A 44,329-nucleotide genomic window follows, 5' to 3' on the forward strand; every position below is an offset into this window, starting at 1 on the left:
CTGCTCGTCCAGGCCATCCAGCCCGGACACGGGGTTCAAGTCCTCAGCGTTCTCCACGCCGGACATCATGTCGGTCATCAGGTGCACTTCCATGATCGGGAATTACACCGCTCGTTTTACAGTCCCCCAGGAACAACACAACGATTAGCCGGTTAAGAGGGAGTTGGCCTTGCGTGACATCGACTGTGTGGCACCGGCGTCTGCTAGTAGGCGTCGCCAGGACTGGTGCTGGTATTGAAAGCCTTGGTCGGAGTGCACCAGCGGCGCCTGGCCGTCTTCCAAGGTCGCCAGCGCGTCCCGCAGGCAGGAGTTGGTCAGTTCCAGGTGGGGTGAGGTGCTGACCGACCAGGAGATGATCTGTCGGTCGAACAGGTCCATGATCGGCGAGAAGTAGATCTTGCGATCGGCCACGGAGAATTCGGTGACGTCGGTGACCCATTTCTGGTTCGGGGCGGTGGCGGTGAACTCCCGGTTCAACACGTTGTCGGCGATCTTGCCGACCGTGCCCTGATAGGACACATAGCGCCGCCGCCGGCGGCGGATCAGGCAGACCAGATCCAGTTCACGCATCAGCTTGAGCACGGTCTTCTTCGCGACCCGCCACCCGGCTTTACGCAGTTCGCGGTGCACGACGCGATGCCCGCGGCGCCTGTTGACCTCGAAGGTCGTGGTGATCGCCTCTTTGAGCTCTGCCTGGGGATCAGGCCTGTTCACGCGGGCCTGGTGATAAAAGAACGTCGACCGGGCCAGCCCTGAGACAGCCAGCAAGTGGTCCAGGGAGTGTGCAGCCTTGAGAGCGATGACAGCGTGGACCTTCACCGCTGTCCGTGTTCCCTCAAGGCCCGCAGTTTTCCCAGGTAAGCGACCTCCGCCTGGAGCCGGGCGTTCTCGCGCCGCAGCCGTTCCAGCTCACTGACCTGGCCAGGCGTGCTATCTGATGCGCGCGGTGGCCTGCCTTTCGGCTTCGGGCGCAGTCCGTCCTCCCCGTCACGCCGATAGGTCCGAGCCCACGTCTTGAGCAAGGCGGGAGAGGACAGACCCAGCTCGGCGGCCAGCTCCGTGGCTGCCTCGCCTCCTAGGAAGCGCCGCACCGCGTCGAGCTTGAACTCGAACGAGAACGACCGCTTGGTCGGCTTACTCACCAGCGCAAGCCTGCCACGCAGCTTCCACCGTTGAAACAGCCTCCGCACCGGCCAGCGCGCCACGCCCAGCGACCTCGCGGCCGCGTTGTCACCCCAACCACGCTCAAACAACGCCACAGCCGCCTCGCGCTGCGCCTCCGACAACGAACTCCGTGCACCCATACAACCGCTCCCCGAAAGCTGGAACTGAATTTTCAGTCCAACTTCCGGGGAGCAGTTCACCGGCGCGGGGCTTCCTTGTTGCCGTCTCAGGAACCGAAGCTCGGCAGGATCTTGCCCGGCACCGCGTTGATCGACCGGATCAGGCCCAGCACCGGAACGCCGAGCGGGGCGATCGTGTAGATGTTGTTGAGATTGCTGGTGTCCGGCTCGTCCACGACGGCCACGCCGCCGCCGGGAGCCTCGGCCGCCATCGCCGGGGCCGCGGTACCGGCCAGCGCCAGCGTCGCCAGCCCAGCCGCCGCCACGCCACGCACCACCGTCTTCTTCATGTCCTTCACCTTTCGCATCACAGGGAAACTCAGCCGGCCAGGTAGGTCAGCACACCGTCGACCGGCGCCAGCAGCGCCGTCGGCAACCCGACCGTCGGCCCCAGCAGGGCGCCCGCATCCACGCCCGGCAGCAGCCAGATCGCGGTTCCGTCATCCGCACTGGCGACACCGCCGCCCACGCCCAGCGCCATCGCACCGACCGCGGCGGCGACGAGCGCGCGCGAAACCACTCTGCGCACCTTCTTCTCTCCCTTCACTTCCCCGCTCGTCATTCGAGCGGGACACTCACCGGCACGACCGTGCCGCCGGGCACCCACTGCCCGCCGGACTCCGCGTGGTCGTGATCCATGTAGGGCATGACGCTGACCTGCGCGGACGCGAACAACTGCACCTTCCCGGCGGGCTGCTGCGCGCCCAGCCAGTTGCGGAACCCCGCGACGGAGGGGCTTTCCCCGCCGAAGGAATCCCCCAGTGCGACCGCGTAGCTCACCGCCGTCTGCTCGCGTGGATCGAAGCGCAGCGGGATCGTGGACGACGGCACGGACTTGACGATCGGGCCGTTCAACAGCCACGGCGCCAGATAAACCCCGTACAGATAGGACGGCAGCGGGCCGGTCAGCGCCTGATATGCCTTCTCCCATCCCGACACCACCACGAGCGCTCCGTCCGGCGACGGTTCGGAAGTCACCCGCAGCCCGGCCGCGCGCACGACGGTCGCCGCCGCGGCGCCGCGCGGGGAATCGTCCGACACGAGCGTGACGGCCTTGGCTCCCCGCCGGGCCAGAAATGCCAGCATCTTTGTCAGGGAACCAGCGTCCTCTTCGGACAGCGACGCCGACGGGCAGCTCGTGAGCGCCTCCTGCCGTCCCGCGACCAGACCGCCGAGGGCCGCGGTGGCGCACTCCGGATCGACGTCCAGTCCAGGGCCGTCACCGGTGTCGACTTCGAGACTTGTGTCGTCGCCGTCGGCGGCGAGCGTGATGTCGCTGCGCCCGGCGGGCAGGTCGACCTCGGCCCAGTAGCCGTCGGCGCCGAGCCGTTGCGTGGCGGGAACGCCGGCCACCGTGAGGCCCGCGACGGGCACGTGCACGAGGTTCCGACCCGGCCGCTGAGGGCTCACCAGCACCGGAACCTGCTGTCCCGCAAGCGAAACGTCACGTAGCAACGAGATACCGGGCACCGGCGGTTCGTCGGGTTCCGGCAGCGCGACGAAGGTTGTCCAGGCGAGAAAAGCCACGGCGACACCGAGAACCGCGGCCTTGCGTTCACGCACGAACAGGACGGCCAGCGGCAGCACGACCACGGCGATCAGCGAAAGCCCGAACAGGCTCTCCCACAGGCGGCGATCGAACGCGACTCCGGACAGCAGCAGTTGCGCCGCGCCCGCCAGCGCGAGCAGCAAACCGAGCGACAGGGTCAACGAGCCGGAACGCGACGGCTTTTCCCTCAGTTGAGCCAGACCGAACCACGCGGTCGCGGCACTGATGTAGACCGTGTCGGCTGCGAACTCGAGCCCGGACCGGCCCAGCGACGTCTCCACCACGACCAGCACGAGCAAGGCCCCCGCGGCCCATCGCGCGAGGTTCGGCCGCCACACCGACAGGGCCGGTACCGCGACCACGAGCATCGCGTGCGCGGCCGCGCCGACCGGGTTGACGTCGAAAACGAACGCGGACGCCACGGCGAGCGCCGCCGCGACGGCGGCGGGCAAGGCCCTGGGGCGCCCGCCGAAAAGCCCGCCGCCTGCCACGAAAGCGGTGGCCAGCAGCAATATCAGCCGCACGAGCAGCGCCGCGACGTCGATTCCGGCGGAACCGGTTGTGGCGTGTGTTCCGTGATCCATCAAAATCCTCGAGGGCAGGGGCGGGCAGCCGGGTTTTGCCGCCTTGGCCGTGGCGAAATCCGGCTGCCCGCCGTGGTTACTTCAGATCGCTGTCCGCGACGACGAACAGTTCCGAGTGGGGCTTGGCGTTACCGAAGTCGCCGTGCGGCCACGACTTGCGGTTGAAGTTGATCCCCACCTGCCCGGTGAACTCGTCCTTGAAGCCGGAGTCCACCGTGACTTTGCCGTCCGGCCCGAGGTTCAGCATCGTGACCTTGTGGTCACCGTCCAAACCGGACCGTGCGACGAAGTAGTCCGACACCGCGAGCCTGGTCGGCTGGCCGGTGCTGGAGTACAGGCCGTCGGCACCCTGCACGAAATGGTCGTAGGTGCCCCAGTGCGGCCCCGCCCCCGGCTGGCCAGGGTTGATCGGCGCGGCACCGGCGACGGTCGGCAGTACGCCGCCTCCACCGTTCTGCGCCTGCTCCTTCGTCTGGATACCGGGTCCGGCCCAGTTCGGCCCCGCCGCGACCAGCTTCTGGATGTCCAGCACGTAGACACCGCCCGTGGTACCGGGATCGTCCGCTCCGAGTGCGCCCTTCTGCCGCCCCTGGATGGCGCGGTAGAGGAAACGGTCGTCGGGACTGGTCTGGATCCAGCCGCCGTTGGAGCTCGCTCCGATGCTGTCGTTGTTGCCGTAGATCGACTTGAAGGCGGCACCGTCGTCGAACACCTCGTACCAGTGCGGTTCGGCTGCCGTGATGTCCGGCGTGTAGAACACCGCACCACCCTGCATGGACTCGGCGAACGCTCCCTTGTGTCCGGGCAGGTTGGTCACCGTGGTCTCCATGACCGCGCTGTCCTCGCGGTAAAGCGGGTCATAGTCGTTCGCCCGCGGCCCCGTCGGCAGGCAGGACACCGCCTTGAGTTTCGGCTTGTCCCGATCGGAAATGTCCCAGGTGCGCACCGTGGGCCGCCGCAGATACGGCGACGGCTGTTTCACCGGGTCGAGAATGATGTTCCTCGGCTCGGCGTAGTCACTGGTGACCAGCGTGTTGAGATCCTCGCGTGCCTGGATGCCGTGCGGGTTGGCGCAGGTCGGCTGTCCCAGCGCGGGCAGGTTGTCACACAGCTTCGCGTTGTCGCCCTGCGGGGTCGCCGCGGACGTCTGCGAAAGGACCTCGCCGTTCCTTCCGAAGTGGACCAGTTCGCCGGGGCTTCCGGCGAACCCGTTGCTCACCACCGTTTGCCCGTTGGCGTAGGTGTACGGTCCCGGCACGACCGGGCCGCCCATGTACGTGCCGTAGGACGTTCCGTCCTTGAGCGTCCAGTACGCGTCCGGCACCGAACCGCCGAGCGTCTGCGTGGGCAGGCTGACACCCTTGAGCTTCAGCGCCGGCAGCGCGGTCGCGTCGAACGCGTACGTGGCCGCGAGGAACAGCGCACCCGCGTAGATGGTGTCGCCCTTGTTCCACACGTACTGCATGTGATGCGGCTCGTTTTCCACCAGCGGGCCCACGGTCGCGGTGTTGACCACCTTGCCGTAACTGGGCGAGCCCTTCGTCGCGTCGATCACGGCGAGGAAGTCCGGCCCCGGCAGGGCGTTCTTGACTTTGTTCAGTCCGCCACCGATGGTGCCCGGCAGGTTCTTGACGTCCTTGACCGCGGTGTCGGCGACGTTCTCGTCGCCCGCCCACACGAGCAGCCACTCCTTGCGCTGCCCGCTGCGGGCGTCGATGTCCTTGGACACCAGGTGGTTCTGCACCCAGTACTGCTTGCCGTCGGACGCGGTTTTCGCGTCGGTGACGACCTGGACATCGGCGTAGGCGCTGGTTTCGGAGCCGGTGTAGGTCACCGCCCCCGCCGCGAGCACCGCGGCCGCGACGCCTATCAGGGGTTTTCGCCATCGTGGCGATTTCAGGCGCATGCGTACTCCGATTTGTTCTTCATCGTGTTTCCGTACCCGGAAATGGGCACAGCTCTCCCCCGGAACGGGGAAAGTTCCGGTTATACGGTGGGATTCACCGCTGGCGAAGGCGTCGACAGAGTGCGCTCGACTGCAGGAGCAGGTCGACATACAGCCGCACGGTCAGCGTGCCACTGATCATCATGGGGCATGATCATTCTCGAACCGCACAAAGAGTGTCAAAGTAGTGTCAAAGTCTGGGAAGCACCCACACGTGTGCGGTGCCGGGTGGGGTTGGGGAGCGGGCGCCGCCCGTCTCGCGGCTACCCGTCTCGGGTGCGCCTGCCCCAAGTCGTCTGCCTGCTTCGGGACCGGCTGCCCTTCGGCCGTAGCCGGGGGACGACTTACCCGGGCGGAACCTGCGTCACCCTAACGGCACGGCGTGCCATCTGTCAGCTCTCGCGGAAGGCGGCGCTGAGCTGGCGCACGACCTCCGACAGGGAGGCCGAACTGCGCATCACCGCGACGACCGTCTGCTCCTCCTCCGCCGCGCCCGAATCCGGACCCGAACCCTCCGCACCGGAATCCGGCCGGTAGGGCGGGAAAGCATCGACGACGAGTTGGAACGCGTCCTTGGCGTGCGCGTGCGCGTCATCCGTGCCGCCGCTGCGCAGCCACCGGCGCAGCACGTGGTTGTGCGCCGCCGCGACGGCCGCCGCCGCCACCGAACCACGCAGATCGGCCATCGGGTCGCCCGCGGCACCGAACCGCTCACGCAGGAACCTCGCCAGCACCCGCTGGTACCGGTCGACACTCGCGACTTCCCTGTCCCGCAAGGAACTCACGGTCCTCGTCAGCGCATACCGCTTCACGGACACATCCGGGTCCGACAGATAGAAATCGAGCACCAGCCCGACGCCCGCACACGCCACCTCGACCGGGTTCTGCCGCTCGTCCGCCGTCGCGAACAGACGCTCGATGCCGGCCAGCACTTCCTCGTGATTGGGAAAGATCGCATCGTCCTTGGACCGGAAGTACCGGAAGAACGTCCGCCTGCCCACACCGGCGGCCGAAGCGATCTCGTCCACCGTCGTCGCGTCGTATCCCTGCTCCAGGAACAGGTCGATCGCCGCCACGGTGAGGGAATGGCGCAACTGCCGCCGCCCCGCCGTCGTGCGGCCTGCACGCGGTCGTGGCGGTCGCCGGGACTCCTCGGACATGACACGAACCTAACAGGTGCTCTTGCTAAAGGCACGGAGTGCCATTAGAGTGTGACCAACGCCGAAGTGCCGCGCCGTCGAAGGGGACAGCCATGACCGCCATGAGCGTCGATCCATCCGTGGTATCCGAGGGCCTCCAGCGCCTGGACTATCGTGGCGTGTTCGGCTGGCCGGTGCGCTGGCACAACGGTGGCCTGACACTGCCGATCGGCGCCGGCATCGGCGCGGTCGCGATTCCCAAGGGCATGGCCGAGCCGGTCATCGAAAACGTCGCGCGCCAGGGCTGCTCCGGCCCCGCCCTGAGCGTGCCCACCAAACAGGGCATGGTCGTGATCCTGCTGGTCGAGGCCGACGCGCTGGCCGCACTGGACGAACCCCTCCCCGAGGGCGTCAAGGTGCTCACCGCGGGCACCTCGATCCCGCTGCCCAACGACCGCCGCCCCGACGACCTCGCCCGCTGGCTCGTCGCGCCCGACGAGTACCAGCGCTGGCTGCCCAGCCAGAGCGCGGTGCTGGCGACCATCCGCGCGGTGTTCCGCTCGCGCCGGCACGTCGCGGCGCGCTGAACGGTCCCGGCACCCGCCGTGGGCACCGGGACCGTCCCACGGGTCACCGGCGCGTGGTGAGCCCGTAGCCGTAGGGGAACAAGGGGTCGTAGTTCCGGTCGCCGATGTTGATCGGCTCCTGCGCCTCGGAACGCGGCCAGCTCACCGACAGCTTGCCGGTGAACGGTTTCTTGCCGAACAGCACATCGGCCACGCCCGCGCCCTCGCTGCCGGGCAGCCAGGACATCACGAACGCGTCCATCTTGGACAGTTCATCGGTCACGATTTGCGGGCGCCCGGCCACATCGAGCACGACACACGGCTTGATCGCGCCGCACACCTTGTCGATGTTGGCCCGGTCCGCGGGCGAGATGTCGAGCGTGTGCCCGTTGCCGACGTCACCGACGCCCTCCGCGTACGGGGTCTCGCCGATCACCACGACGCCGACATCGGAGCCGGCCGTCGGAGCCGACGCGTCCGCGCTGTAGGTGACGTTCTTCGCGGCCTGCTGGATCCCCTGCAGGATCGTGGTTCCGGGGAAGCTGGTGTTGCCGGACTGCCCCTGCCAGGTCACTGTCCAGCCGCCGGCCTGGTTGCCCAGATCGTTGGCGTTGACCCCGGCCACGTAGATCTTCTGCGACGGCTTGAGCGGCAGCGCCCCCTGGTTCTTGAGCAGCACCTGCGACTCCGCGACCGCCTGCCGGGCCACCGCACGGTGCTGCACCGAGCCGATCGTCTTGATGTTCGAGCGGTCGGTGTAGGGGTGCTCGAACAGCCCCAGTTCGAACTTCGCCTTCAGGATCCGGCTCACCGCGTCGTCGATGCGCGCCATCGGCACCCGGCCCGCCTGCACCTCGGAGATCAGCGTCTGCACGAACTGCGGGGCGCTGTAGGGCTCCATGAACATGTCGATCCCCGCGTTGACGGCGGTGCGGACCTGTGTCGCGTAGTCGCCGGGCAGCTGGTGGATGGCCTCCCAGTCGCTGATCAGGACACCGTCGAAGCCGATCTTCTGCTTCAGCACGTCCGTCAGCAGTTCCTTGTTCGCGCTCATCTTCACCGGCACACTGCCCGGCCGGTCGGTCCACTGCACGCTGGAGAACGAGGGCATGATGCTGCCGACGTCGCGTTGTTTCACCGCGGTCACGTACGGAGCGAGATCGACCTGCTGGAAATGCTGCCAGTCGGTGATCGTCACGCCCTGGTCGATGGTGTAGGTGCCATTCGTGGACGTGCCGTAGGTCGTGTCGCCGTCTCCGGCGTAGTGCTTGGCCGTGGCCAGCACGCGATCGCTGTCGGCCAGGTCCTTGCCGCCGTCGCCCTGGAAGCCCTCGATCGCGGTGGTCATCTGCTGCACCAGCGCCGGATCCTCGCCGAAACTCTCGTACGTGCGGCCCCAGCGGTCGTCACGCGCGACGCACACGCACGGCGCGAACACCCACTGCGGACCGGTCGCACGCGTCTCGGTGGCGGTGATGTGCTCGATGGTCTCGACCAGTTGCGGATCACGCGTGGCGCCGAGGCCGATGTTGTGCGGGAAGATCGTCGCCCCGACGAGGTTTCCGTGCCCGTGGACGGAGTCGACGCCGTAGAGCAGCGGAATGTGCAGCCGTGTCGCGAGCGCGTGTGACTGGTATGAGTCGACCATATCGGCCCAGGCCGCCGGGGTGTTCTCGGCGGGTGTGGAACCGCCACCGGACAGCACCGAACCGAGCGCCAGCGAGGTGATCTGGCCCTGGTCGGAATCGATCGCGCCGCGCTCGGCCTGTGTCATCTGGCCGACCTTCTCGGCCAGCGTCATCCGGCCCAGCAGATCCGAAACCCGTTGCGCCACAGGACGTTCGGCGTCGAGATACGCCGGGGTTGCCGCGGCGACGGCCTGCGTGGCCGGCACCGTACTCGCGGTCAGCGCCAGCACGGCCAGCACCATCCATCTTTTCTTTCTCACACGATCCTCCTTGATCGCACACGCGCATGACAAAGAAACGCCGCATCAGCGGGAAAATGCGGACAGCGATGCGATTCGCGTGTCCACGCACGCGAACCGAAAGCGAAAAAGGGAATCCCGGCCAGCCCCAGTAACGGAACGAGATTCCCTCCACGCTCTCCGTCGAGCCTATGTTGCGGATCACAACTTATTCCACAACCGGCACCGAGGGAAGCGGCCAAACGGCGGACTGGCACGCCGTTCGCGGACACCGCGAGGAATCTGTCAGCTTTTCCGGCCGCGATCCGTCATTGTGGTGACGGACCGGGAGGACATGTGAACGACAACGACTGGCTCGCGGAGCGGTTCGAGGCCCACCGCGGGCACCTGCGGGCGGTGGCCTACCGCATGCTCGGCTCGCTGAGCGAAGCCGAGGACGCCGTGCAGGAGGCCTGGCTGAAGCTCAGCCGCAGCGACACCGGCGCGGTGGAGAACCTGGGCGGCTGGCTGACCACGGTGGTGGGACGCGTGTGCCTGGACATGCTGCGCGCGCGCAAGGCCAAGCGCGAGGACATGCTGGACGAGCGGGTGCCGGACCCGATCATCAGCGAGGAGGACGGTCTCGACCCGGAGCACGAGGCGCTGCTGGCCGACTCGGTCGGACTGGCGCTGCTGGTGGTGCTGGAGACGCTGAACCCGGCCGAGCGGCTCGCGTTCGTGCTGCACGACATGTTCGCGGTGCCCTTCGAGGAGATCGCCCCGATCGTGGACCGCACGCCCGCCGCGGCGATGCAGTTGGCGAGCCGGGCCCGGCGCCGTGTCCGTGGTTCGGCGCCGGTGCCCGACCCGGACCTTGCGCGCCAGCGCACGGCCGTCGATGCGTTCCTCGCCGCCGCGCGGGACGGCGACTTCGACGCGCTCGTCGCGGTGCTGGACCCCGACGTGGTGCTGCGTGTCCAGCAGCCCGGCGGCTCGAGGCTGCTGCGGGGCGCGAGCCCGGTCGCGAACTCGGCGATCATGTTCAACCGGGCGGCCGACGTGAGTGCGTCGGTCCGGGCACTGGTCAACGGCGCGGCCGGAGTGGTGGCCTTCCAGGACGGGAAACCGGTGTCGGTGCTCGGGTTCACCGTCGCGGGCGGCCGGATCGTGGAGATCGACATCATCGCCGACCCGGACCGGCTGGACCGCCTGGACCTGGTGGTCAGCGACCCTGGCTCACCGGGGTGAGCTGCCTGAGCCGGCCGATCATCGCGGGCAGCACCATGTGCCGGGTGAGAGCGGTCGCGATCAGGATCGTCGCGATCATCAGCACCGGGCCCAGCCACACCATCGTGTCGACGGGCAGCGTGAACACGCAGATCCCGCGCACGGCGCATTCCGCGAACAGCAGCGCGCCCCACACCAGGGAGAAGACCAGTTCGGCGCGGCGGAACGGCGCGGACGTCTCACGCAGGCGCGTCCACGCCGCCGGCACGGCCGGATGGTTCTTGGCCAGCGCCGAGCGCACGACGCCGCTGAGCAGCGGGCGCCCGGCCACCGCGGTGACGAGCACGGTGAGGCCGATGGTGGCGGTGACCGCGCTTTCCTTCAGCAGGATCAGCCGGGGATCGTCGGTGAGCAGGCCCAGCGTGATGCCGGCGGCGTTCGCGACCAGCATCATGATCGCCAGCGGATGCGGCTTCCGGTCCCGGATCAGGCCCCGGGCCGCGCTCGCCGCGGGCACCAGACTGCTGAGGGCGAGCGCCGCCACCTCGCCCATGCCGAAAACCTTGGTCAACACGTAGTAGGCGGCCAGCGGCACACCGACGTCCACGAGTACCTGCCGCAGCCCGTCCCTGTTCATGCGCTCCCCCGTCCGGGTCCGTTTCCTTCGACGAACCCAGCTTGGCCGCCGGAAGCGGCCGGAACGCATGCCGGATGTCCGGTCCGGGCCATGACATCCGTCAGTGCCCGGACCGCACCCGTGTTCAGGCTCGCGCGAGCCCCGCCTGGATCGACTCGATGATCTTCGGCCGCAGCTGCGCCGGGGCGATGATCGCGTCGACCGAACCGACCTCGACCGCGCGCCGGATGCTGTGCACACCGTCGAACTCGGCGGCGACCTGGCCCAGCTTCTCGGCCCGTACCGACGCCCGCACCTCCGCGAGCTTCGTCGCGAGTTCGGCCCGCTCGCCGCCTTCGGCTTCGGCCAGCCGCGCCTCGATGTCGGCGACCCGCTCGTCCTTCGCCGTGCGCGCGTTGACGTCGGCGGCGAACACGACCGCCGCCGCGGGCGCGCCACCGATCACCGACGCGAACGACCCGTCGACCGCGAGCACCGTCATGTTCGGGTTGAGCGCCTTGGAGAACACCACGAACGCGCCACCGTGGTACCGCGAGATGACGCAGAACACGATGGGACCGCGGAAGTTGACGATCGCCCTGCCGATCTCGGCGCCGTACTCCAGCTGCAGTTTGCGCATCGACTCCGGCGAGCCGTCGAACCCGGACAGGTTCGCCAGCACCACCAGCGGCCGGTTCCCGCTCGCCGCGTTGATCGCGCGTGCCGCCTTCTTCGACGACCGCGGGAACAGCGTGCCCGCGGTGTAGGTGTCCGGACCGTCGGTGGGCGGGAAACCGCGCCGTGGTACCGACAGCGACTCGATGCCGAGCAGCGTCACGGGATACCCGCCGAGGTGCACGTCCTGCACGACGGCGGTCTCCGCGTCGGCCATCCCCGCCCAGCGCTCCAGGATCGCGTGATCCTGATCGGCCAGCGCGCGCATCACCGTGCGAATGTCGAACGGCTTCTTGCGGTCCGGGTTGGTCTCCGGGGAGAAGATCTCGCCGACCGTCGTGAAGTCGGTGCCCACCACGGCATGCGGATAGCCGGAGATGTCCCGGTCCACCGGGTCCCCGGTGGCCGCGCGGCGCGGCCGGGTCTCCCCCGGCGCGATGTAGCTGTGGTCGTAGTGCGACATCAGCACGTTGCGGGCCGCGCCGAGGTCCGGCGCCCAGTACTGCGCCTGCCCGTTGGGGCCCATCACGCGGTCGTAGCCGCCGATTCCGAAGTTGTCCTCGGCCGAGACGCCACCGGAGAAGTCCAGCGACTGCTTGCCGGTCAGCACCATCGCCGAGTCCGGCGTCATCACCAGGATTCCCTTGGTGTGCATGAGCATCGTGGCCTCGGCGTTCCAGTACGGCTGGGCGCCGACGTTGATGCCCGCGACCACGACGTTGATCTCGCCGCCCGCCTGCGTGAACTCGACGATGCGCTTGAGCGCGGCCGCGATCCAGTCCATGTTCTCCACGCCGGAGTCCATGGCGATCTTGGCACCCGCCGACAACGCGAACCACTCCACCGGAACGCCCATCCGCTCGGCCAGATCGAGTGCGGCGATCACCCGCGCGCATTCGGGTTCGGCCAGCGCGCCCAGCGCCCGCGTCGGGTCGCCCAGCAGCGCGACACGCGTGACGCCCTCGGGATAACGCGCGGTCGGCGTGGTGACCACACCGGCCACAATGGACGCTTTGTTGAGCCCCTTCGGCCGGTCGACCGGCACCAGCGCGCCCTTGTCGTCGAGGTCGTGCTCGGTGAAGCGCCCGCCGGGGCCGGCGAGTATCCCGGTCAGCTCGTACGGGTAGACCGTCGCCCGGCGGCGGGCCCGCATGACCTTCTGCCCGTAGTCGTCCAGCGGCTGGATCAGCTCGGTCGGCGGGTCGGTCAGCTCGACCCGCACGCCGCTGCCCACGCTGTAGGAGATGCGTACCGCGAGGTCGTGCAGTTCGCCGGTCTGCCGGTCACGCTGGCGGCCGAGGAACACGACCTCCTCCAGGCCCGCGCCCGCGGTGGTCGGGCCCACGCGCTGCGCGACCGCGTTGAGCTCGTCCTGGGTCAGCTCGCTCGGCGGCCACACGTAGATGAAGATCCGGTTGGTGTCGAGCCGTTTCTTCGCCGGGCGCTGCGCCTGCACCTTGCGGATCGCGTCGAGGCACGCGTCCAGCGCGCCCTCCACGGCGGGCAGCGCGATCATGCGGCCCTCCGAATCCCGCAGCGGGGTGAGGTCGCGCACCTGTGCCATCGCGACCAGCCGCTCGTCCGCGGGGTTCTTCGGTGCGACACAACGGAACAGGTAGACATCCTCGTCGGCCGAGGGCAGCCGGGTGCGGTCGAACTCGCTGAGCCGCTCCAGGTTCAGCCGCCGCGCGATCATCGGGTGCAGCCCGCGGATCAGCCGGTCCTCGGCGAATCCCGCACCCTCGCGGCGGAACGTGAAGTGGTGGTGCATCGCGGCACCGCTGCTGCCCGCGACCGTGGTGGTCACGCGCTTGAGCTGCTCCGGCAGCGCGACCGACGCGAGCACCTCGCCCAGCTGCCGCGCCATCGCGTCGGCGTCGGGCTGGTCGCGCCAGGTGAGGTAGATGTCGGCGGCGAGATCGGAGCCGGTGACCGCCTCCGCGATCGCGCTCAGCGCCTCCGGCAGCTCGCCGATGTCGGCGGCGGTGGCGGCGAGCTGGAACGCGGTGCCGTCGATCTCGTAGCCCGCGGTGAAGAACATCCGCCCGCCTACGGGGAAACAGCGCGCGTCGTTGGAACCGCGGTTGGCGTAGTAGCGGCGGGACAACACTTCCAGCAGCGGGCCCAGATCCACGCCGGGCCGCCCGATGCGCTGGCCCACCAGCCGCACCAGTGGCTCGGGGGTCGCGACCATCTCGGCGATGCGCTCGGCACGGTCCGGCGCGTCCGGGTGCTGGTCGAGGTGACGCAGGTGCGCGCGGACCCTGGTGTAGACCTCGGCGCGGGTGCGGCGCAGCAGCGGCTGCGCGAACCAGCGGAACACCACGCTGCGGGCCAGGTCCGACACGACCGGGAAACGCAGCTGGGTGGCCAGGATCAGGTGTTCCAGCGCGTGCCCCGCGACCTCGCGCAGCTCGCCCGCCGGGGGCGGCTCCTCCAGCCACCGGCGCAGCAGCGTGGTGGCGACCGCGGCGTCGGCCGAGGCCCGTTCCTGCGCGAGGAAGATCCGGAAGACGGCCTCTTCGAGTGCGGGGGTGCGGTCGAAACCGTCGACGCCGTAGTGCGCGAGCACCTTGGCCAGCCGGGTGGAGAACGTCTCCGACAGCCCGGCGCGCTCGACATCCAGGCTCTGCAGGTAGGTGTGGAAATACTCGCGGGGGCTGTGCACGCGCGTGTCGGCCTTGGTCTCCTCCCCCGCGGGCCGGTTGCGGGACAGCTCGGACAGGTCGGCGAACACCTGCAGCAGCCCGACCTCCGCCGCCAGCGGGCGCGCGGGCAGCTCGCCGCGGGCGGTGAGGTAGGCGGCCAGCGTGCGGCCCTCCTCGGCCGGGTCCACGTCGTAGCCGAGGAACATGCCGCGCAGGTCCTCCAGCCCGCGTGCGGCCCGGTCCCCGGCCGAGACGCCCTGCGGCTCCGGCGGCAGTTCCAGGTCCACGCCGTCGTCCTGCGCCGCGGCTTCGGCGGCGGCGTCGCCCACCGGCTCCAGCCGCAGCAGCGGCGCGCCGGTGCCGACCTGGCTGCCGACGGAGACGACGAGTTCCTTGAGGCGGGCGCGGAACGGCGCGCGCAGCACCGTCTCCATCTTCATGCTCTCCAGGACGAGCACCGGCGCCCCGGCCTCGACCTCGTCGCCGACGGACAACGGCGTGGCGACGACCAGCGCGGGCGCCGGCGAGCGCACGACACCGCCCTCGTCGCGGCTGACCCGGTGGGTGACGCCGTCGACCTCGACCAGGTGGATCGGGCCGTGGGTGCCGGTGACCAGGCGGTGCCGCTGCCCGTTCACCACGATCTGCCCGGTGTGCTCGTCGTAGCGTTCGATGTCGACGTCGACCGGGAACACCTGCTCACCGCCGGCCACCGCGACCCGGAACCGCGAACCGCCGATCCTGGCCACCGTGACGCGGTAGCCGGTGCCGCGCAGTTTCAGTTCGATCGCGCGGCCCACCTCGTGCTGGACCTGCGGGCGACCGCCGTGGGCGGTGGACAGCAGACGCTGGCGCTCGACCTCTTCGGCGTCCTCGTAGGCCTCGATCGCGGCCGCGGCCAGCGCGACGCCCGAGTACTTGGTGGACACGAGGCGTCCCTCGGCGCGCACCCGGTCGATCCAGCCGGTGTCGGCGGCGCCGCTGATCACCTCGGGCTGGTCGAGCAGATCGAGGATGAAGCTCTTGTTGGTGGTGCCGCCCTCGATGATCACGGTCGTCTGGAGCATCGCGCGGCGCAGCCTGGCCAGCGCCTCGTCGCGGGTGCGGCCGTAGGCGATGATCTTGGCGATCATCGAGTCGAAGTCGGCCGGGATGGTGTCGCCCTCGCTGACCCCGGTGTCGACCCGGATACCCGGGCCCGCGGGCAGGTCCAGCAGCGCGATGTGGCCGGGCGCGGGCGCGAAGTCGCGGTCGGGGTCCTCGGCGTTGAGCCGCGCCTCGATGGCGTGCCCTATCTCCGCGGGCGGCTCGCCTTCGAGCTTGCCGCCCGACGCCACGTGCAGCTGGGCCTTGACCAGGTCCACGTCGGTGGTCGCCTCGGTGATCGGGTGCTCGACCTGCAGCCGCGTGTTGACCTCGAGGAACGCGAACAGCTTCTCGCCGGGGTGGTAGAGGAATTCGACGGTGCAGGCGCCGCGGTAGCCGACCGCGACGGCGAGCCGCTCGGCCGACGCTTTCAGCTCGCGCACCTGCTCGGGCGCCAGCACCGGGGAGGCGGACTCCTCGATGATCTTCTGGTTGCGCCGCTGCACCGAACAGTCCCGCACGCCCAGCGCCCACGCGGTCTCGCCGTCGGAGATCACCTGGACCTCGACGTGCCGGGCGCCGGTGACGAGGCGTTCCAGGAACACCACGCCGCTGCCGAAGGCGCGCGCGGCCTCGGAGCTGGTGCGCTCGAACGCGTCGGCCAGTTCCTCGTCGGAGCGGACGACGCGGATCCCGCGCCCGCCGCCGCCCGCGGTCGCCTTGAGCATCAGCGGATAGCCGATCTCGGCCGCCTTGGCGTGGGCGGCGTCCAGATCGGCGACCGGGCCGCGGCTCCACGGCGCGACGGGCACGCCGACCTCCTCGGCGATCAGCTTCGCACCGATCTTGTCGCCGAGCTTGCGCATCGCCTCCGGGCTCGGCCCGACGAAGGTGACGCCCAGCTTTTCGCACAGTTCCGCGAACGCCGGGTCCTCGGCGACGAAACCCCAGCCGACCCAGGCCGCGTCGGCCTTCGTGTCGAGCAGCGCGCGTTCGAGCACGCCCATGTCCAGGTAGGGACGGGCGGACGCGGGCCCGAGGCAGTAGGCGGAGTCCGCCTCGCGCACGAAGGTGGCGCCGGCGTCGGCGTCGGTGTAGAGGGCGATGGTCTGGATCCGCGCGCCGCCCTCCGCGTTGAGTTCTCCCACGGCGTGGATCAGCCGCATCGCGGCCTCTCCCCGGTTGACGATGGCAACCCGACTGAACACTGACCGATCCTCACAAAATCCGGCGACACAAAAGAGGCGACTCTCCTGGCCGCGGATCGTCGCCTGTCCTGCCTCCAGCCTGTCGCATACCCGCGAGTAAAGCTTCGTCGGGCACGCTACGACCTTGGGCCGTCTGTTTGTGGGGTTCCGCCAAAAACGATGGACCGATTGTCAGTCCGGCCGTGCGTCCGGCGTGATGCGGAACACCGGGTACCGGGCGGCGACCGCTTCGAAGTCGGCCAGGGGTGCGTGGCGGTCCACCGGGATGTGGGCGCGGCCGCCGGGTGCGACGGCGAGGTAGCGGCGCAGGACCGGGGCCCGCCCGGCCGGTTCGACCTCGACGAGCCGCACCGGCTCGCGGCCGCCGTGCACGAGCGTCGCCCGGCCGTCGGCGGCCCGTAGGTTGCGCACCCAGTTCGTGTCCTCGCCGAGCATCGCGACGAGGTAGCGCTCACCGTCGAGGTCGGCGGCGACCAGCGGGAACGAGACGGCGCGTCCGGTGCGCCGTCCCGACACCTCCAGCGTCACCAGCCGGTCCGGGCCCGCCCCTCGCGAGAACTGCCACGCGGTGAGGCGGTTGACCGCGCGCGCCAGCGGGTTGGGCCGCCCGCCGCGGTACATCCACCGGTTGATCCGGTTCAGGGCTTCGGTCATGGGGCCAGCGTCGGGGCTTGCCGAGGACCGCCGCCAGGGCACAAAGGCCTTCGGTCCGGCACGTGCTCGCCGGCGAAGGCGTTCACCGCTGTCCGTGGCGCAGCACCTTCGCCTCCGCGGTGCCGGCCCATCCGTTGACCCAGCTCGATCCCGGGACGGATTTCGCCTGTTTCTTCAGTGGTGCCAGTAGTTTCGCCGCCTCGCGGTAGGAGCCGACCGCACCCGCGGTGCAGATGAGGGTCGCGAGCGAGACGGTCACCGGTGTCGTCCCGGCGCGCCAGGGCACTTCGAGCACGCGGTCGGCGAGCGCGGTGAGCTCGTCGACCCCGCACACGATCAGGAAGTCGTCCCCGCCGACGTGACTGACGCGCAGCTTCGGCAGGCCGCCCGCCAGTTCCCCGAGTGCCTGGCCGAGCGCGCGGATCAGGTCGTCGCCGACGGCCAGCCCGGCGGTGTCGTTGACCTGTTTGAACGAGTCGATGTCGAGCCATGCCGCGGCGAACGGCTCGCTGTCGGCCAGCCGCCGTTCGATCTCGCCGGCCACCGCGTCGGTGCCCGGCAGCCTGGTCAGCGGGTTCACGGTGGCCGCCTGTTCGATCTTGACCGTCGCCATCGCGTGCACGACCTCGGGCACCAGCACCAGCCCCTGGTACCGCCCCAGATCGTCGACCACGACGAGAGTGTCCTCCCCGGGCGGGTACGCGCCGCGCGCCACGGTGCTGAGCAGTTGCAGCGCGCCGAGATCCGCGGGCACGGTCCGAGGTTTGTCCGCCAGCCGCGCGGCCGGGCGGGAGGCGTACAGCGCGTGGCCGTAGGGCCCGGTCACCGCGAGCAGGAACCCGTCGCGTTCGATCGTCCACTCCGGACGGCCGCGGTCGTCGAGCCCCACCACCGCGCCCGGCATGTGCGGCCGGGTCAGGGCGACCCGCACCTGCTCGCACGTCGCGGTGCCGGGCAGCGTCACGGCCGGGCGCAGCATGTCCTGCATCCGCGGAACCGCGAACGACGGCGTGGCACCGGATGCCGTGCCGGGCAGCGTGACCCGGCCGGGCCGGGAGCCGGTGAACAGCCTGCCCTGCACGAGCCGGATCCCCAGCCGCCGCACCGCCGCCAGTTCGCCTTCGGTTTCGACGTCCCCGGCCACGAGCCGCAGATCCCGCCGCGCCGCGTACGAGACCAGCGCTTCGAGAAAGGCCACTGTGGACACATCCTCGGCGGCGTGCCGGACGAGCGCGTGGTCGATCTTGGCCAGCTCCACCGGCGCCCGCGAGAGCGTCGCCCACGACAGGTTCGCCGTGCCGATTCCGTCGAACGCGAGCCGGAAACCCAGTTCCCGGCACCGGCGCATGCCCGACAGCAGCGCATCGGCGGTCACGTCCTCGAACGGCGCACCGATTTCCAGCACGATCTCGCGCGGCCTGCGCGCCACCTGGGACAGTGCGTGCCGCAACGGTTCCAGTGCGTCGGCGGCGGCGACCGTGACCGCCGTCACGTTGATGTGCAACGGAAGCAGCGTGGCGTGCGGTGCCTCGGCGAGCACCGCGCGTACGGCCAGCTCGACGTCGGCCTCGGCGAGCCGCCCGGCGGCCCTCGCGTCGAGAAGCATTTTGCCGACCGCAACTTCGCCCGGCACAGCGAGTGCTTCCACCGCTACAGCTTCACCGGTATGCAGGCTGTACAGCGGCTGGAAGGCGAACTCGAGGTCGGCCGGGAACCACGCCACCAGCGCATGATCTCCCCGAACGACGCCGGGCTCAAGCTTCCGGACGAGTGCGCTACTGCCCGTGCGAACGCGACCACGGTTCGAGAGTGCGCACCCTTCAGCGGTCCACATTGCGGTGTCCATTGCGGACAGTACGCCCGGCGTGGCGCCACCGCGGGCGAGATGTCCGGTTTCCGCCGGATCCGGGACCGCGGCTGCCCGCGGAACGGATCGAGGCCGGCGGAAGCCCGTTTCACACCGGTTATCCGCGCCTTGTGCTGGTATTCATGGAGTCGAAGGAGGGGTACGTGCGCGCGATCCGATGGACTGTGCTGGTGGTCGTGCTCGCGCTGGCCGCGGGTGTGACGTGGCTGGTGCTGAGCAACCGCAGGCCACCGCCGCCCACCTGCACCGCGGGCACCTTCCGGTTGACCCCGCAGCAGGCGCAGAACGCCGCCACGATCGCGGCCGTGGGCGCACGGCTCGGCATGCCCGACCACGCGGTCACGGTGGCGCTGGCGACCGCGTTGCAGGAATCGAAACTGATCAACGTCACCGGTGGCGACCGCGATTCGGCCGGGTTGTTCCAGCAACGGCCGAGCCAGGGCTGGGGCAGCTATGAGCAGGTCACCGACCCGGTGTACGCCGCGACGGCGTTCTTCGACCGCCTGCGGCAGCAAAAGGACTGGACGCAGCTGAGCGTGACCGAGGCGGCGCAGCTCGTGCAGCATTCCGCCGCGCCGGACGCCTACGCGCAGTGGGAGCCGGAGGCACGCGCCTTCGCGGCGGCGCTGACCGGCCAGCTGCCCGCGGCCTCGGCGTGTGCGAACCTCGTGCTCGGCGCGCCGACGGCCGACCTGCGCACCCTCGCGCGGTCCGAACTGGGGACGGTGGAGCTGAGCGGGCGGCACGATCCGGCACGCGGCTGGGCGATCGCGAGCTGGCTCGTCGCCAACGCGACCCGGTTCGCGGTGGACCAGGTGACCTTCGACGGCCAGACCTGGACCGCGGGCTCGGGCTCGTGGTCACAGACGGGCGCCACCGACGGGACGTTGAGCTTCCACCAGCGCACCGCCACCTAACGACGGGCGGGCACCGGCACCGGTTCCTCCTGGACACCGGCGACGTAGCGGCCGCCGCGCAGCCAGGAGGCGACCGCCGCGACGAGGCAGGCGACGATCGCGAAGCCGAACGCCACCGTCAGGCCCGTCGCGAAGGGTGCCGAGATGAGGTCGGGGAAGAACGAGCGTCCGGTGAGGAAGTTCGCGCGGTCGGGCGGAAGCTGCGCCAGCACGGACGGATCGAGCAGCGTGCCGAGCGGGTTGTAGCCCAGCAGCGAGGCGAACAGCACCGCGACCGGCGGCAGGCCGGCCAGCGCGTTCGCGCTCGAAGCGGGCACGCCCTGCGCGACCAGGCCGGTGGACAGCGTCGAGGGCAGCGAGTTCGCCAGGCCGGTGATCATGAGGCTGAAGAAGATGCCGATGGAGAGCACCATCGCGGAGTTCTGGAACGTGCTGCTGATCCCGCCGCCGACCCCGCGCTGGTGCGGGGGCAGGCTGTTCATGATCCCGGCCCGGTTCGGCGACGCGAACAAGCCCATGCCGAGCCCGTTGAGCAGCAGCGCCAGCGCGAACTGCCAGTACGCGAAGTTCACCGGCAGTACCAGCAGCCACCCGAAGCTCAGGGCCGCGATCACCATGCCGCCGGTGGCGAACGGCCGCGCGCCGAACCGGTCGGACAGATACCCCGACACCGGGCCCGCGACGAGGAAGCCGACCGTCACCGGCACCATGTAGATCCCGGCCCACAGCGGAGTTTCCTCGAAGCTGTAGCCGTGGCGCGGCAGCCAGATGCCCTGCAGCCAGATGATCAGGATGAACTGCAGGCCGCCACGCCCCAGCGAGGAGAGCAGGCTCGCGAGGTTGCCCGCCGTGAACGCGCGGATCCGGAACAGCCCGAGCCGGAACATCGGCTCGGCCACCCGCGTCTCGATCCAGCAGAACACGGCGAGCACCGCGACGCCGCCGATCAGGCAGGCCAGCACCATCGGATCGGTCCACCCCATGGTGTGCCCGGCGTAGGGCTGGATGCCGTAGGTGATGCCGACGAGCACGGCGATGAGGCCGGCCGCGAAGGTCAGATTGCCCCACCAGTCCAGTTTGGCGGGGCGGCGGATCCCGGTGTCGTGCAGCATCCAGTACGCCCACACCGTGCCGAACAACCCGATCGGCACCGACACCAGGAACACCGCGCGCCATTCCAGCGGCCCCAGCAGCCCGCCGAGCACCAGCCCGACGAACGAGCCCGCGATGCCCGCGACCTGGTTCAGCCCGAGCGCGAGTCCCCGCTGCTCGACCGGGAACGCGTCGGTGATGATCGCGGCCGAGTTCGCCATCAGCAGCGCGCCGCCGACGCCCTGCAGCACCCGCATGACGATGAGCCACATCGCGCCCGCGGTCCCGTGCATCCACGTCACCGACAGCAGGATCGAAAACACCGTGAACACGGCGAATCCGGCGTTGTACATCTTCACGCGGCCGTACATGTCGCCGAGCCTGCCGAAGCTCACCACGAGCACCGCGGTGACGACGAGATAGCCCATGATCAGCCACAGCAGCAGGCTGGTGTTTCCCGGCCGCAGCGGGTCGATCCCGACGCCGCGGAAGATGTCCGGCAGTGCGATGAGCAGGATCGACGAGTTGATCGTGGCGATCAGCACGCCCAGCGTGGTGTTGGACAGCACGATCCACTTGTAACGGGGGCTCGCGGTGGCCGCCCCAGCCCGATCCGTCCGGTTCACGATGACCGCTTTCATCGACCGAATACTTGCATTCCTAAACTAACTATTTCTGGTCGTGGAAGCAACCGGACTCAGCGGCACAGCGGGAAAACGGCGTCAACCCGTGACCGGGCGATGCCGGGTAGGCGAGGTATCGGTGGTAGTGGGGCGATTTCCCGCGCCGCAGGGCGGCAGCGCGCTGCGGCGCGGGAAACGGCGACGACGGCCGGTCTACCGCGGTTTCTAGGCGTGTTTGGCCGACGCGGCGCTTTCCAGTCCCAGCAGGCTGATCGACTGCTGGCGCATCTCCACCTTCCGGATCTTTCCGGTCACCGTCATCGGGAATTCTTCGACGATGTGCACATACCGCGGGATCTTGTAGTGCGCGAGCTTGCCGGTGCAGAACTCCCGCACCGATTCCGCGGTCAGCGGCGGTTTGCCCTCGCGCATCCGGACCCAGGCCATGAGCTCCTCGCCGTAGCGGTCGTCCGGCACGCCGATCACCTGGGCGTCAAGGATGTCCGGGTGCGTGTAGAGGAACTCCTCGATCTCGCGCGGGTAGATGTTCTCACCGCCGCGAATCACCATGTCCTTGATGCGGCCGGTGATGTTGACGTAACCCTCGTCGTCCATCACGGCCAGGTCGCCGGTGTGCATCCAGCGCGCCTTGTCGATCGCCTCCGCGGTCTTGTCCGGCTGCTCCCAGTACCCGAGCATCACCGAATACCCGCGGGTGCACAGCTCCCCCGGCTCACCGCGGGGCGCGGTCAGCCCGGTCTCCGGGTCGACGATCTTGACCTCCAGGTGCGGCCCGACCCGGCCGACCGTCGACACGCGGCGCTCGATGGAGTCGTCCGAGCGCGTCTGGGTGGACACCGGGGAGGTCTCGGTCATGCCGTAGCAGATCGACACCTCGCTCATGCCCATCCGCTCGATGACCTGCTTCATCACCTCCACCGGGCACGGCGAGCCCGCCATGATCCCGGTGCGCAGCGAGGACAGGTCGTAGCTGTCGAAATCGTGTTCGGCGAGTTCGGCGATGAACATCGTCGGCACGCCGTAGAGCGAGGTGCAGCGCTCCTCCGCCACGGCCTCCAGCGTCGCCTTCGGCTCGAACGACGGGGCCGGGATCACCATGCACGCACCGTGGCTGGTCGCGGCGAGGTTGCCCATCACCATGCCGAAGCAGTGGTAGAAGGGCACCGGGATGCAGATCTTGTCCTGTTCGGTGTAGTGGCACAGTTCGCCGACGAAGAAGCCGTTGTTGAGGATGTTGTGGTGCGACAGCGTCGCGCCCTTCGGGAACCCGGTGGTGCCCGACGTGTACTGGATGTTGATCGGGTCGTCGGCGGCGAGCTGGATGGCCGACAGCGGCGCCGGGTCGGCGGCGCGGCCACGCTCCAGCAGCGAGTTCCACGCGTCGCCGCCCAGCAGCACGACCTCACGCAGCGCCTGGCAGCGCGGGCGGACCTCGTCGATCATCGCCGCGTAGTCGGAGGTCTTGAACCGCTCGGCGGCGATCAGCACGCTGATCCCGGCCTGGCCGAGGACGAACTCCAGCTCGTGGGACCGGTAGGCCGGGTTGATGTTGACCAGGATCGCGCCCAGCTTGGCCGTCGCGTACTGGGTGAACGTCCATTCGGCACAGTTCGGCGCCCAGATGCCCACCCGGTCGCCCTTGCGCACACCCATCTCGTGCAGCCCGAGCGCGAGCGCGTCGACCTCCGCCGCCAGTTCGGCGTAGGTCCAGCGCCTGCCGGCGGCACGGTCCACAAGCGCGTCGCGGTCCCCGAAGGCCTGCACGGTGCGGTCGAAGTTGTCCCCGATCGTGTCGCCCAGCAGCGGGACGTCGGAGATCCCGGAGGCGTAACTCGGTACTGCAGCGGTCATACGCTCATCGTCGGACCGCCCGCGACGAGCCAATACCTCCATAAGTAGGTAGCCCTACGGCAGAATGCCCAGCTTGCGGGCCGCCCCGACCGTGGCGACCCGGTTGGCCGTGCCGAGCTTGCGCATCGCCGACTGCAGGTACGCCTTGACGGTGGTGGGCAGCAGGTGCAGGCGCTGCGCGACCTCGCGATTGGTGTAACCCGCGGCGACCTGCACGAGCACGTCGATCTCACGCGGCGACAGCGGGCACTTCGGCTGCCCGGCCAACGGCTCGCGCAGGTCGCGGCTGAGCGTGTCGAGCCGGGCCCGCAGCGCGGGGTCGGCGACCTGCTGGGCGATCGCCGCGATCTCGGCCTGGGCCTCCCGCAGGCGTTGCGCGAGTGTGCGCGCGGAGGCCTCGTCGATCGAGGACTGCTCGTGCTCGTGGTCTCGCTCGGCGAGCCTGCGCTGGACCTCCTCGGCGATCTCGGCGTCGCGCGCGAGCGAGGCGACGGCCTGCATGGCCGTGTCGAGCACACGCTCGCCCACCTCCCCCGGCCGCCGCAGCGCGCCGTAGACCACGGCGCGGGTGGCGCGCCCGACGACCACCGGAATCGCGAACACCGCGCACAGCCGCTCGGCCTCCACGGCGCGGTCGTACTGGTGGGTGATGCCACCCGCCCGGTGGTAGTCACGCACCGCGACGGGCCTGCGCAGGCTCATCGCCTTACCGCCGAGGCCGAGCCCCTCGCGGATGAGCAGGTTGTTCAGCGCGCCCGTCGCCGTCCCACTGGTCTGGTTGATCGCGAACGCGTGCGCCCCGCTCCCGACCGCGCCACCGAACGCGAGATCGACCCCCGTCGCGTCGTGCAGCCGCGACACCAGCCGCTCGACCGGCAGCACCGGCGTTGCTCCCATCGCCAGGCACCTCCTTGTGCGTGCGTGTTCCCGCTCACAGTACCTCCCCACGATCGTTAGGCAGCGTTAACGTCACATCGGAAGTTAACGCTGGCTAACCCAGGAGTGTGGGGGTATGCGCGAGGCAGGGCTGCCGTCCAAAGTCACCATCTGGGAAGTCGGGGCGCGCGACGGGCTGCAGAACGAGTCCGCCGTCCTCGACCTGGACACCAAGCTGGAGTTCCTCGACCGGCTCGCCTCCAACGGGCTGCCGGTGCTGGAGGCGACGAGCTTCGTGCATCCCCGATGGGTCCCGCAACTGGCCGACGCCGACGACCTGCTGAAGAAACTGGTGCCCCATCCCGGGGTGCGCTACCCGGTGCTGGTGCCCAACGACCGCGGGCTCGACCGCGCGCTCGCGGCGGGCGTCTCCTCGATCGCGATCTTCGCCAGCGCCACCGAGAGCTTCGCGCGGCGCAACCTCAACCGCTCCTTCGACGAGCAGTTCGCGATGTTCGAACCGGTCGTGCGGCGCGCCCGCGACGAGGGCCTGGAGGTGCGGGCGTACCTGTCGATGTGCTTCGGCGATCCCTGGGAGGGCGCGGTACGGCCCGAGCGGGTGGTCGGCGCCGGGAAGCGGCTGCTCGACATGGGGTGTTTCCAGCTCTCGCTCGGGGACACGATCGGCGTCGCCACGCCCGGTCACGTGAACCGGCTGCTCGGCGCGTTCGATGTCGACGGGGAACTGCTGGCCGTGCACTTCCACGACACCTACGGCCAGGCGCTGGCCAACACCTACGCGGCACTGCGCGCCGGCGTGTCCACTGTGGACGCTTCGGCCGGCGGGCTCGGCGGCTGCCCGTACGCCGAATCCGCGACCGGGAACCTCGCGACCGAGGATCTGGTGTGGATGCTCGACGGTCTCGGCATCGAGCACGGCGTCGACCTGACCGCGCTGGCGAAGACGAGCGTGTGGATGGCCGGGAAGCTGGGCAAGCCGAGCGCGTCGCGCGTGGTGAACGCGCTCTGCGGCTGACGCCGGGAACTTCGGCCGCCCCGGCGGCGACTGGTCAGGCATGACTGTGTTCTCGGGTTGGCCCGACCAGGTGTTCGCGGCGTTGTCGGTGCTCGTGGCCGTCTACTTCGCGGTGCGGTTCGCGCGCGCGGTGCCCAGCCGCGACGGCGTCGCGCTGTCCGGGCACCTCACGCATCTGGTGATGGCGCTCGGGATGGCCGCGATGTTCGCGCCCGCGCTCGATCCGTTCCCGCGCACGGCGTGGCTGGTGTTGTTCGGCCTGACGGGCGCGTGGTCGCTGGCGGCGCTGCCGCACATCGCGGCGGCACCGGGCGGGCTGTGGGGCCGCGGGCAGCGCCACCACCTGCACGCGGTGGTCTCGTGCGGCGCGATGGCCGTGATGTTCGCGTCGATGGAGACCCCCGCGGGCGCGGCGTCGGGCGAGCACGTGCACGGCGCCGGAAGCGTGAACCTGACCCCGTTGCTCGTGTTGTTCGCGATCTACTTCGTCGGGCACGCCACCACGTCGGGAGTGTCCATCGCGGGCGCGGGCAACCGTCTCACCGGCGCGTCGCACCTGGTGATGGGGCTCGGCATGGGCGCGATGTTCGCGGCGATGGTGCTCGCCTAACCGCGTGGGAGTGTCTCCCACAGGCCGACGACGTTGCCCTCGGTGTCGGTGAAGTAGGCGTAGTAGCCCATGTTCGGGATCTCCGTGCGGCCGACCAGCTTCGCACCGCCCAGCTGCTCGATCTTCGCCAGCGTCGCGTCGATGCCGGGCACGTCGATCGTGATCACCGGGCTCTTCGGCGCCGCGCCGGCCCGGTCGAACATGCCGCCGTTGATGAACCCGGGCTCGGCCGGCATGCCCTGCTCCGTGGTCGGGCCGGTCGCGACCGTGGTGTAGTTCATCTCGGGCAGCTCCACGACGTTCCAGCCGAACACCTCGCGGTAGAAGCCGCGGGCCCGCTCGCCGTCGTCGAACGGGATCTCGAAATGCACGATCTTGCCGCTCATCGCCGTCTCCTGCCTTCGGTCACCGTGCGGGCACTCGACGGTAGGCACCCGGCCGTACGGCCGACAGGGTCCTTGGTCCCTAGGGTTTGCGGCCCACCCCGCACCAGATGACCGACTCCTCCGGAGTCTCGAACGTGATCACCGGAGCGTTCGCGCCGCTGTCCTCCGGATGCCACAACGGCGTCCACGTCATGCCAGGCTCCAGCAGCTCGAAATCGCCCATCAGGGCCCGGATCTCGCCCTGCCGCCGCCAGATCACCGGGCTGGTCGACGCGTCGTACATCTGCTTGAGGTCGGCCAGCTGCTGGTCCACCCCCGCGGGCACACCCTCGTCGGTCACCTGCGACACGGCGAGGTAGGACCCCGAGGGCAGCAGCTCCCGGTACCGGGCCACACTCTCCGGCCCGACCTCGATCCCGTCCCCGTCGAGCTGCTGGATGTGCAGCACCGCGACGAGCAGCACCGCGACCGGCTGCGAGAAGTCGATCACGTCGGTCTCGCGAACGCCGTCCCACAGCCGGCCGGGGTCGCGCATGTCGGCCTGGATGATCGCGTGCCGCCGCCGGTCCCCGTGTTGTTCCAGCAGCAGCCGCGAATGCGCGACGGCCACCGGCTCGTAGTCGGCGTAGACCACGCGCGAATCCGGGGCGACCTCGTCGGCGATCTGGTGCGTGTTGCCGACGGTCGGGATCCCCGAGCCGATGTCGATGAACTGGCGCACGCCGCGGCGCACCAGATGCCGCACGGCTCTGTGCAGGAACAGCCGGTTGCTCAGGGCCACGGACTTCAGCAGCGGAAAGGCCGTGACGACCTTGCTGCCGAACTCCCGGTCGATCGCCCAGTTCGCCGTTCCGCCGAGAAGCCAGTCGTACACCCGCGCCACGCTCGGGTGATCGAGGTCGACTCCCTCGAGCGGAAAGGGATCCGGTCCCTGCTGGCTCAAACCGATCCTCCCCTGTCGTGTCGGCCGTCATGATAGCGAGCCCGAACCTGAAGACGAATCGCGTTTGGCGTAATCGTGGGACCTGAACGAACTTCAGCCGCCGACGCGGATCCGCTCCCCGGACCGGACAAGCCGGATCGGACCGGAAAAAACGGAGGCGGCGTCGTCGTGCAGATGCCGCAGCCAATGCCGTTCGGTGCAGGAGAAATGTGTGAGCGCGAGCTCGCGGGCACCGGCCTGGGCCGCGATCCGGCCCGCGTCCCCACCGCTGAGGTGACCGTGCTCGGTGCGGTCGGGCTGGCTCAGCGTCGCCTCCGCCAGCAACAGATCGGCGTTCGCGGCGAGTTTGACGGCCTCGTCGGTCACCCCGGTGTCACCGGTGTAGGCGAGCGTGGCTCCGCCCGCCTCGACGCGGATCCCGCAGTTGGGCAGCACGTGGACAAGCTCGTGCAGGCCGATCGTGGTGTCACCGACCTCGAACCGGTCCCCCGGCTCGTATTCGCGCACGTCGAAGGCGCGCTCGAAAGCCTTGTCCAGCAAGGGCATCGTGGTTACCGGGAACAGCCCGGCCCACCGGTCGAACAGCTCGCGCGCACCCGTGGGCACGAACAACGTCACCGGCCGGACCTCGCCGCGGCGGGCCTGCGGCCCGCCCGGAAAGTGCATCGTGGCCGACAGCAGGGACTTGCCGATCGGGAGGAGGTCGTAGCAGTGGTCGGCATGCAGGTGGCTGATGACGACGGCGTCCAGTCCGGCCGGGTCCGCGACGGCGGTCAGCGCGGTCGCGATTCCCGGACCGCAGTCCAGGAGCAGCCGCGTCGACGCGGTTTCCACGAGATATCCGGAGCTCGCTTGGCCGTCGGCCGGCATCCCGGACCGACAGCCGAGTACGGTGAGCTGCATACGTGCCTTCCGATCTGCCGTTGTTTCTTCGCGCGCGCCCCGGCGACCGGTGCCCGCGCTGGCTTCCTGGCAGCATGACCGCTGGATTCGCGCGACGCACTCGATCCCGGTGAAGATCGAATGATCCATTGGCCGCGCCTATCGCGCCCGCCGCCTCAGATGTCCAGCACCAGCCGGTTGGAACGGGCTCGTGAAACGCAGACCATCATCGTCTTGCCCGCTTCCCGTTCCTGCGCCGAAAGCACCGAGTCCAGGTGCTCGACCTCGCCGTCCAGCACGGGGGTCTCGCAGGTGCCACAGGTGCCTTCCCGGCACGACGAGGGCATCGGGATCCCGGCGAGGTCGAGCGCGTCCAGAATGGACTGTTCCGCGCCGACCTGGACGGTCTTGCCCGACGCCGAGGCGAGCACCTCGAAGCCCCGCGCCGGTTCGGCGTCCAGCTCGCGGGCATGGAAGCGTTCCACGCGCAGCCGGTACGGCGGGCAGAGCCGTTCGGCGGCGGCCAGCAACGGTTCGGGGCCGCAGCAGTACACCGGCGCGTCGCCGTCGGCGAAGATGTCGGCCAGCGGCAGCAGGCCGTGCTCGTCCTCGGGCAGCACGCGCACCCGGTCGCCGTAGCGGGCCAGTTCAGCGAGGAACGCCATCCGCGACCGGTGCCGCCCGCCGTAGAACAGTGTCCAGTCCCTCGCTCGTGCCAGCATCGGCAACAGCGGGGTGATCCCGATTCCGCCCGCGACGAAGATATGCTTTTCCGCTGCGATCAAGGGGAAATTGTTCCGCGGTTCACTCACCCGCAACGTATCGCCGACGGAAATGTGGTCGTGCAGGTACCTCGACCCGCCGCGCCCGTTTTCCTCGCGCAGCACGGCGATCCGCCAGCCGGCGTCGTCGCCGCACAGCGAGTACTGGCGGATCAGCCCGGAACGGATCTCCACGTCGATGTGCGCACCCGGCTCCCATGACGGCAAATCCTCGCCGCTGAGCACGAAAGACACCACATCCTCGGCTTCCCTGGTCCTCGACGTCACCCGCACTGTGCGCATGCCCCCAGGGTCGTGGGCGGGGCCGGGAACGAACGGGAACGGGACCACATTCGATTTGCGCGATTGGATTTCGCAATGAGCTTCCGCGCGCGAAGACCGGCGGCACAGACTCGGACCCATGGCCGAACTCGCCGAGCGCACCCGCCGCTTCGTTTCCGAGCAGGTATTTCCCATCGAACGTGAGATCGTCGTCGACGGCAGGCCGATGACCGACGCGCTGCGGCTGGAGCTGCAGAAGATGGCGAAGGACGCGGGTGTGTTCGGCCCGCTCTCGCCGGTCTCCTACGGCGGTCTCGGACTGGACACCCGGGCCCAGGCGCCGGTGCTGGAAGCCGCGGGCACCAGCCTCATCGGACCGCTCGCGCTGAACTGCTGGGCTCCCGACGACGGCAACATCCACCTGCTCGCGCACGCCGCGACGCCCGAGCAGGCCGAACGTTACCTGCGCCCGCTGGCTTCCGGCGAGGTGCGCTCCGCGATCGCGATGACCGAGCCCGCGCCCGGCACCGGTTCCGATCCGAGCATGCTGCGCACCGTGGCCGAGGAGGTCACCGACGGCTGGATCATCAACGGGGACAAGCATTTCACGACCGGAGCCGACGGTGCGGCGTTCTTCGTCTGCATCGCCCGCACCGAGGACGGGCCCACCATGTTCCTGGTGGACCAGGACAATCCGGGCGTGACGGTCGGGCGCCGGATGCCGACGCTGGACCACACCAGCGCGCCCGGCGGGCATTGTGAGGTGCGGTTCGAGAACTGCGTCGTGCCGGACGAGGCCGTGCTCGGTGCGGTCGGCCAGGGCCTGGAGTACGCGCAGGTGCGGCTCGCCCCGTCGCGGCTGACGTTCTGCATGAACTGGCTCGGCCTCGCCACGCGCGCCCAGGAACTGACCGCGCGGCACATCCAGCGGCGGGAGTCGTTCGGCGCGCGGATCGCCGATCACGGCATGGCGCAGGGACAGCTCGCCGACAACGAGATCGACATCGAAGCCTCGCGCGCGCTGATCCACCGCGCGGCCGTCGCGATCGACACCGAGGGCGCGGCGAGTTCGTCCGCCCGGCATCTCGCGTCGGTCGCCAAGACGTTCGTCGCCGAGGCGGTGTGGCGGGTGCTGGACCGCGCGGTGCAGCTGCACGGCGGGCTGGGTGTGTGCGAGGACCACCTGGTCGCCCGGTTCCTGGTCGAGGCCAGGGCCTTCCGCATCTACGAGGGACCGTCCGAGGTGCTGCGGTGGTCGATCGCCCGCCGCGTCCTGCGCAACTACCGGTGAGGAGCCGTTTCGTGAGCAGTGAGATCAGTTTCGCCAGTGTTTTCGCCGACGCGGGCGCCGACTACGAGAAACTCAGGGAGATCTCGGACGATCTGGTGCCCTTCGGCAAGCACGCCGGCATCGAGATCACCGAGGTCGGCCCGGACCGCGCGGTCGCCGAGATCCCCGGCAAGCCGCATCAGGCCAACCACCTCGGCACGGTGCACGCCGGTGCGTTGTTCCTCGCCGCCGACATCGCCGGCGCCGCCGCTTTCGTCGGTGCGGCAGCGCCGGTACTGTCCAACGTGGACATCCTGGTGCTGCGCAACGCGGGTGCGTCGTTCCGCAAACCCGCGACCGGCCGGATCCGCGCGATCGCGACCGTGGACGAGCGCGAGATGCGCCGCGTCCTGGCCGCCGACGGCGCGCAGCGCTTCGACCTCGACGGCAAGGCACAGCTCTTCGACTCCGCCGGCGTCATGGTCGCGAAGTTCACGTTCGAGTATGTTTGCACCATGGTCTGAGGGAGCCAGGATGTCTGAGTTCACCTCGCTCGAATCCCTGATGGTGACCACGAAGGACGGCACCACGTTCGTCGTCCGGTTACTGCCGCGGTCCGAACCGGACGCGCCGCTGGTGTTGCTGCTGCCCGCGATGGCGATGAAGGCGAAGTTCTACGCACCGCTGGCCAAGGCACTGCACGGCGCCGGGATGGCGGTGGCGACGTGCGACCTGCGCGCGCAGGGCGAAAGCAAGCCGGCGTTGCGTGAGGGTCCGGACTTCGGCTACCGGGAACTGATCGAGATCGACATGCCCGCGATCGTGCAGGCGCTGCGGGACCGTTTCCCCGGCGCGCCATTGTATGTGTTCGGGCACAGCCTGGGTGGGCAGATCGCGTTGCTGTACGCCGGCGCGCACCGCGACCAGGTCGCCGGCGTGGCGACGATCGGAACGGGCACGGTGTTCTGGCGCGCGTTCGGCCCGCGCCGGTGGGTCGAGGCACTGTGGAAGATCCAGTGGATCGGGATCGTCTCGCGGGTCAAGGGCTGGTGGCCGGGCGGGGTGCTGATTCCCGGTGCGATGGCCGGTGGGGTGATGAAAGACTGGTCGCGGCACTCGCTGACGAGCTGGTACCGGCCGAAGGGCAGCACGCGGAACTACAATGAGCTGCTGCGCCGGCTGGACCTGCCCGTGCTGCTGATCTCACTGGACGCCGACACTCTGGGTCCGAAGTCCAACGTAGACTTCCTGGCCACCCGAATCCCCGCCGCCAAGCGCGTGTCGTGGCACATCACCGAGTCGTCGGGCGTGGCGCATCGGGACCACTTCGCGTGGATCAAGGACTCGGGAGTGATAGGTCCCGCAACCGCAGCCTGGTTCACCGAAGGCAAGTCGCCGGCATAGAAAGAGCAAGCGCAACGGAAACACACGAAGCCGCCAGGGGTGGTCATCCCGTCGCCTGCCCGCCGGCGAGGCATCTTTTTCGCGGTGCCGGTTCCGTCGTCGGCTGCCGGGAACCTCCCCCACCCCGATCTCCTGATCGTTGTACGCCGCGCTCGGGCCGTGTCGAGGCCGCCTTCGGCGCCGCTGCGCGGTTGCTACGCAAGCCTGGACACGGCAGAGCGCGGCGTTGTTCGGCTGGGGATCGGGGTGGGGGAGGTCTGGCGTTTGCTCGGCTTCGCCATCGTCACGCTTGGTCTCCTGTGGGTGTCGATCAGCGGGTCGGGGTCGTCGCTACGACGGGCGCTTCCGCCGCTCGCTCGCGCCGGCTTGCCAGCACGGCCACCACTGCGAAAACCGCGCCGGCCGCGGCCACCACGAACGTCACCGTCGCGCTCGGCAGGATTCCCGCGAGCGCCACCCCGAACACCGCCCCGAACTGCCGGAAGGTGTTCATCGTCCCGGAAGCCGTGCCACCCAGTTCCGGCGGTACCGCACCCATCATCGCCTGGATCGCCACCACCCCACCGGACAGCGGGATTCCCACGCCGAGCAAGACGAAAGCCCAGCCATAGCCGAAGTACCCGACGCCGGTCTCCAGCAGCGTCAGGCCGACCAGCCCCACCGCGATGCACACCAGCCCGCCGATCATCGTGTTCCGGGTGCCCAGCCGCGCCACCACAGCCGAGGCGCAAATCGCCGTCACGCCGAGGAATCCGAACAGCGCCAGGAACCGCAGTCCGGTGCCCAGCGCCGACAGGCCCACCACGTCCTGCAGATACACCGTCACCAGGTACAGCACCGCGTACAGCCCGAACAACCCCAGGAAGTTCACCGCGCACGCCACCGCCACCGCGGGGATCCTCAGCAGCCTCGGCGGCAACATCGGCTCCCGCGCCCGCAGCTCCCACCACACGAACATCACGAGCGCGACAACACCGGCCGCCGCGAGCGCGCCCATCGGGCCCCAGCCGTAGGTGTGGCCTTCGATCAGCGCGAACGTCACGGCGAAGCCACCCGCGACGAACAGTGTCTGGCCGAGCAGATCGGGCCGCTTCCCGCCCGAGGGCGTGGCGAAAGCCATCGTCCACAGCAGACCGGTGAAGGCGATCAGCCCGATCGGCAGGTTGATCCAGAACATGCTGCGCCAGCCCCACGCCTGCACCAGCAGACCACCGAGCAGCGGCCCGAGCGCGAGCGCGACCCCGCTGGTCCCGCCCCACACCCCGATCGCGGTGGCGCGGGCCTTCACACCGGTGAACAGACCGGAAGTGACCGCCAGCGACAACGGTACGACCGCCGCGGCGCACACCCCCTGCAAACCCCGCGCGGCGATGAGAAAACCGATGTCGGGCGCGGCGGCACAGCCGACCGACGCGACCGTGAAGCCCGCGGTGCCGATCAGCAACATCGTCTTGCGGCCGATGCGGTCGCCCAGCGAGCCCGCCGTCAGCAGCAGGCACGCGAACGCGAGCGTGTAAGCATCCAGCAGCCACTGCGCGGCGGTCGCCCCCGCACCGAGATCGGCGTTGATCGCCGGGATCGCGACCGGGGTGATGCTGGTGTCCAGATAGACGAGGAAAGCGGCGACGCAGACGAGCGAAAGCACGAGCCGGGGACGCGAAGTCACTGATTCACGTTAACCGGCGATCAGGCGTTGACCGGCCACTTCAGGCTCAATGCTTTTCAACCGATCGGCACTTTCTATCGCAAGCCTCGATCGACCGCGCCGATCGCCGCCCAGGCTATTTCGATAGTGCCTGATCGTGCCGCTGATCAGCGCTTTTACCGGTTTCGATCGTGTCCACCCGTTCACCTGCGATACATCCCGCGATGGTGGGATTCGCCCTGCTGAGCAGTTGTGGAACGCACGGGAGGAAATTCGGTGAGCCGGATTCAGCTCGAAGGGGCGACGAAGCGCTACGGCGGCGTCACCGCGGTCGATCAGGTGACACTGGACATCGCCGACGGCGAGTTCCTGGTGCTGCTGGGCCCCAGCGGCTGCGGCAAATCGACGCTGCTGCGCGGGATCGCCGGGCTCGCTCCGCTCACCGAGGGCCGCATACTGCTTGGCGGCACGGACATCACGCACACCGCACCCCGCGACCGCGATCTGGCGATGGTTTTCCAGAGCTACGCGCTCTATCCGCACCTGTCGGTCGCCCGCAACATCGGCTTCCCGCTGCGGGCGCGGCGCCGCTCCCGTGCCGAGGTCCGGCAGAAGGTCGAGGACGTCGCGAAGATCCTCGACCTGTCCGAACTGCTGGACCGCCGCCCGCGCGAACTGTCCGGCGGGCAGCGCCAGCGCGTCGCACTCGGCCGCGCGCTCGTCCGCGACCCCGGTGCGTTCCTCATGGACGAGCCACTGTCCAATCTGGACGCCAAGCTGCGTACCGCGACCCGTTCGGAACTGACCGAGCTGCACCGCAGGCTCGGCTCCACGTTCGTCTACGTCACCCACGACCAGGTGGAGGCGATGACCATGGCAACCAGGATCGCGCTGCTCAACCGGGGCAGCCTCGAACAGGTCGGCACGCCCGCCGAGGTCTACGACGAGCCCGCGTCGGCCTTCGTGGCCGGGTTCCTCGGTTCCCCCGCGATGAACCTCGTCGAGGCCGAGATCGTCAGCCGTGCCGGCTCGCTCTACGCCGTCGCCCGCGACGTCGAGGTGCCGCTGGGCATCACCGGCGACGTGGGCGAGACGAAGGTCGTGCTCGGCATCCGGCCCGAACACCTGCGCGTACACGGGCAACGCCGTGACCTGCGCGGTGTGGTCCGGCTGATCGAGAACCTCGGCAGCGAGGAGGTCGCGCACTGCACTGTCGGCGACGCGAAGGTGTGCCTGCGCGGACCGCGGCCACTCGGCCTGTCCGCCGGCGACGTCGTCGGCCTGACCACGGCGCCCGAACGGATCCACCTGTTCCACCACGCCACCGGGCGGCGCCTGATCTGGGCACCCGCCCCTGAATCGATCAGCCTTCCCGTCCGGTAAGCATCCACAAAGGAGAGTCATTGATGACGAAGGTCCGTTCGCGGGTGGCGGTAGCACTCGCGCTCGCCGGTGCGCTCACGGCGTCGGCCTGCGGGCTCGGCAGCACCGCGGCCTCGGGACCGGCGACGGTCGCCCAGGCGCCCGAGCTGAAGCCCGACCAGCAGGTCTCGATCGTGTTCGAGAGCTACAACTTCGGCCAGGCCGGCGCCTGGACCGACACCTTCAACGAGCTGATCGGCAAGTTCGAGCAGACGCACCCCAACATCCACGTCAAGGCGCAGAAGCCGCAGGGCAACAGCCCGAACCCGGCCACCGACACCATCTCCTCGATCCAGGCGCAGATGGCGGCAGGCAACCCGCCGGACGTCGCGCAGCTCGGGTTCTCCGATCTGGACTTCACGATCCACGGCCTCGGCGCCAAACCGCTGGACGATCTGGTCGGCAAGGACGCGGTGCAGGCCAACTTCGACGGCGCGAAGTACCCGTACGCGCCGACCGCCCGCACGATCGGCAACTGGGACGGCAAGACCTACGGCGTGCCGTTCGTGTTCTCCACGCCGGTGCTGTACTACAACGCCACCCTGTTCCAGCAGGCCGGGCTCGACCCGAACAAGCCGCCGAAGACGTGGGACGAGGTGCAGCAGGACGCGCAGGCCATCAAGAACGTCGCGCACAAGGACGGCGTCTACATCGACTGTCTCACCAAGACCGCGAAGGACTGGTGCTACCAGAGCCTGGTGCGCTCCGACGGCGGCACGGTGATCTCCGCCGACCGCAAGTCGCTGACCTTCGCCGACCAGGCCAATGTGGACGTCGTGAAGATGGCGCAGAACCTGGTCAACACCGGCAGCAGCCCGAAGCTCACCCAGCAGCAGGGCTACGAGGCGTTCGCCCGTGGTGACATCGGCATGATCCTGGAGACGAGCGCCATCCAGGCGACGTTCACCAAGGGCGCCAAGGACAAGTGGGACCTGCGCTCGGCCGAGATGCCCGCCTTCGGCACCAAGCCGACAGTGCCGACCAACTCCGGCGCGTCGCTGTTCGTGCTGTCCAACGACCCGGCGAAGCAACGTGCCGGCTGGGAGCTGATCAAGTTCCTGACCAGCGAAGACGCCTACGTCACGATCGCGAGCAAGATCGGCTACCTGCCGCTTCGCACCGGGCTGCTCGACGACCCGGCCGGGCTGAAGGACTGGGCCGCGAAGAACCCGCTGCTCAAGCCGAACGTGGACCAGCTCGCCCGCATGGAGCCATGGGTCTCCTTCCCCGGCAACAGCTATCTGCAGATTCGCGACGGCATGATGGACGCCGTCGAGAAGGCGGTCTACCAGGGCGCGGACCCGGCGACGACGCTGGCCGCCGCGCAGCAGCAGGCGAGCGCGCTGATGCCGGCCGGCAAGTGACATTCGATTCCCTTGGTGTGGCGGGCCGTCCGGCCCGCCACACCACCGTTTCCGGAAGGGGGCTCGGCCGATGTTCGTCGAGGTTCCGGCGCCCGTGAAGCTCGCCGTACCCACGGTCGCGAAGCCGTCTGTGCCGCGGCGGTTCCTCCGGGCGCTTCCGCCGTATCTGTACCTCGCCCCGGCGCTCGCGCTGCTGGTGATCTGGACCTACCGGCCGCTCGTGCAGACCGCGCAGCTGTCGTTCTACTCGTGGAATCTGCTGCCGACCCAGCCGATGCTGCCCGCCGGGCTGGACAACTACCGGCGCCTGCTGGAGCTGCCCGAACTCGGCCAGTCCGTGACCCGCACGTTCTTCGTGATCGGCGGCCTGCTGCCGTTCACCATCGTCGTCCCGGTGCTCGCCGGGCTGCTGACCAGCCGGATCCGCGGCCGCGCCCGCGGCTTCTACCAGGGGCTGGTGTTCGCGCCGATGCTGGTGGCGCCGGTGGCCAGCGCCGCGGTGTGGCGGTGGCTGCTCGATCCCGGTGGTGGCGTGGTGAACCGGGTGCTGGGCACGGACAACAACTGGATCAACGAGATCGCCACGGCGAACCCGGCGATCGTGCTGATCACCGGCTGGCATCTCGTCGGATTCGCGGTGCTGGTGGTCTCGGCCGGGCTGTCCAACATCAGCGGCGACTACGCCGAGGCGGCGCAGCTGGACGGCGCGAGCCGGTGGCAGATCACCCGGTGGATCACGCTGCCGCTGCTGTCGCCGACGCTGGTGTTCCTGACCCTGATGACGGTGCTGCTCTCCGCCCAGTGGACGTTCCCGCTGATCGACACGCTCACCCAGGGCGGCCCGGCCAACTCCACGACCAACGTCTACTACCTGCTGTGGGACTACAGCTTCCACGACTACAACGCGGGTGTCGGCGCGGCGGCGGGCATGCTGTTCTTCGTCGGTTTCGGCCTCGTCGCGGCGGTGCTCGTCTGGCTCTCCGAACGCTTGACGTTCCACGACAACTAGGAGTTTCCCGATGTGGCGGACAGTCCGCGGGCACATCGTGCTCGCCGTGCTCGGGCTGCTGTGCGTGTTCCCGATCTACTGGCTCTACGCGACCTCCTTGCGGCGCCCGGGCGACATCCTGTCGCTGAAACCGTTCCCGTGGCCGCTGTCGTTCGCCAACTATGCCGACGCGGCCGCCAAGATCGACGTGCTCGGCCTGCTGGGCAACACGATGCTCGTCGCGCTGCTCACCGCGTTCGGTCAGCTGCTCACCGGGCTGCTGGCGGCCTACGCGTTCGCCGCGTGGCGCTTTCCCCTCCAACGTCTGCTGTTCCTGCTGTTCGTGGGCACGTGGCTGGTGCCGTTCCAGGTCACGATGCTGCCGAACTACGTGCTGCTGTTCCAGCTGGGACTGCTCAACACCCTCGCCGGCGTGGTGATCCCGAACCTGTGCTCGGCGCTGGGCGTGCTGATGCTGCGCCAGCACCTGGACGGCTTCCCTCAGGAGTTGCTGGAGGCATCCAAGATGGACGGCCGTTCGTCGTGGGCGACGTTGTGGACGGTGGTGGTGCCGAACCTGCGGCCCGCGCTCGCGGCGCTGGCGATCCTGTTGTTCGTCAACGCGTGGAACGAGTACTTCTGGCCTGCGATGGTGCTGCAGCGCAACAATGCCGTGCTTCAGCTCGGCCTGCGCAGCTTCATGGGCAGCGAGGGCAACGACTGGGGTCCGTTGATGGCCGTGGCCGGGCTCGCGTGCTTGCCGGTGTTCGCACTGTACCTGGTGCTGCAGCGGCACATCGTCAACGCGTTCGTCCGCTCCGGTCTCAAGTAGACACGACGACAAAGCGCCGCCGTCCCGCGGGACGGCGGCGCTTTGTCGTCGCACGACAGCCGGCCGGTCATCGCCTCCGTGCGGGCAGTGGGCTCGGCACGTAGGTCGTGCACGCGGCGGGGAGCCGGACACCGGCGAGCCGCAGCTGAGCGGCCCGGCCGGCGAACGCGGCGCCGCGCATGATCTGGGTCGCGATCTCGGCGACGTGCCGGTTCGCCGGTGCGGCGAGGTAGGTCCCGGTGACCCAGGTGTTGAACGCGCCCATCGCGGGTCCGCACCAGATCTGGTAGTCGCCGGTACGTTCGGGCGTGCCCGCGATGCTCCAGCCCGAGGACAGGCCGAGATACCACCGGAAGATCAGCGCCATCCGCCGCTTGGAGTTGCCTTCGGCGCGTTCGATCTGCCCCGGGTCGCGTTCGGTGAAGAACCGCACGCAATCGGTCCACACGTCCTCCAACGGGCGCTGGAAGATCCGCTGTTCCAGTTCCGTGCGCTCGGCGGCGGGCAGCGACTCGATTCCGTCGTAGGCCCGGTAGGTGTCGTAGAGCCGCTTCGCGCGGCCCGCGAACATCGTGCCGCGCTTGAGCACCTGGACGTCCACACCCATCTCGAACATGTCCGCCGAGGGCGCCATCTCGCAGTCGGTCACCCCGGCCGCGGCGAGCAGCAGCTTCGTGGCCGCGGACTGGTCGGCCTCCACCGAGGCCTGGTTGACCGATCCGGTGACCACATACGACGCGCCGAGGGTGAACGCCGCGGCCGCCGACACCGGCGTGCCGATGCCACCCGCCGCGCCGATCCGCACCGCGTGCCCGGTTTCCCGGGCCACCCGATCGCGCAAGGCGATCAGTTCCGGCAGCAGCACGACCAGCGGACGGCCGTCGGTGTGCCCGCCGGAGTCCGCTTCCGCCGTGATGTCGTCGGCCATCGGTACGGTGCGGCCCAGTTCGGCCTGCTCCGCGGTGATCTCGCCGGATTCCAGGAGCGTCCTGATGAGACGTTCCGGCGCGGGCCGCAGGAAACGCTCGGCGACCTCGGCGCGTGACACCTTGGCGATGATGCGGTGCCTGCTCCCCTCGCGGCTCAGTCCGGTCAGCCGGTACCGCACGACCTGCGGGGTGAGATCGAGGAACGCCGAGGCCTCCACACACCGGACACCGTGCGCGAGGCAGGTGTCCACAATGGCCCTTTCGAACGCGGTTTCACTGGGGCTGTGGATCAGATTCACCGCGAACGGCTTACCGGGCGCGCCTCGCCGGATGGTCGTGAGCGCCTCGTCGATCCGCGCCGGAACCACGCCCGCGGCGCCGAAAGATGCGAGATAGCCTGCGTTGGCGAGCGCCACGACCATCTTCGCGGACGCGATGCCGTTGGCCATGGCACCGGCGTGGTAGGCCTGAGCCACCCCGTGCATCTCGCGGAAGGTGCTGTCTCCCAGTGATTCCGGTGGCAGCGGCGGCACCGCGGCGAGCACCTGAGCTCGCCGCGCCGACTGCTCGTTCGTCGTGACCGCGACCCCGTGGGCGTCCCGCACCACGAACACCGGCTTGTCCAGTTGCGACAGTTCGGCGTAGATGGTGGCTTCGTCACGGGCGGGCGGCGAAGCGGTCGTGGTCACCACGGCTGCGCTCCCCGCTCCCGCAGTTCCACCGCGATATCGGTCAGTTCGTAGATCCGCAGGCCCGGTTTCCACAGGCTCGCGTCGGCGATGACACGCACCCGGCCCGGCGCGCGCCGGACCTCCTTGATATGCGCTTCCATTGTGGACGTGCCGTCGGTGGGCAGGAACTGGCCGCGGTACTTCCAGGTGAACGGGTCGCCGACGGGCACCACGAATCCGGCGTCGGTCAGGCCCGGCTCGGTGTCGAGCAGCCACTGCTGCAGCGCCTGGATCACCGATTCGACGCCGAGCGAGCCGGGGATCACCGGGTCCAGATGGAAGTGCCGGGCGAAGAACCAGTCGTGCGGGTCGATACGGCGAACCGAGTGCAGGTAGCCCTTGCCGTATTCGCCGCCGCCGTCGACCACGTCCACGTAGTCCAGCAGATCGAGTTTTCCACGTGGGACGGTCATGCCGAGCCGCCGCGTGGCCGGGTCGTTCTCCTCCAGCCAGGTGGGCACGGACTTGCCCGCGTCCAGTCCGGTCTGGTTGGCCAGCGCCTGATCGCTGAAATAGCCGAACAGTGTTTCGCCCTGGTAGAACGGTTTCCCGTCGGTGTAGAGGGTGTACTCGAAGTTCTGCAACGACGAACCGGGCAGGATCGTCGTGGACACCAGTTTCGACTTCTGGCGGATCGTTTTGTCCCGCAGGTCCACCTCGCGCAGCACCGTCGCGGTGCCACCGAGGTTGCGCAGGCTCATCGTCGCCTCCGGCGCGGACAGGGTCGGACCGAGGTAGTAGCCGATGAGCAGCGCCGCCTGCAGCGAGGTCTCCATGTAGACGAAGTTCGGCATGGAGTCGTTGGCCGTGTCGGCGTAGTACCAGGAGTCGGCGGGCGAGTCGTACTCGGTCTCGTACGTCGCCGTGTCCAGCTGCCCGCGCTTGCCGTCGATCGAGATGACCCGGTCCACCAGCAGCAGCCCGCCGGTCGGCAGGCGCGTGGCCTTCCGGCCCGTGTAGTGCGCGAACTCGGGGCCGAACGCGATGCCCTGGTCGCCGCGCGCCAGGTGCGCCAAGTGGAACTCGCTCAGCAGCGCGCCCTTGCGCCCCAGCCAGGCGGGCACGACGCCGCCCTGCAACGGTCCGATCGCGACGCCGGGCTTCTCGTGCACGGCCAGGGTCAGGCCACGCACCGTCCCGGTGGGACATTCGATGTCGGCACGAAGCCACGGCCGCGGCACCAGGTCCGCCGTGCCGAGGGTGAGCCGGAGCGGCCCGCTCGCGGTGCCCTCGGCCCGGCAACTCTGCTCGACGAACATCGAGTCCGCGAGGCACAGGTGCAGGCCGAGGTACATCGCGAACACCCGCAGGGCCTGGGCGGCGGCCGCGGCCAGGTCGGCGGTCGTGCTGGTGGCGACGAGACCTGCGCGGCCCAGCTCGACGTGATCGAGCACCGGCTCGCCGATCCGGATGTCCGGGTTCGCGCCGTCCTGCTCGTAGGCGGGCCCGAACACACCGGCGATATCGCCTTGGGCCAGCCTGTCGAGGTGGGTTCGGTCGAGCCGGGTGACAGTGGTCCTGGCGAGCGGCTTGAACGAGCCTTCCTCGGCAGGCCCCTGCGGCCGGCCCGCGGCGGGAGCAGCCCCGGGCTGCCGGATCATCAGCCGCTGCATCGCGGTCTGCGCCCGCAACGCGCTGATGTGCGCGTCCATGACGGACATCCGCAGTTGACGCGCCAGCTCGGCTGCGTCGGTCGTGACCGGCGCTCGGACCGCCTCGGGATCCGGCTCCGGCCCGGCCATCCACGCCAGTGCGGCGAACGGTTCGCCGACGAACTCGACCACGCCGGTCATGCTGTTCCCTCCGAAAGCCAGCCGCGAACCGACTCGCGGAACTTCTCCGTCATGTCCGGTGTGGACACCACGGTCACTCCTTGGAATCTCTGCAGGACACGGCCCTGCCCGTCGCAGGCCGTCGCGGTCACGGTCGCACCGCCCGCCGAGGTGCGGGCGTTGTCGAGCACCAGCACGAACGGCTGGTCGTCGGGCAGTTGCGCGAAGTACTCGGCGTGGGCGATGCCCAGCGGCAGGCAGGCCTGGCCGAGCATGTCCCTGCCCAGCACCGGTGGTCCCTGCAGGAGCAGATCCGCCAGCACCGGACTGTGCAGCCGTCCGCTGTAGGCGCCGTCGGCCACCGGATCGTCGGCCAAGCGGCATTCGAGCACCAGTGTCCCTTCACCACGGTCGAGAATGCGGCGCATGCCCTGCAGGCGCGGACCGTGGAACTGGGTCGCTTCGCGGTAGATCGCGAGCGCGTCCTCTTCACCGTCGCCGAACCCGTAGGCCTTGACCATCGGGGCTCGCGACGTGGTCGGCGCGAGCACGAATGTCGCGGCGTAGTGCGAGGTGTTCGGGTCGGATCGCACCGCGGCCTTGACTGTGACGCGGCTTCCGTCGGCTTCTCCGGCCGCCGCCTCGACGCGCAGCCCCTCGGGTAGCGCGCCCGCGAAGACGATTCCCTTGTGGACCTGGTAGTCGCGGACCTCGATGACCTGCAGTCCGGGATGGGCGCGTTCCAGGACGTTGATCAGCCAGCCGAGCCCGAAGGTGGCGGGCAGCACCGCGTGCTCGCCGATCCGGTGGGCCTGGATGACCGGGTCCTCGGGCAGTGCGGCCAGGTCGCGACGTGCGGTGAACGCCGGCACCGCAACGGGCCCGTTGTCCGACAGCGACACGTCTTCGCCGATGAGCACACACGTCTCGTCCACATGGGACCCGGTGAACTGCTCGGCGAAGGCTCGCGCCCCGGCCTCCGGGTTCAGCAGCGGGACCCCGCGCGCGGCGAACAGCTCCCGGAGTTCGGGTGTGACCATGCCGCCGTCCCAGGCGCCCCAGTCGACCGCCGTGACGTGTGCCTGGGGGTGGCGGGCCTTCCAGCTCGCCGCGACGCGGCACAGGGCCTCGTTCGCGGCGGCGTAGTCGGCCTGGCCGGCGTTGCCGAGCAGGCCCGCGACCGAGGTGAAGAACAGCAGGTGCCGCAGCTGTCCGGGGTCGAGCGCGGTCAGCACCGCGTGTGCCCCGGCGAGTTTCGCGTCGAACACCCGGTTGATCTGTTCCTCGGTCTTGTCCGCGATGAACGCGTCCGCGAGCACGCCCGCGCCGTGGACGAACCCGGTGATCGGCTCACCCGAAAGCGCTTTCCTGACCGCTTCCGCGTCGGTGACGTCCACCGTGAGGTAGCGCGCCCTGGTGCCGAGTGCCGCGAGCGTGGCGCGGATCTCGCGCTGGGCGAGCAGGTCGCGGTAGCGGCGTTCGACCTCGCGTGGCGTGGGTTCGGCGAGGTTGGCGATGACGGCCGGTTTGAGGTCGGGGTCGGCGACCCCGGCCGCCCACGCCGGCTCGTCGGTCAGTTCGGTACGGCCCAGCAGGAGGAACCCGGCGGAGCTGTGTCCGGCGAGTGCCCTTACGCAGAGCGCCGTGACACCGCGGGCTCCCCCGCTGACCACGAGCAGTTCGTCCGGGCCGAGCCGAAGGGTCTCCAGGTCGGTCCTGGTGTCCACTGTGGAGGTTTCCTGTGCCGGCGCGTGCCTGCTGGGCACGATCGTGCACCGCCGGCCTTGCGCGTCTATGCCGACTTCGAGGGTGTCGGTGGCGGCGTCGTAGAGCTCGTCGATGACCGCGCGCGGTGGGGCCTCGGGGTCGAGGTCGATAGCGCGGCAGAACAGTTGCGGCGCCTCGGCCGCCAGTGTTTTGACCACGCCACCGGCGCCGCCGAGCAGCGCGTCGGCCGGTTCACGGCGCCTCTGCCAGCCGAGCTCGCCGTCGAGCCGGGTGAGGGTGACGAACGCCGTGCGGGTTTCGGCGGCGAGGTGTGGCAGGGCCTGCTTGGCGACGAGGATCGTGGCGGCGAGGCGCTGGGTGCTGGTAGCCCAGTCGCCGGTGTTGTCCAGTGCGACCAGGCAGAGGTCGACCGGGCCGGGGATCTCGTCGCGGTGGACCTGCCAGCCGCGGGCTTCGAGCGCGGCGGCGAGGTCGTCCGGGGCGCCGAACACGGCGGCTACGGGGTTGGCGCGGTAGGGGTTGTCGAGCTGGTCGATCGCCGGGAGCGCGACAAGCTCGACCCGGTGCCGGGGCGCCGTTGCCCCGGCCTCACGCGCTTTTGGGGCGGCATCACCCGCGCCTTCCAGGTAGGCCACGATCTGATCCAGTGTGCGCAGCTCCCCCAGCTGCTCCGGACCCACCTCCGGCAGACCCGGGATCTTCTCCTGCACCGCACCCAGCACCTGAACCCGCTTGATCGAATCCACGCCAAGGTCGGCTTCCAGATCCATCGCGGGATCGATCATGCTCACCGGATAGCCCGTCTTCTCCGCCACCACGTCGAGGAGGACGGCCCGGACGTCGTGGGTGGGCTCGGGCTGTGCCGGGCCAGGTTCGGGGGCGGCCGGAACCGGGACCTGGAGCTGAGTGGGGGCGGCCGGCGCCTGCGGCTGGGCGGGAGTCGGGGCCTGT

The 44,329-nt window shown here is 69.6% G+C and carries 35 protein-coding genes; 12 read left to right on the top strand and 23 right to left on the bottom strand.

Translation table 11 applies throughout. The features are described 5' to 3' along the window. Positions 1-144 precede the first annotated feature (144 nt). The 7 genes from HFP15_RS36125 to HFP15_RS36155 all read right to left on the bottom strand — a co-directional run bounded on the left by HFP15_RS36125 (position 145) and on the right by HFP15_RS36155 (position 6,581). A complete protein-coding gene (locus HFP15_RS36125; RefSeq protein WP_168521984.1) occupies positions 145-819 on the bottom strand; it encodes an IS3 family transposase in 675 nt (224 codons plus the stop codon). Further along, entirely contained in the window at positions 816-1,142 is a 327-nt protein-coding gene (locus HFP15_RS36130) for a helix-turn-helix domain-containing protein (RefSeq protein ID WP_168521986.1), read from the bottom strand. The genes HFP15_RS36125 and HFP15_RS36130 overlap by 4 nt, the downstream gene beginning before the upstream one ends. Positions 1,143-1,390: 248 nt before the next feature. Further along, positions 1,391-1,633 (bottom strand): hypothetical protein, encoded by a 243-nt coding sequence (locus HFP15_RS36135; RefSeq protein ID WP_168521988.1) that lies wholly within the window; start codon positions 1,631-1,633, stop codon positions 1,391-1,393. Between the two features lie 29 nt (positions 1,634-1,662). Further along, positions 1,663-1,872 (bottom strand): hypothetical protein, encoded by a 210-nt coding sequence (locus HFP15_RS36140; protein ID WP_168521982.1) that lies wholly within the window; start codon positions 1,870-1,872, stop codon positions 1,663-1,665. A gap of 29 nt (positions 1,873-1,901) precedes the next feature. Next, complete coding sequence (locus HFP15_RS36145) at positions 1,902-3,476, bottom strand: hypothetical protein (protein ID WP_168521990.1); 1,575 nt, start codon at positions 3,474-3,476, stop codon at positions 1,902-1,904. 76 nt (positions 3,477-3,552) lie between these two features. Further along, positions 3,553-5,382 carry a hypothetical protein gene (locus HFP15_RS36150; protein WP_168521992.1) on the bottom strand — a complete coding sequence of 610 codons (1,830 nt, stop codon included), beginning with the start codon at positions 5,380-5,382 and terminating at the stop codon, positions 3,553-3,555. A 431-nt stretch (positions 5,383-5,813) separates the two neighbouring features. Next, complete coding sequence (locus HFP15_RS36155) at positions 5,814-6,581, bottom strand: TetR family transcriptional regulator (RefSeq protein WP_168521994.1); 768 nt, start codon at positions 6,579-6,581, stop codon at positions 5,814-5,816. 92 nt (positions 6,582-6,673) lie between these two features. Between HFP15_RS36155 and HFP15_RS36160 the strand changes: the two genes are divergently transcribed. Continuing rightward, on the top strand, positions 6,674-7,147 hold the full coding sequence (locus HFP15_RS36160; RefSeq protein ID WP_246272358.1) for a hypothetical protein: 474 nt from the start codon (positions 6,674-6,676) through the stop codon (positions 7,145-7,147). Between the two features lie 43 nt (positions 7,148-7,190). Here HFP15_RS36160 and HFP15_RS36165 read toward each other — a convergent pair whose 3' ends face one another. Next, positions 7,191-9,056 (bottom strand): glycoside hydrolase family 3 protein, encoded by a 1,866-nt coding sequence (locus HFP15_RS36165; protein WP_168522046.1) that lies wholly within the window; start codon positions 9,054-9,056, stop codon positions 7,191-7,193. A 333-nt stretch (positions 9,057-9,389) separates the two neighbouring features. Between HFP15_RS36165 and HFP15_RS36170 the strand changes: the two genes are divergently transcribed. Beyond that, positions 9,390-10,280: a sigma-70 family RNA polymerase sigma factor gene (locus tag HFP15_RS36170; protein WP_168521996.1), complete on the top strand. Its 891-nt coding sequence runs from the start codon at positions 9,390-9,392 to the stop codon at positions 10,278-10,280. On the opposite strand, the gene HFP15_RS36175 is transcribed toward HFP15_RS36170, so the two are convergent. From HFP15_RS36175 to HFP15_RS36190, 4 genes are all read right to left on the bottom strand, one after another. Continuing rightward, positions 10,255-10,896, bottom strand: a complete 642-nt coding sequence (locus tag HFP15_RS36175) for a VC0807 family protein (RefSeq protein ID WP_168521998.1) — start codon at positions 10,894-10,896, stop codon at positions 10,255-10,257. The two genes, HFP15_RS36170 and HFP15_RS36175, sit on opposite strands and share 26 nt — an antisense overlap. A 124-nt stretch (positions 10,897-11,020) precedes the next feature. Further along, on the bottom strand, positions 11,021-16,492 hold the full coding sequence (locus HFP15_RS36180; RefSeq protein WP_168522000.1) for an ATP-binding protein: 5,472 nt from the start codon (positions 16,490-16,492) through the stop codon (positions 11,021-11,023). 171 nt (positions 16,493-16,663) lie between these two features. Beyond that, positions 16,664-17,146, bottom strand: a complete 483-nt coding sequence (locus HFP15_RS36185) for a nitroreductase/quinone reductase family protein (protein ID WP_246272359.1) — start codon at positions 17,144-17,146, stop codon at positions 16,664-16,666. Positions 17,147-17,228: 82 nt separating this feature from the next. Continuing rightward, positions 17,229-18,869 carry an EAL domain-containing protein gene (locus HFP15_RS36190; RefSeq protein ID WP_312871919.1) on the bottom strand — a complete coding sequence of 547 codons (1,641 nt, stop codon included), beginning with the start codon at positions 18,867-18,869 and terminating at the stop codon, positions 17,229-17,231. A gap of 287 nt (positions 18,870-19,156) precedes the next feature. Between HFP15_RS36190 and HFP15_RS36195 the strand changes: the two genes are divergently transcribed. Beyond that, the gene (locus tag HFP15_RS36195; RefSeq protein ID WP_168522004.1) at positions 19,157-19,930 is read left to right on the top strand and encodes a VldE C-terminal domain-containing protein; all 774 of its coding nucleotides are present in this window, start codon (positions 19,157-19,159) and stop codon (positions 19,928-19,930) included. On the opposite strand, the gene HFP15_RS36200 is transcribed toward HFP15_RS36195, so the two are convergent. From HFP15_RS36200 to HFP15_RS36210, 3 genes are all read right to left on the bottom strand, one after another. Next, complete coding sequence (locus HFP15_RS36200; RefSeq protein ID WP_168522006.1) at positions 19,927-21,663, bottom strand: MFS transporter; 1,737 nt, start codon at positions 21,661-21,663, stop codon at positions 19,927-19,929. The two genes, HFP15_RS36195 and HFP15_RS36200, sit on opposite strands and share 4 nt — an antisense overlap. Positions 21,664-21,870: 207 nt before the next feature. After that, complete coding sequence (locus HFP15_RS36205) at positions 21,871-23,517, bottom strand: AMP-binding protein (protein ID WP_168522008.1); 1,647 nt, start codon at positions 23,515-23,517, stop codon at positions 21,871-21,873. A 54-nt stretch (positions 23,518-23,571) separates the two neighbouring features. Then, entirely contained in the window at positions 23,572-24,414 is an 843-nt protein-coding gene (locus tag HFP15_RS36210) for a helix-turn-helix transcriptional regulator (protein ID WP_168522010.1), read from the bottom strand. 115 nt (positions 24,415-24,529) lie between these two features. On the opposite strand from HFP15_RS36210, the gene HFP15_RS36215 reads away from it, so the two are divergent. Continuing rightward, entirely contained in the window at positions 24,530-25,429 is a 900-nt protein-coding gene (locus tag HFP15_RS36215; RefSeq protein WP_168522012.1) for a hydroxymethylglutaryl-CoA lyase, read from the top strand. 40 nt (positions 25,430-25,469) lie between these two features. Further along, a complete protein-coding gene (locus HFP15_RS36220) occupies positions 25,470-26,039 on the top strand; it encodes a DUF5134 domain-containing protein (RefSeq protein WP_168522014.1) in 570 nt (189 codons plus the stop codon). Here HFP15_RS36220 and HFP15_RS36225 read toward each other — a convergent pair. From HFP15_RS36225 to HFP15_RS36240, 4 genes are all read right to left on the bottom strand, one after another. Next, the gene (locus tag HFP15_RS36225; RefSeq protein WP_168522016.1) at positions 26,036-26,425 is read right to left on the bottom strand and encodes a VOC family protein; all 390 of its coding nucleotides are present in this window, start codon (positions 26,423-26,425) and stop codon (positions 26,036-26,038) included. The two genes, HFP15_RS36220 and HFP15_RS36225, sit on opposite strands and share 4 nt — an antisense overlap. A gap of 79 nt (positions 26,426-26,504) precedes the next feature. Continuing rightward, the gene (locus HFP15_RS36230) at positions 26,505-27,368 is read right to left on the bottom strand and encodes an SAM-dependent methyltransferase (RefSeq protein ID WP_168522018.1); all 864 of its coding nucleotides are present in this window, start codon (positions 27,366-27,368) and stop codon (positions 26,505-26,507) included. A gap of 93 nt (positions 27,369-27,461) precedes the next feature. Then, complete coding sequence (locus HFP15_RS36235) at positions 27,462-28,271, bottom strand: MBL fold metallo-hydrolase (protein WP_168522020.1); 810 nt, start codon at positions 28,269-28,271, stop codon at positions 27,462-27,464. A 155-nt stretch (positions 28,272-28,426) separates the two neighbouring features. After that, positions 28,427-29,314, bottom strand: coding sequence for a PDR/VanB family oxidoreductase (locus tag HFP15_RS36240; RefSeq protein WP_168522022.1), 888 nt, complete (start codon positions 29,312-29,314; stop codon positions 28,427-28,429). A gap of 118 nt (positions 29,315-29,432) precedes the next feature. On the opposite strand from HFP15_RS36240, the gene HFP15_RS36245 reads away from it, so the two are divergent. From HFP15_RS36245 to HFP15_RS36255, 3 genes are read left to right on the top strand one after another with little or no spacing between them, the layout of a single operon-like run. Further along, positions 29,433-30,584 carry an acyl-CoA dehydrogenase family protein gene (locus HFP15_RS36245; RefSeq protein WP_168522024.1) on the top strand — a complete coding sequence of 384 codons (1,152 nt, stop codon included), beginning with the start codon at positions 29,433-29,435 and terminating at the stop codon, positions 30,582-30,584. 11 nt (positions 30,585-30,595) lie between these two features. Further along, complete coding sequence (locus tag HFP15_RS36250; RefSeq protein WP_210718322.1) at positions 30,596-31,087, top strand: PaaI family thioesterase; 492 nt, start codon at positions 30,596-30,598, stop codon at positions 31,085-31,087. A gap of 10 nt (positions 31,088-31,097) precedes the next feature. Further along, the gene (locus HFP15_RS36255) at positions 31,098-31,967 is read left to right on the top strand and encodes an alpha/beta hydrolase family protein (protein ID WP_246272360.1); all 870 of its coding nucleotides are present in this window, start codon (positions 31,098-31,100) and stop codon (positions 31,965-31,967) included. A 310-nt stretch (positions 31,968-32,277) separates the two neighbouring features. Here HFP15_RS36255 and HFP15_RS36260 read toward each other — a convergent pair whose 3' ends face one another. Beyond that, positions 32,278-33,633: an MFS transporter gene (locus HFP15_RS36260; protein ID WP_168522030.1), complete on the bottom strand. Its 1,356-nt coding sequence runs from the start codon at positions 33,631-33,633 to the stop codon at positions 32,278-32,280. A gap of 255 nt (positions 33,634-33,888) precedes the next feature. On the opposite strand from HFP15_RS36260, the gene HFP15_RS36265 reads away from it, so the two are divergent. The 4 genes from HFP15_RS36265 to HFP15_RS36280 all read left to right on the top strand — a co-directional run bounded on the left by HFP15_RS36265 (position 33,889) and on the right by HFP15_RS36280 (position 38,218). Then, positions 33,889-34,995 carry an ABC transporter ATP-binding protein gene (locus HFP15_RS36265; RefSeq protein WP_168522032.1) on the top strand — a complete coding sequence of 369 codons (1,107 nt, stop codon included), beginning with the start codon at positions 33,889-33,891 and terminating at the stop codon, positions 34,993-34,995. A 23-nt stretch (positions 34,996-35,018) separates the two neighbouring features. After that, positions 35,019-36,398, top strand: a complete 1,380-nt coding sequence (locus HFP15_RS36270; RefSeq protein WP_168522034.1) for an ABC transporter substrate-binding protein — start codon at positions 35,019-35,021, stop codon at positions 36,396-36,398. A gap of 70 nt (positions 36,399-36,468) precedes the next feature. Then, positions 36,469-37,407, top strand: coding sequence for a carbohydrate ABC transporter permease (locus HFP15_RS36275; protein ID WP_168522036.1), 939 nt, complete (start codon positions 36,469-36,471; stop codon positions 37,405-37,407). A 10-nt stretch (positions 37,408-37,417) separates the two neighbouring features. Beyond that, positions 37,418-38,218 (top strand): carbohydrate ABC transporter permease, encoded by an 801-nt coding sequence (locus tag HFP15_RS36280; protein ID WP_168522038.1) that lies wholly within the window; start codon positions 37,418-37,420, stop codon positions 38,216-38,218. A 67-nt stretch (positions 38,219-38,285) separates the two neighbouring features. On the opposite strand, the gene HFP15_RS36285 is transcribed toward HFP15_RS36280, so the two are convergent. The 3 genes from HFP15_RS36285 to HFP15_RS36295 form a co-directional block, all read right to left on the bottom strand. Further along, the gene (locus HFP15_RS36285) at positions 38,286-39,836 is read right to left on the bottom strand and encodes a PfaD family polyunsaturated fatty acid/polyketide biosynthesis protein (protein WP_168522040.1); all 1,551 of its coding nucleotides are present in this window, start codon (positions 39,834-39,836) and stop codon (positions 38,286-38,288) included. Beyond that, on the bottom strand, positions 39,833-41,671 hold the full coding sequence (locus HFP15_RS36290; RefSeq protein WP_168522042.1) for a hotdog family protein: 1,839 nt from the start codon (positions 41,669-41,671) through the stop codon (positions 39,833-39,835). The genes HFP15_RS36285 and HFP15_RS36290 overlap by 4 nt, the downstream gene beginning before the upstream one ends. Beyond that, on the bottom strand, positions 41,668-44,329 hold a 2,662-nt coding region (locus HFP15_RS36295), incomplete at its 5' end, for an SDR family NAD(P)-dependent oxidoreductase (protein WP_168522044.1). The genes HFP15_RS36290 and HFP15_RS36295, both read right to left, overlap by 4 nt.

The sequence above is a fragment of the Amycolatopsis acididurans genome (genome assembly GCF_012328925.1).
Classification (GTDB): Bacteria; Actinomycetota; Actinomycetes; order Mycobacteriales; family Pseudonocardiaceae; genus Amycolatopsis_E; species Amycolatopsis_E acididurans.

Excerpts from the sequence above, each read along its gene's own strand:
- HFP15_RS36145 (WP_168521990.1), bottom strand. The coding sequence starts at position 3,476 with ATGGATCACGGAACACACGCCACAACCGGTTCCGCCGGAATCGACGTC.
- HFP15_RS36205 (WP_168522008.1), bottom strand. The coding sequence starts at position 23,517 with ATGACCGCTGCAGTACCGAGTTACGCCTCCGGGATCTCCGACGTCCCG.
- HFP15_RS36255 (WP_246272360.1), top strand. The coding sequence starts at position 31,098 with ATGTCTGAGTTCACCTCGCTCGAATCCCTGATGGTGACCACGAAGGAC.
- HFP15_RS36150 (WP_168521992.1), bottom strand. The coding sequence starts at position 5,382 with ATGCGCCTGAAATCGCCACGATGGCGAAAACCCCTGATAGGCGTCGCG.
- HFP15_RS36275 (WP_168522036.1), top strand. The coding sequence starts at position 36,469 with ATGTTCGTCGAGGTTCCGGCGCCCGTGAAGCTCGCCGTACCCACGGTC.
- HFP15_RS36210 (WP_168522010.1), bottom strand. The coding sequence starts at position 24,414 with ATGGGAGCAACGCCGGTGCTGCCGGTCGAGCGGCTGGTGTCGCGGCTG.
- HFP15_RS36215 (WP_168522012.1), top strand. The coding sequence starts at position 24,530 with ATGCGCGAGGCAGGGCTGCCGTCCAAAGTCACCATCTGGGAAGTCGGG.
- HFP15_RS36220 (WP_168522014.1), top strand. The coding sequence starts at position 25,470 with ATGACTGTGTTCTCGGGTTGGCCCGACCAGGTGTTCGCGGCGTTGTCG.
- HFP15_RS36235 (WP_168522020.1), bottom strand. The coding sequence starts at position 28,271 with ATGCAGCTCACCGTACTCGGCTGTCGGTCCGGGATGCCGGCCGACGGC.
- HFP15_RS36160 (WP_246272358.1), top strand. The coding sequence starts at position 6,674 with ATGACCGCCATGAGCGTCGATCCATCCGTGGTATCCGAGGGCCTCCAG.
- HFP15_RS36165 (WP_168522046.1), bottom strand. The coding sequence starts at position 9,056 with ATGGTGCTGGCCGTGCTGGCGCTGACCGCGAGTACGGTGCCGGCCACG.
- HFP15_RS36225 (WP_168522016.1), bottom strand. The coding sequence starts at position 26,425 with ATGAGCGGCAAGATCGTGCATTTCGAGATCCCGTTCGACGACGGCGAG.
- HFP15_RS36200 (WP_168522006.1), bottom strand. The coding sequence starts at position 21,663 with ATGAAAGCGGTCATCGTGAACCGGACGGATCGGGCTGGGGCGGCCACC.
- HFP15_RS36270 (WP_168522034.1), top strand. The coding sequence starts at position 35,019 with ATGACGAAGGTCCGTTCGCGGGTGGCGGTAGCACTCGCGCTCGCCGGT.
- HFP15_RS36175 (WP_168521998.1), bottom strand. The coding sequence starts at position 10,896 with ATGAACAGGGACGGGCTGCGGCAGGTACTCGTGGACGTCGGTGTGCCG.
- HFP15_RS36135 (WP_168521988.1), bottom strand. The coding sequence starts at position 1,633 with ATGAAGAAGACGGTGGTGCGTGGCGTGGCGGCGGCTGGGCTGGCGACG.
- HFP15_RS36280 (WP_168522038.1), top strand. The coding sequence starts at position 37,418 with ATGTGGCGGACAGTCCGCGGGCACATCGTGCTCGCCGTGCTCGGGCTG.
- HFP15_RS36290 (WP_168522042.1), bottom strand. The coding sequence starts at position 41,671 with ATGACCGGCGTGGTCGAGTTCGTCGGCGAACCGTTCGCCGCACTGGCG.
- HFP15_RS36155 (WP_168521994.1), bottom strand. The coding sequence starts at position 6,581 with ATGTCCGAGGAGTCCCGGCGACCGCCACGACCGCGTGCAGGCCGCACG.
- HFP15_RS36245 (WP_168522024.1), top strand. The coding sequence starts at position 29,433 with ATGGCCGAACTCGCCGAGCGCACCCGCCGCTTCGTTTCCGAGCAGGTA.
- HFP15_RS36185 (WP_246272359.1), bottom strand. The coding sequence starts at position 17,146 with ATGACCGAAGCCCTGAACCGGATCAACCGGTGGATGTACCGCGGCGGG.
- HFP15_RS36240 (WP_168522022.1), bottom strand. The coding sequence starts at position 29,314 with ATGCGCACAGTGCGGGTGACGTCGAGGACCAGGGAAGCCGAGGATGTG.